Below are 54,795 nucleotides of genomic sequence, written 5' to 3' on the forward strand. Positions count from 1 at the left end.
GACGACGGCGAGGTTGGAGACGTTGCCGTCCACTCCGCCCACGCGCTGCCCTGTGGCGGCCTGCCGGCGCCGGGTACGGGTGGTGGGGGAGGCGTAGCCGGGGGCCAGGATCATCAGATGGGCCTCGTAGGCCCATCCGCCCGGGGCGGCTGGATCCCGTCTGCGGACCAGGTCGACCTTGTGCCACTGGCTCGGGTCGTTGAGGTAGTGCAGCAGATAGGGCCAGCGTCCGGCGCCCTGCGGCAGTCGCACTGGAAGGATGATGTCCCCGCCTCCGGTGGGTCCTCCGGCGAAGACGAGGGTCAGCGGTCCGGTGTGGTCGAACCAGGTCGCCGCCCTGGCGCGGGGGCGGCCTGTGGTGTCGGTGGTCCCGGTGGGGATACGGCCGGTGGGCCGGGCGGGGGCGGGCATGCGGCGCGGCTGGGCCAGCACTCGCATGCCCGGCAGGAGCCGGGCGGCCTGGGCGGGGGTGGTGACCGATGGTGGCAGTGCGGGGTGCTGGAAGGTGTCCAGGTGTCCGGCGAGGGTGCCGTGGAGGCGGAAGGTCTCCCATTTGCGGTCGGTGGTGTGCGAGCGTGCCCGGCCCGGGATGCGGGTGTACTCCCACCATGTCCCGGTCCTGGGGCGTCCGGCCCGCCGCCCCGACGCGTCCGGGTGCAGGTGCCGGGCCACACCGGCCCACACCTCGTCGGCCTGGTGCATCACCAACGCCTTCGACACATGATCGCTCAGCCACCCCGACCGCTCCAGATGCCGATACGCGCGCCGCTCCAGCCCGGTGCGGGACAGGCCAAGTTCGGCCCGCCAGGCCTTCACGCCGTTCTCGCGCCGCACGTCACCGGCCCAGTAGACGTCCACCACATCCCGCGCATCACGCTGCAGGGCACGTTTGACCTGCCACATCGCCGAAAACAACTGCTCGACCCGGCGGCAGGCATCCGCATCGCCGACGACCAGCGGCAGCCGGATCACCGACATCGGCGCGTCCTTCGCCCGCCGCCACACCTCACCCCGGTTCGGCCCCCGAAACCGCCGCCCCTCCCCAGGAGCAGGAGCAGCCGGTGATCGACCCGCCACCTCTTTCCCCCTCTCCCGGACCAGCGTCAGCGTCAGCGTCAGCGTCAGCGTCAGCGTCAGCGTCAGCGTCAGCGTCAGCGTCAGCGTCAGGCATAACGTCGTGAAGTCTGTTCGAGTTACGGTCAGTTGTATGGAACTTCGTCTCGCCACCTGCCGTTCAGCTCAGTTGAAGGCGTGGACGGGGCTGTCCGGGCCGCAGATGCATGCCCTGATCACCGTTTGTGGCGGTGCCGCCCGGACAGCGGGTGCGGGCGGCCCTGGTCACTTGCCTTCGGCGACCGGGTGCTGCTGGTCGTCCTGGGCTACCGCACCAAGCCGCCCACCGACCGGCGGGAGCTATGGCTGGCGGACGGCACCCTCATTCCGGTGCACGACCAGAGGAAAACGAAGAAGTCGAAGAACTACCGGCGCAGCGTGAACGTGCAGATCGTCTGCCGGGCCCACGACCGCCGTATCGTCGCGGTCGGTGACACCTGGCCGGGCAACCGCAACGATGTGGTGGTCTTCCGGGAGACCCTCGGCAGGACCCTGCCCGATCACCCCCGCCTGTCCGGCGACGGTGGTTATCAAGGGATCGAGCGGATCCGCTCGCCCCGGCGCGAACCTGACCGGAAGATCATCAAGGACCGGGCCTACCGGCGGTTCCGCAAGCGCCGCGCCGTCGCAGAGACATCTCTTAGGCGGGCTGTGATCACGCCTGGACGGTCGGGCGCACGTTGATCTCGCCGATCTCGACGTCATCGGGCTGCTCGACGGCGAAGGCCACCGCGCGGGCGACGGCCTCCGGCGGGATGCCCACCGCGGCCATGTTCTCGCGCGTCAGCTCCCGCAGGTGCGGGTCCGCCATGGAGTCGGCGAGATCGGTGCGGACGTATCCCGGCGAGATGGCCGTCGTACGCACCACCCCGTCGGTGGACTCCGTGCGCAGCCCCTCATGGATGGTGCGCACCGCGTTCTTGGTCGCGGCGTAGACCGCCATCGAGGGGGACACGCCGGACAGGCCCGCCACGGAGACGATGCTCACCAGGTGGCCCGCCCCCTGCTCGCGGAAGACGGGCAGCGCGGCGGCGACGCCGTTGAGCATGCCGCGCAGATTGACGTCGATCATGGCCGACCACCCTTCGGTGTCGAGGTCGGCCAGCGGGCTGATCGGGGCGATGCCGGCGTTGTTCACCAGGACGTCGATACGGCCGTACTGGCCGGTGGTGGTGGAGACCAGGCGCCGCAGGTCCCCGGCCCGGGTGACGTCGACGACGCACGTGGCGGCACGGCCCCCGGCCTCCCGGATGTCCCGCGCTATCGCGTCGATGCGCTCGCCGCGGCGCGCCGCGAGGACGACCTCGGCGCCGCGCCCGGCGAGCAGACGGGCCGTGGCTTCGCCGATGCCGCCGCTCGCCCCGGTGATGGCGACGACCTTGCCGTGCAGAGAGAGCACTGCTGCCTCCAAAGTAAAGTGGACACGTGTCCGCAGCGGGGTTCACCCTACCGGACACGTGTCCACTTGTCGCAGACGGAACGCCAGGAGAGACAGATGAGCGCGCCAGCACGCCGTCCGGACGCGGCGCGGAACCGGACCCGCATCGTGGAGGCCGCCCGCGCGGCCCTCGCCGAGTCCAGCCACGTCCACCTCAACGAGATCGCCAAGCGCGCCGGTGTGGGACAGGGGACGCTCTACCGCAACTTCCCCAACCGCGAAGCGCTCCTCGCCGAGGTCTACCGGCGCGACGTCGAAGCGCTCGTGGCCGCCGCCCCCGCGCTGCTGGCGGAACACGAGCCGGTGGAAGCCTTGCGTCACTGGCTCGACCGGGTGATCGACTACGCCGAGATCAAGCACGGCGTCCTGGCGGCGCTCGAACCGGCGGCGTGGCAGGACCTCGTCGCCCACAGCCACAACCCCATCGAAGGCGCCCTCGGTCACCTGCTGGACGCCGGGCAGGCGGCCGGTTCCCTCCGCACGGACGTGGACGCCCACGGGGTCCTGCTGCTGATCGCCTACCTCGGCCGGCTGGACCGGGACGCGTGGGAATCGACGGCACGGCCGCTGATGAGCGTCATCCTCGACGGCCTCCGCCGACGCGACGCGGACCGGTGAGGGCCCATACGGCAAGACGGGACACCCCAGCCCCTCCGGCGCTCAAGGAGCGGGTTCAGGGCCCCCACCCCCAGCCCCTCCGGCGCCAGAGCAGCCGCGCCCCGGGGGGCGGAGATACCCCAGCCCCTCCGGCGCCAGAGCAGCCGAACCCGGGGCGGGGACACCCCACCACCCAGCCCCTCCCGCACCTGAGCAGCCACGCCCGGGGGGCGGAGATACCCCAGCCTCTCCGGCGCTCAAGGAACGGGACCCAGAGGCGGAAATGCCCCACCCCCAGCCCCTCCGGCGCTTGAGGAGCGGGGTCCAGGGGCGGAGCCCCGGCGGGGGTGTGGGGGCGGAGCCCCCCACCCGGGGCCGGGGCGGAGCCCCGGAGCGGGAAGGGGCGGGGCGGGGAAAGGTCACCCCAGCCGGGCCAGCGCCTTCCGCACCTCCCCCAAGTCCCCATCCGACGCCAACCCGGCGTGGTACAGCCGGATCTCATCCGCGCCCAACTCCACCGCATGCGCCGCGTCATCCACCAGCGCCGACGGCCGGCCCCCCATCCCCGCCACCACCGTGAAGTTCGCGGCGAGCACCGTCCCCTCCCGCCGGTGCGGGACGAACGGCGGGAGGACGGCGGCGCGCACCGCCCCGTCACCGGTGCACGGCAGCACCACCCCATCCGCGTGCGCCAGCACATCCGCCGGGTCGACGCCCACGTTGGCCCCCACCCCCCGCCGGTTCGGCACCGCGTGCAGCAGCACCTGGAAGCCGGCCGGGGCCGCGGCCCGTACCGCCGCGACGGCGTCCCGCTGCAGCCCGCTCGCGACCCCGTCCCGCCACGCCGAGAAGACCCCGGCCACGTCCGCGTCCAGGGCCCCGGGGGCGGGCTCCCCGGCCCACACCGGGGCCAGCGCCCGCCGTACGGCCCCGCGCAGCTCCCCCGGGTCCGCGCCCAGCCCCTCGTAGCCCGCGCAACAGCACTCGCAGAAGCACAGCGACATCAGGTACTGCGCCTCGTCCCCCAGCCCCACGCCCCCGATCTTGTCGTGGGCGTGCAGATGGGCGAGCCCGTACCACCCGCAGGACTCCAGCTCGACGCCCAGCGCCCCCGGCCGCGCCGACGCCTCGGCCGCCAGGTCGACCAGATACTCCCGCACCTCGGGCCGCCCGATGCACGGCGCCCACGGATACCGGTCCCCGTACGCGTTCCGTACGGAGGTGCCCGGATGCTCGTCCCCCATCCGCGAGTTGTGGGCCAGCACGACCCACGCGTGCACCTCCAGCCCGGCCCCGGCCAGCGCCTCCGCGGCCTCGCCGAAGGGGTCGGCCCCGGCCACCCACGCCTGCTCGTACGGCCGCAGCGTCCGCCCGGCCCACCGCTCCGCGTCCGGGGGGTACAGCACCGCCGCGTGCCGGGCGGTCACGATCCGGTGTTCGGGGTGCCGAGGGGTCAGGGCCCGCGTCGAGTGATAGGCCGAGGCCAGGGTGACCTGCCGTACGCCCAGGTCGGCGATGCGCGCCGCCGCGTCCGGATCCCCGACCACATCCCAGGGATAGACGAAAGCAGAGGACTTCATCGCGCCCCGCCCTCCCCCACCAGCTCCATGCCCCGCTCGATGAGCCCGGCCAGCTCCTTCACATGCGCCGCGCTCGGCTCGCTCAGCGGCGGCCGCACCTCGCCCACGTCCAGCCCGCGCAGCCGCACACCCGCCTTCACCAGCGATACGGCGTATCCCCGCCCCTGGTTCCGCAGTTCGACGAGCGGCCGGAAGAAGCCGTCCAGCAGCCGGTTGACGACGTCGTCGTCCCCGGCCGTCAGCGCACGGTGGAACGCCAGCGCGACCTCCGGCACGAAGCAGAAGACGGCGGACGAGTAGAGCGTCACCCCGATCGACCGGTACGCGAGCCCGGTCAGCTCGGCGGTCGGGAGCCCGTTGAAGTACCGGAACCCCTCGTCCGCTCCCGCCTCCCGCACCGCGCTCACGATCCGCTGCATCAGGTCCAGGTCGCCGAGCCCGTCCTTCAGCCCGATGATCCCCGGAACCCGCGCCAGCCGCACCACGGTCTCCGGTGTGAAGACGGCGTTGTCGCGCTGGTAGACGACGACGTCCAGCCCGGTCGCGCCCGCGACCGCCGTGTAGTGCCGGACCAGCCCCTCCTGGTCCGCGACCACCAGGTACGGCGGCATGGCGAGCAGCCCGTCGGCCCCCGCCCGCTCCGCGAGCTTGGCGTACTGGACGGCCAGCGCCGTCCCGTACCCGGCGCCCGCGACGACCGGCACCCGCACCCCGCCGGCGGCCTCGACCGCCGCGGCCTCCTCGACCGCCACGGTGACGCAGTCGTGGAATTCCTCCGGCGTCAGCGCGTGGAATTCCCCCGTACCGCAGCACGCGAAAACGGCCCCCGCGCCCGCTTCGATGCCTCGGCGCACGTGAGTGCGGTAGACCTCGAGGTCGAGGGCACCATCGGGCCCATAGGCGGTCACGGGGAAGAACAGCAGTCCGTCAAGGCGCTCGGCGAGTGACGATGCCGAGGTCGAGGGGGCTGTGGTCACGGGCTCTCCCTGTCGAGTACGCCGACCCCCGCCGGCCCAGCCGTGCGACCGACGAACCGAATCGTGCACGTTTCTGATCGGCATCTATATTCATGAACGCGGACACCGTAAGGCAGCCGTCGCGTACGGGTCAAGGGGCCACGCGCGGATCGATCACCCTTGACGCCACCCCCCACACTCCCTAGGTTGTCCATACATCTGAACCAGATGCACATATACGTCCCGCCAGGCGTCCGTGTCCGTAACCGTACGGAGGAGATCCGCCCATGTCCGCGCCCGCTCCCCGCACCATCCTCCTCACCGGCGCCGCCGGCGGCATGGGCACCCTGATGCGCGAGCTGCTGCCCCCGTACGGCTACGAGCTGCGCCTGCTCGATGTCGCCCCCATGCCCGACGCCCCGGACGCGATCATCGCCGATCTCGCCGACAAGGACGCGCTGCGCCAGGCGGTCGAGGGCGTCGACGCGATCATCCACCTGGCGGGCATCTCCCTGGAAGCCTCGTTCGAGAAGATCCTCGCCGCCAACATCCAGGGCACGTACAACCTGTACGAGGCGGCCCGCGAGGCGGGCGTCCGCCGGATCGTCTTCGCCTCCAGCAACCACGCGGTGGGCTTCACGCCCCGCCCCGCCGGCGACGACGCCCCGCTGATCCCGATCGACACCCCGCGCCGCCCGGACACGTACTACGGCATCTCCAAGTCGTTCGGCGAGGACCTGGCCTCGTACTACTGGGACAAGCACGGCATCGAGTCCGTCGCCATCCGCATCGGCTCCTGCTTCCCCCAGCCGACGAACGTGCGGATGCTGTCGATCTGGATGAGCCCGGCCGACGGCGCCCGCCTCCTGCACGCCGCCCTCACCGCGCAGGACGTCGGCTACACCGTCGTGTACGGCAGCTCGGCCAACACCCGCCTGTGGTGGGACCTGTCCTCAGCGCGGGCGCTGGGCTACGACCCGCAGGACGACTCGGAGCCGTACGCCGCGAAGCTCATCGCCGAACAGGGCGAACTGGACCCGGCCAACCCCGACCACGCCCACCTGGGCGGCGCGTTCTGCACCAACCCGCCGATCTGGCCCCACTAAGGGGGTCTTGTGGATCACGCCAGGGCCAGGAGGCTGACGGCCACGGCGGCGGTGCCCAGGCCGACGAGCTGGCCGCGGTGGACGCGTTCGGCGAGGACGCCGCGGGCGAGGAGGACCGTACCGGCCGGGTAGAGGGCGGTGATCACGGCGACGACGGCGAGGTCGCCGCTGCGGGAGGCGAGCAGGAAGAGGAGGTTCGCCAGGGAGTCGAGCACGCCCGCCGTCGCCGACATCGCGTACGCGGGCCGCTCGGGGCCCAGCTTGCGCCGCATCAGCCCGGCCGCGGCCAGGGTGACCGTCGAGGCGACCGTCCGGCCCACGATCAGCGGGGCCACGCCGCTGTCGGAGGGGGCCTGGTGCAGGCAGATGAGCTGGACGGCGATGGCGGTGCCCGCGCCGAAGCCGAGCAGCAGCGCGGTACGGGATGGGCGCGCCGAACCCGCGCCGTGGCCCGCGCTGACCAGCACGACCGCGATCAGCGCGAGGGGCAGGCCCACCAGCCCGGCGGTGCCCAGGCGCTCCCCCTGCGACAGCCCCACCGCGACGGGCAGGGCGGCGGACACGAGGGCGGTCAAGGGCGACAGCACGTTCATCGGGCCGATCGCCAGGGTGCGGTAGAGCAGGGCGAACGCGGCGGCCGAGGCGACGCCCGACGCGACACCCCAGCCGAGGACGCGGAGGCTGAACGAGGCGCCGAGCACCGGCCACAGCAGCAGCTCGATCGCGAGGCTGGCCGGGGCCGCGACCATCACGGTGCGCAGCACGTGGGCCTTGCGGGCGCCGAGGCCGCCGAGGAAATCGGCGCACCCGTAGGCGAGTGAGCTGCCCAGGGCCAGCAGCAGAGCGATCACGGCACGTCCCTCTCGTCATCGGAATGACCAGACCGTACGGGGGACCGACCGGGTTCTGTCAAATATAAGCGACTGCGCGGTGCATCGTGATGAACCTACGAGGGGTCGGAATGCCGGGGCGGGAGCGAGGGTTGTGCTGATCATGACTCAGAATCCGGGACCCAGACCCCTCTCCGACGACGCCGCCTCCGCGCTGCTCGCCGCCCAGCAGTTCGGCACGCTCGCCACCGTCAAGCGCAGCGGCCACCCCCACCTGACCACCATGGTCTACGGCTGGGACCCCGACGCCCGCATCGTGCGGTTCTCCACCACGGCGGACCGGGTCAAGGTCACGCACCTGCGGCGCGAGCCCCGGGCGGCGGTGCATGTGCAGGGTGGCGACCCGTGGTCGTTCGCCGTGGCGGAGGGGGAGGCCGAGGTCTCCGAGGTGACGACGACTCCGGGGGACGCGGTGGGGCGGGAGCTGCTGGGGATGCTGCCGCACGCCGCGAAGCCGGAGGACGAGGACGCGTTTCTGGAGCAGTTGGTCGCCGAGCGCCGGGTGGTCGTCCGGCTGAAGGTGGACCGGCTGTACGGGACGGCGCTGGACTTCGACACCCCCTAAGTGCCGTCGGCGGTGATCATGGCGGGCATCGGGCCGTCCGGGCGGACCGTGAAGCCGAACACGGTCGCCGGCGGGGTGGACCGGAACGCGGGGGTGAAAGCGGGCAGGAGGTGCCGCAGCAGCTCGGTCGTCTCGCGCATCGCGAACTGCGCGCCCAGGCAGGCCCGGGCCCCGAGACCGAAGGGGTAGTACGCGCCCTGCTGGGAGGAGCGGTCCACTCCGGCGAACCGCGTCGGGTCGAACCGCTCGGGGTCCGGCCACAGGGCCGGGTCGCGGTGGGTGAGGTAGGGGCAGACGAAGATGTCGGTGCCCGCCTCCACGCGGTAGCCGATGAGGGTGTCGTCCTCGGTGGCGTGCCGGGGGATCAGCCACGCCGACGGATAGAGCCGCATGGTCTCGGAGACGAGGGCGCGCAGGGCGCTCTCGCGCTCGGGCGAGCCCTCGGGGCCCGCGTCCAGGGCCCAGCGGCGGGCCTCGGGGTGGCGGTCGAGCAGCAGGTACAGCCAGGACAGGGTGGTGGCGGTGGTCTCGTGCCCGGCGGCCATCAGCGTGACCAGCTCGTCGCGGATGAGCTGGTCGGTGTATTCGGGCCGGGTCTCCCCGGCGTCCACCAGGACGCGCAGCACGCCGGGGCCGTCCGGGCCCGCCTCTCCCCGGCGGGCGGCCGCGATCGCGCGTGCGGCGACGGCGTCGATCCGCGCGAGGTCGGCGGCCACGGTGGCGCGCAGCGCCTCCATGTCGGCGGAAGCGGAGGGGGTCGACGGGAGGGCGGCCCCCACGGCCTCGACGGCGGCCAGCTCGCGGTGGGTGGCCTCGTCGAGGGGGTGGCCGGTGAGGGAGCGCCAGATGGTGTCGAGGGCGAAGAAGCGCAGGTCCTCGGCGACGTCGGTGGGGGCGCCGGTACGGGCGGCGGCCGCCCAGCGCTCGGCGGCCCGGCGCGCGGCGGCGGCGATGCGCTCCTCGTAGCGGCGGATGCCCGCCCCGGTGAACTGGGCCTGGAGCAGGCGGCGTTGCCGCTTCCACGCCTCCCCGGTGGCGGAGAGCACCCCGTCGCCGACGAGTACCCGCGCCCGGTGGGAGCGCTTGACGTAGCGGTCGGGGTGCAGGGCGAGGACGTGCCGCACCGCCTCCGGGTCGGTGACCAGCACGGTGGGGCGCGGCCCGAGCCGTACGGCGCTGACCCCGCCGAGTTCGCGCGCGAGGGTCAGCAGATCGACCACCGCCCCCGAGGTGGCGCGCCACCGTTTGACGGCGTCCGGGTCCAGTTCGGGGACGGGGGCGCCGTGCGGGGCTGTGGTGGCCAAGGTGCTCTCCTGCTCGCTCGATGGGCACTGGGTACAACGGCGCCCGGTACGACGAGGGAGCGGGCTCCCGGGTCAGCGTACTGTCACCGGTTACGCCTTGGGGCCCTGTGCGGCGACGGCCTCGACCCACGCGTCCACGGTCGTCACGGTCGCCTGACGCGGGAACACCTTCTCGGTGAGCACCCGGTGCACCTCCTCGTCGGTGTCGGCGCAGCCGTCGGCCAGCACGGTGAGCCGGTAGTCCAGGTCGGCGGCCTGCCGCAGCGTTGACAGCACGACACCGCTGGTCGCGACGCCGGTCAGGACGAGATCGGTGATGCCCTGGGACCGCAGGACCATCTCCAGGTCGCTTCCGGCGAAGGCGCTGATCCGCTTCTTGGTGATCACGGTCTCGTCGGGCCGGGGCTCGACGTCCGGGTGGATCGCGGCGCCCGGGTCCACCGGCGTGAACGCCCCGGACTTCCCCAGTCCGCTGAACGCCATGTTCCGCTCCGACACCTCCGGGTGGCCGGACCGGAAGCCGACCACGACGTGCAGCACCGGAATCCCGGCGCTCCGGGCGGCGTCGACCGCGCGGGCCAGGCGCGGCAGGTAGTCGGGGGCGGCGATGCGGCCCACGATGCCGTTCTGGATGTCCATCGCGAGCAGTGCGGTGTTCGACATGGTTGAGCCTTTCAGCGCTGAGGAGAAGGGGTGGAGGCGATGCGGCCCAGCGAGCGGTCCGCGACCGTCATCGCCAGGAACAGTCCGGCGATGGCGAGCATGAACCAGGTCAGGCCGTGCAGACCGACGGTGTCGGCGCGGGCGCCGAAGAAGACGCCGTTGGCGCCGGAGGCGACCATCGCGCCGATGTAGAGGAACGTGCGCAGCAGCCCCGCCGACGAGCCCATCCGCTCGGGGTCCGCTTGGTGGTACACCGCGTTCTGCAGGGCCAGGTTGTTCAGCCCCTGCGGTACGCCGCACACGAGCGCGACGGCGATCAGCAGCCACACCGGGCTGTGCGGCTGGAGCGTGAGCAGGATGAGGCATACGGCGATCTGCCCGACCGCGCCGACGATGAGCTTGCCGCGCACCTCGCTGCGGCGGCCGGTCGCCGTGGACACCGCTATCGCGGCCAGGAACAGCGGCAGTTGCGCGAGCCCCGCCTGCGACGCGGTCAGCCCCCGCCCCTCCTGGAGCCACTGGGTGTAGCCGTACAGCATGACGTACGACACGACGGCGACCAGGAGCATACGGGCGTACGTCAGCAGCAGCGGAACGTTCCCTCCGAGCACCCGCAGATCGATGAACGGCTCCGCCACCCGCAGCTCTCGCACCGCGAACCCGACCGCCGCCGCCACCATGAGCACCGGCAGATACCAGCGGCCGGCGCCCGGCTCCATCAGGAACAGCAGCAGCGATACGAGCATCCCGGCGAACAGCACCATGCCGACGAGGTCCAGCCCGGCCCCTCCGCCTTCACGGCGCGGGTGGGCCTTCGGCAGCCGCCGGGCGCCGAGGATCAGCCCGGCCACGGCGAGCGGAAGGTTGACGGCGAACGTCGTACGCCAGCCACCCAGCCCGATCAGCAGCCCGCCCAGGGACGGGCCGATCACCGCGACGGTCTGGTTGGCCACCGCGAGCGCGGTCAGCACCCCGGCGGGGCTCTCCTTGCCCGTGCGCCTCGCCTCGCTGCGGATGAGGTACATCGCGGCCGGATAGCCCGCGCAGGTCCCGAACCCGAGCACCACCCGGGCGACGATCAACGCGCCCAGGTTCGGGGCCAGCACGCCGATGAGCCCCGACAGCCCCGTCAGCGCCGCACCGGCGAGGAACAGGCGGCGCGGCCCGTACAGATCGATCAGCCGCCCCACGACGGGCTGGCCTATCGCGGTCGCCAGATAGAGCGCCGAGACCAGCCAGGCGGTCTGCGCGGGCGGCGCGCCGAAGGCCGCGCCGATCGGCACCAACGACACCGAGACGATGGAGGAGTTGACCGGGTTGAGGATCGACCCCAGCATCATCGGCGCGAGCAGCCTGCGGTCGAAGCCGCCGGGCGCCTGGGGCTTGCTGACGCGTCGTATGAGCCGCGTGATCATATGGCGTTGAGCCGGTCGAGCAGGGCCAGTGCCTCGATGACGGTCTGCCGTTCGTCCTCGGTGAAGCCGGTTTCCAGGGAGCGGGCCAGCCACTCCTCGCCCGCCCGTCGGTTGTCCTCCAGGAACGCCTGGCCCGCCACGCTCACCGAGATCAATTGCCGCCGCCCGTCGTCCGGATCGGGCCGCCGCTCGATCAGCCCGCGCTCGTCGAGCACGCCGAGGGTGAGCGCGATGGACTGCGGCCGGACGCGCTCGGCGGCGGCGAGAGCGCTGGCCGAGGACGGTCCGTCCTTGCTGAGCCTGCTGAGCACGGACGTCTGCGTGGGGGTGAGCCCTTCCATGTCGTACGTCTCCCTGAGCCGCCGCCGCAGGCGGCCGACGACGACGCGGATCTCGTGCGCGGCGCGCACGGACGACGCGGACATGCCGGGTGGAGTCTCTGCCATGCCCCCTACCGTAAATTTCTTCAGGCCAGCCTGTCCAGTCTGCACTGAACAGGCTGGCCTGTCGTTCAGCTGCGGCGTACGGGCCACAGGTGCACCGCGACGGCTGCCGCCGCGCACGCGGCGATGGCCAGGGCCATCGGCAGCGCCGACCCGTTGCCGCCGAGCCCCGCCAGCGGCGCGGCGACGCCGCCCAGCGCGAACTGCAACAGCCCGAGCAGCGCGGACGCGGTCCCGGCCGCCTCCGGGTGCCCGGACATCGACAGCGCCGTGGCATTCGGCATGATCAGGCCGATGCTCGATACGAGCGCGAAGAGCGACACGAGCACGGCGACCACCCCGAGGCCGGTCAGCACGGACACCAGCAGCGCGCCGCCACCGGCCGCGCACAGCGCGATCCCGGCCGTCAGCAGGGTGTGCGGTGTGCGGCTGCGCAGCAGCCGGGCGTTGCCCTGGCCGAGCAGCATGATGCCCAGGGCGTTGGCCGCGAAGACGATGCTGAACTGCTGCGGGTCCAGCCCGTACGTGTTCTGGAGCACGAAGGACGACGCCGAGATGTACGAGAACATCGCGGCGAACGCGAACCCGCCCGCGAGCGCGGGCCGCACGAAGCCGGGGTCGCGGAGGAGGGCGCCGAAACTGCGGATCGTCTGCCCGAGCCCACCCCGGCGCCGCCGCGCGGGAGGCAGCGTCTCCCCCACGACGACCACGGTGGCCGCGAGCAGAACGGCACCGATGACGGCGAGGACCAGGAAGACCCCGCGCCAGGACGTGAACCGCAGCAGCTGACCGCCGACGACCGGGGCGAGGATCGGCGCCACGCCGTTGACCAGCATCAGGAGGGAGAAGAAGCGCGCGGCGGCCGTCCCCTCGTACAGATCGCGGACGACGGCCCGGCTGATCACGATCCCTGCCGCGCCCGCTATGCCCTGTACGGCGCGCAGCCCGGTCAGGGCGGTGACGTTCGGCGCGAAGGCGCACAGCACGGACGCCGCCATGTACCCGGCGAGCCCAATGAGGAGGGGCACCCTCCGCCCCCACCGGTCACTCAGCGGCCCGGCGATCAGCTGTCCCACGGCGAGCCCGATCAGGCAGCTGGTCAGGGTCAGCTGAACGCCCGCGTCGGGGACGCCGAAGTCGCGGGCGAGAGCGGGCAGCGCGGGCAGGTACATGTCCAGCGACAGCGGCCCGAACGCCGACAGCGCCCCCAGCACGACGAGCAGCCGCAGCCCACGGCTGGGCGCGGGCGCGGTCCCGGTGGCGGTGGGTGATGACGTGGCGGCGGTGTCCATGGCCGCAGCGTACGATATTACTGACTGCTCAGCAATTGACGAGTCAGTGTTTTACTCGGTACGTCCGACGCGTCACGTGGGGTCCAGCACGAAGACCGGGATCCGGCGGTCCGTCTTGTCCTGGTACTCCGCGTAGGACGGATAGGCCGCCACGGCCCGCTCCCACCACTGCGCGCGCTCGGCGCCGGACACCTCACGGGCGACGTACGTCTTCGTCACGGTCCCGTCCTGGAGCGGGACCTCCGGATGCGCCTTGAGGTTGTGGTACCAGACGGGGTGCTCGGGTGCGCCGCCCTTCGAGGCAACCACCGCATAGCTGCCGTCGTGCTCCACGCGCATCACCGGCGTGTAGCGGATTTTGCCGGACTTCGCCCCTCGCAGCGTCATCAGCACGACGGGCGAACCGAGCACCTCGATCCCCTCCGTCGTCCCGGTCCGCAAGATCCTCTCGACTTGTTCGCCGACCCAGCTTGGCACCTTGAACTCTGACTGCTCGTCACTCATGTCGGCCCAGAACCCGACGAGCTACTGAGTTATTCCGTGCGCCCGCGCCCACTGGCCGCATGACTAGACTGCGCGCAAGATCCGCACGGGAAGGCAATGGATATGGGGGCCGACTCACCGAAGCGCACGGCCGCGCAGGCGGCCGGCGGGCCGCTGGTCCACGAGTTCGGTCTGTTGCTGAAGGCCGCGACCCACCTTGAGCGGCGCATCGACGCCGCCATGCGGGCGGAGGCCGGGATCGGCCACGTCATGTTCGAGGTGCTGCTGCGGCTGTGCCGGGACCCGGAGGAGCAGGTCTCCCAGCGCACGCTGGCCGACGACGTCATCCTGACCAGCGGCGGGGTCACGCGGCTGGTCGACCGCATGGAGGCTGCGGGCCTCGTACGCCGCGTACCGTCACCCGACGACCGCCGGGTCACGCTGGTCGAGGCGACGGAGGAGGGTGAGCGGACGTTCGTGCGTGCGGTGGACGCCCACGCCCGCATCGTGGAGCGCTACTTCGTCGCCCCCGTGCCGCCCGACGACCGCCGTCGCTTGACGGCATCTCTCGACCGGATCACCACGGCGCTCCTGAACGACGACGGCCCAGCCCATCCAGAGGACTGAACGGGCTGGGCCGGTGGGTTCAGTTGTTCGCGGCGAACCCCACGAACGCGTCCCACGCGGTGGCCGGGAACGTCAGCACCGGGCCGGTGGTGTCCTTGCTGTCACGGACGTGGATGGTGCTCGGGCAGGCGGCCACCTCGACGCAATCGCCGCCCTGGCTGCCGCTGTAGCTGCTCTTACGCCACTCCATGGCGACCTCGACGCACTGACCGCCCTCGCCGCCGCTGTAGCTGCTCTTGAACCAGACCAACTCGCCTATGCCCATACTCATAGCTCCCTCAGCACCTTCTCAATCAGCGCCAACGACTCCCCTGGGTTGAGAGCCTGGGCCCGGATGATCCCATACCGTGCGGCGATGACGCGGACCTCTTCCCGGTCGGTGAGCAGGACGCCGCTTGCCTGACCTTCGACGTACGCGATCTGCTCCCCTCCCTTAGGAATCATCAAGCTGAAGGGTCCATCGGCTCCGGCATGGTCCTCTCGATCCGTCGGCATGACTTGGATCTCCACATTGCGCTTCTCACCGATGAGGAGCAGATGTTCCAACTGTCCGCGCAGAACCTGCTTCCCGCCATAGGGGCGCCGCAGAATGGCCTCCTCCATGACGAAACCCATGAGGGGTGCGGGCCGGACGCTGAAGATGGCCTGGCGCTCCAGCCGTGCGGCGACCCGCTGCTCGATCAGCTCTTCGTCCAGCAAGGGGCGGTACATGCCCAGTACGGCTCGCGCGTAGTCCTTCGTCTGTAGCAGCCCCTTGCACACCTGGGTTTCGTACGAATACAGCTCAACGGCTTCCTTTTCGATCTCCGCCGCATCGCGGAAGAACGCCGGGTACCGCTCCAGCGCGACCCGCTCCTTCATCGCCTTGAGGAGACCTCGGGCCCCCAGAACCTCATCGGCCTTGTCAATCAGGTCCGGCTTGGGGATGCGGCGCCCGCATTCCACCGATGCGATCTGATCCGCGCTGTACCCGACGCGCGCCCCCAGCTCCGCCTGGGTGAGCCCGGCCGCCTCCCGCAACAGCTTCAGCTGCCTCCCGAACCCCCTCAGGAACGCTGACGACTCGTCCGTACCTGCCATGTCACCACCCCTGCCCTCGCGCCCTCGTGTCCGACAGACACTGTCCGTACAGGCGCGCTTACTGGTGAGGCTAGGCACGCGACCGCCACTCTCGTTGCCATGACGACCGAAAATCCCCCTAGCGAGTTCGCCATGCGCTTCACCTCGACGCCGCGCGGTGCGCGGCTCGCGCGGCGGCTCGTATCGCACCGGCTGGCCGCGTGGGGGTACCCGTACGATTCCAGCCCCAACGAGATCACGACGCTGATCGCCAGCGAGCTGTGCGCCAATGCGGTGCGTCACGGACGCGTCCCCGGGCGAGACTTCCACGTACGCCTGACCGCACCCCTGGACGCGTCCGGCCCGATCCGTATCGAGGTCTCCGACACCCGGACCGAGCGGCTGCCCGCGCTCACCACGGCGACGCCGGACGCCGAAACAGGGCGCGGACTGTTCCTCGTATCGCAGTTCGCGGAGCGGTGGGCCGTTGGGCCACGGCCCAACGGCGGGCCCGGGAAGACCGTTTGGGCTGAGATCGCCACCAAACACAGCCCCCTCGGCCCTATCGTGGGCGACCATGAAGCAGCGGTTGGAAACCGCCCTGCGCGTGAAGATCAGCGCCGAGGCGGATGATGGGGATCTCGCGATCCACGACCTGTACCGGTGGCTGCGGCAGGACACGGACGTTCGCGCGCATGCCGATCTGAACATGCTCCCGGCCCGCCCGCACGGGAAGCTGGAGATCATCGATCTGGTGGTCAGCCAGGGGCTCGGCGCGCTGAACCTCGGACTGTCCTACGCCGCTTGGCGCGCCGCGCGCCCCACCGCGCCCGCCGTCGTCATCAGCGCCAACGGGCGGTCGATAACGGTGCGCGGGGAGTGCGACGCGGACACGGTGCGCCGCTTCGTGGAGGCGATGGAGTCCGCTTCCGCCCCCGTGGCGGAAGCGGACGGCTGACCCCTCATTCGCTGCCGCGCAGCGTGAGGACGTACGTCGCGGTGAGCGCGACGGCACGGTCGTCGTCATGCGACAGATCCGCGAGGGCACGGGACGCCAGGCTGCCCGGGATGTCCGCGAGCGCCTGGGTCAGCCGCCGGCGCGCGGCCGGTCCCACGGCGGCTTGGGCAAGGCGGTCGACGAGCCCGGTGGCGATCTGATCCGCCAACGCGGGATCGCGCGCCAGCGTGCTCAGCGCGTCGGCCGCGTCGACGTCGTTCCGCTCCTCGACGATCATGTCGATGAGCGTCGGGACCGTGTCCGCCACGCCGCGCGCCCCGAGGGCCAGCGCCGCGTACCCACGGACCACGATGTCGGGGTCGGTGAGGGCGTCCCGCAGCAGTGCGGTCGCCTCACCGTTCGGGATCTCGGCGACGCATTGGACGGCACGTTGCCGCACCTCGGCCTCCGGTGAGCCGAGGCCGTCCGCCAGCAGCGCCAGCCCGTCCCCGCCCGTTTGCGCCAGAGCCCAGCGGAGGGCTCCGGCCACGTGCGGGTCCGACTCGCTCAGCACGGCCTCGACCAGTGCTTCCACCGGCACGGGCACGTCCTCGACGGCCGACAGGGCCGCGCGCTGCCGCGCCGCCGCGCTCTTCGACCCCAACGCCTGGAGGAGCGCGACGGTCTGGAGGACGTCCTCCCACCCGGCGGGTTCCGCGGCCCCGATCCGACGCAGTCGCGTCAGCAGCTCCGTCTCCGCCGCGATGCGGTCTCGTGTCTGCCGGATGAGGTCGTCGACCAGTTCCGCGGGCGCGAAGCCGGGGTCCTCGAGCGTGCGCCTGACGTCGCGCAGTGACAGCCCCAGCGACCGCAGGCTCTCGATGTGGAAGATCCGCCGGATGTTCTCGCCGGAGTACTCCCGATAGCCGGAGCCGGTACGGCCCGTCGGCCGCACCAGCCCGAGCGATTCGTAATGCCTGAGCATGCGGGCGCTGACCCCGGCACGCCGCGCGACATCACCGATCAGCACTCGCCTGCCCCCGCTCCTCCTGGCCGCCCGCGCCGAGGGCCACGACGCGCTTCGCCTCCTCCAGCGCGAACTCGAACCCGGCGTCCGGGTCGCGCCACAGCCGCTCGGTGGCGATCGCGTGGGCGCGCACGCGAGGGTCGGGATGGGCCGTCGCGGCGCCCAGCGTCGGCAGCATCACCTCTCCGAGCGCGATCAGCGCCCGGCTGAGGCTCAGCCGCGTCTCGCGTCCGCCGCGCCCGAGCTGTGTCGCCAACCCTACGGCCAGCTCCTTCTCCTCACCTTCGGGCACGAGCACGACCGCCGCCCGCCAGGCGCTCCGGGCCACCTCGTCGTCGGCGTCGGCCAGCAGCGCCGGTGTGATCACCGGCCAGGCTCCCCGATCCCCGATCTTGGACAGCGTGTGCAGCGCCTGACTCCGTGCCTGCGCCCGCTCCGAGCGGACTTCGGCGCACAGCACCGGGACCGTCATCGACGCCGCGTGGCGGGTGAGGGCCCACGTCAGCATCTCGCGCACGGAGAAATCGGGTTCGATCGCGCACCGCTCGACGAGCGTGCCGACGAACCGTGGGTCCGGGGTCGTGCCGACCGCCAGCGCCGCCTGCAGCCGGACCGACGAGTTGTTGTGTTCCAGCCCCTGAAGAGCGCGTGCCGTATTCGTGTCCACATCCGCAGTCAAGACCTTGTCACCGTGTCAAGGTCAAGCTCACAGGCCCGTGGGCCCTTCGAGGGCCTGCAGCGTCCCCGCGGGCAGCCGGTCGTTGCCCCAGCTGCGCTCGATGTAGCCGATGATCCGCGCGATGTCCTCGGCGGGCACCCGCTCCGGTTCACCTTGCTCGAGCGGGTCGGCGTGGAAGATGTAGAGCCGCGAGGCGAACTGGTCGAACGGCAGTGAGGCCTCGCCGAACCGCTCGCCGTTGCCCGCGGTGGAGACGACCACGCCGTCGCCCCAGTCCTGGCCGCTGTCGTTGTTCGGGTTGAAGAAATACACCCGCATGACGTCCTGTGGGTCCGGCGCGGCCCGCAGGATCGTGATCGCGTGCCAGCCGACGTAGCGGGCCGCGCTGTCGGTGACGGCGACACCGGCCGGCTGCGGATGGATCAGCGGCTGCTCGCCGTTGTAGGACGGGTGGTAGGTGGCGTGGAACTGCCGCAGGAACGCGTCGAGGTCGACCAGGTTGCCGGTCGCGACGTCGACGTTGATGTGGAACCCACGGCCCGCCCACCAGCCGTGGAACTCGGGGTTGACCCACCGGTGCGGGTCCCCCGGCCGCCCGGCGCAGCGCCGCCCCATCTCGGCGTAGATCCGGTCCAGGTGGGGCACCACGAGCAGCGACACGGGGTCCAGGTCCATCGGCAGCGTGCTGGCGACTCCGGTCGCGCTGTCCTTCGACGAGATCGGCTGCCCCTCGAAGTGCATGATGACCTCGTCGTCGCGGGCCGCCCAGACCACCATTTGCAGCAGGTAGTCCGGGTCGTTGTAGGACCACATCGACAGCGCGCGGGCCGACTGGCAGGTGGGGTTGTCGCCCTGGCCGACGCCGAGCGGCTGGCCCAGCATCGAGAGCACTCCCGCGACCAGCCGCGCCCGCGGGCCCGGCACCTCGCCGAAGACCGTCGTCAACCGCTCCCGCGCGACCGGGGAGAGCTCAAGGGCCAGCTGGCGCCACAGCGCGGGCACGATCGGCGGCTCGTAGAGGATGCCGCGGTCGAGCAGCAGCGCCAGCCCGTAGACGCTCTGCGCGGTCTGCGGATGCACGGCCACCTCGATCAGCCGGTGCACCAGTTCGCTGTAGCGCAGCAGGCAGTTCCGGCCGGTGTCGGACAGCCCGAGCGCCTCACCGACGAGGTAGTCGCTCTCGCTCAGCAGGAACCGGAGCAGTTCCGCGTGGTACGGGGACACCAGGCCGGTGTCGTGCATGGCCCGCGCGAACCCCGCCGCCTCATACTGCAGGCCGCCGGTGTCCATCGCCTCGAGCCGGGAGCGGAAGACCTCGATGCCCGGGTCCTCCCGGCACGCCTCGGTGGTCCCGTACAGGCTCGTGATGAGCCGGTCGATGCCCGACACGCCAAGGTCGACGTCCGGATCGTCGCGGTAGGCCGCCACCCGGGTGATCAGGGACTGCACCGCCTCGACCTGGATCGGACGCTGGCGCAGGATCCGCCAGACCTCGTCGACCAGGTTGTCCAGGACGCTGTCGTAGCCGATCCCGTCGGCGAGGTGACGGAACAGGTCCCGGATGAGCTGTGCGGTCCGGCCCTGCTGGGTCCGCTCCGCCTCGCTGGGCGGGGTGAACAGCAGCTCCAGGTTCATGGCCATGACCTGGGACAGGAACTGGCGGGCGTCCTCGGCGGGCAGCGTCGGGTGCGCGAACTCGCCGCGGGCGACAGCGAGCAGCCGCAGCTCGCTGGTCGCCTCCATGACGACGGTGTCCGCTTCCTTGCTGTGCAGGCCCGGGCCGACCAGCGCCGGGATGAGGATCTCCGGTGACGCCCAGTCCGTCCCCTGGAAGAGCCCGGCTTCCTCAAGGGTCTGCGCCCTGGCCTGCACCGCCGCGGGGCCGCCCGGCTGCATGAGCACCCGCCGCAATGCTTCCAGAACCCGCCGCAGCTTCGTGTGCTTACCGAAGTCGCGGGTTTCGGCCAGGGCCTGGATGGCGTCGTCGAGTGAGGCCACGCGCTTGTCCAGCGTCGTGGCCCCACCGCTGACGTCGACGGTCGGTTTCAAAGGATTTCCTCGGGTAGGTCTCCTGCGCCGACGAGGGCCGTCAGACGTAGAAGTCGAGCTGTTCCTGCTTCTTCAACAGTTCGCGCATCCGGTAGGGGTCGTCACCGAAGAAGTACACCAGACCCCAGTGGGTGCCGAACGCGGTCCTCTTGGTGACGGTCTCCTCGAGCGGCGCCGAGAGGTCGTGCGACTCGTAGTAGTCGTCGTCCTCGGTCTCCTCGGGGATCTCCAGTTCGCTGACGACACGGCGGCGCGGGTAGACACCGAAGCAGCCGGCCACCCCGGACGCGTCGACCACCTCGCGCGGGAAGAAGGCGTCGATCTCCTCCTCGGTCGTCTTCGGGTCGAAGGCCAGCACCAGCCCATGGTAGGCATTGAACCCGTATGCCCGCTCCAGCAGCTCGAACACCTTGAATCCGGGCGGCCGGTAGGCGACCTCTCCGAAGTACATCTCACCGTCACTGGTGACGAAATACTCTGGGTGCACGAAGCCGAACTCGATGTCGAACGTCTTGATGAGCTTTTCGATCTGCGCCGTGATCTGCGGGCGGTACCGCTCCAGTTCCGGGGTCGCCGGCACGAACACCGAATATCCCAGCGTGACGTATTCGGAGATGTTGAGGAACTTGATCTTCCCGTTGTGTATCCACGCCTCGACCGCGAACTCCCAGCCATCGAGGTGGGATTCCATGAGGACCGGGAACTCCTCCTCCGGAATCGTATCGATCTCGTCCGGAGTGCGGATGACGCGGTGCCCGAGGCATCCTGCCTTGTCGAACGCCTTGAGATGGATCGGGTCGTTCGGGTCGCCGTCCAGCTTGAGCAGGGTCTGGTTGACGCGCTTGAGGAAGCGGATCACGTCGTCCCGGTCGTGGGCCTCCTCGAATATTCCGACCCGGATGCCGCCGAGTTGCGCGCGGCGCTTCATCAGCGCCTTGTCCCTCAGCAGCATGGCCTGACCGTACAGACGCGGGTTGTCCAGCAGAACGGAGTTGATCGCCCCCGCCCATTCCACCGTCTCCTCGAACAGCGGGATCGCGACGTCGACACCCTCGTTCTGAAGAGTCTCGGCGATCTCCATGGAGCGGTCGTTGAGCCGCTCGAAATTCCACGGCACGTAGGGGATGTCGTGGTCGACGCAGTATTCCTCGGCCCACTCCGGCGCCACGACGACGTATCGCCGGTCGAACCGATCGAGGGCTTCCACCGCGTTGAGACTCCAGCCGAGAAGCGCTACATAGCCTTTGTCCGGGTTCCTGGTGATCGGTTCACCTTGCGGCATAGACAGTTTCTCCTTCGGCGCTTGCGCGCATCGACGGCGTGGCTGGCGCCTACCCGACACCCTGCCGCGCAAGCCCCTCGCGCCCGCGCGTGTCCGCGCGCACGGCGGCGCGCAGGAGAGCCGTTTCCTGGTGACGGCTACGCGATTTCCGCTCGCTCCAGGGCGCGCAGCGCCATCCGGCGTGCCGTATCGACCGGGTCGGGGACGGCCGACAGGCCGTACAGCACGGTGGCGCCCTCGTGGAGCAGCAGGAGTTCGTCGGCGAGGGCGTCGGGCTCCGGGGCACCCGCATCCTCGGCCAGGTCGCGCAGATAGTTCCGCAGCCACCGCTTCTGGTCGCTGATCGCCCGGCGGGCCGGGTGGTCCGCGTCCGGCAGCTCGGCGGCGGCGTTGACGAAGCCGCAGCCGCGCGGGTTCTCGCGGCGCATCCAGACGCCGAGGGCGTCGAAGGTGGCGAGGATGCGGTCCCGCGGACCCTGCCGAGGCGACTTGTCGACTTCGCCGGTCAGCCAGGCCCGCCACCGCTCGTCGCGCTCGCGCAGATACGCGGCGACCAGCGCCTCCTTGCTGCCGAAGCGTTCGTAGAGCGTCTTCTTGGTGACCCCGGCGTGCCGGGCGATCAGATCCACGCCGACCGCGTTGATGCCCTGCCCGTAGAACAGCTCGGCGGCGGCGTCGAGGACGCGGCGGGCGGCGGGGGTGAGCGTTTCCATAAGCGTGATCCCTCCCGACGTGCTGACTTGACGGGTATACCGATCTGTTTAGTCTAGGGGAAGAGTGGAGTAAACAGACCGGTATACCTAGTGCCTCGGGAAGGAACCCATGCCTGTCACCGCGATCACGTCCGTCGGCCTCGTCGTGATGTGGAGTTCCGGCTTCATCGGCGCCGAACTCGGCACGCGCGAGGCTCCCGCCGACACGCTGCTGATGTGGCGCTTCATCGCGGCGGCGCTCGTGCTGGGCGGCGGCTGGACGCTCTTCCGGCGACGAAGGCTCCCCCTCCGCGCGGTGGCCGAGCAGACGGTCATCGGCGCGCTGTCGCAGGGCGGCTATCTGGGCGGGATCGTGTGGGCGGTCGGGCTCGGCGTACCGTCCGGGACCGCCGCGCTGATCGCCGCCCTGCAACCCCTGGCCGCCGGCGCCCTGGCCGGGCGGCTGCTCGGGGAGACGGTCAGCACCCGGCAGTGGGTGGGGCTCGCGATCGGGCTGGGCGGTGTCGCCCTCGTCGTACAGGGCGACCTGTACGGGACGTCGGCCGTCACGCCCTGGGCGTACGGGCTCCCCTTCGCGGCGATGGCCGCCCTGCTGGCCACCAGCTTCCTGGAGCGGCGGGCACGGGCGCCGCTCGCGCCGATGGACGCGATACCACTGCACTGCGCCGTCAGCGCGGTGCTCTTCGCCGGGGTCGCCCTCACCGGCGGGCACGCGGCGCCCCCGTCCGGCGGCGGCTTCTGGTTCGCGGTGGGCTGGACCGTCGCGCTGTCCACGGTCGGCGGCTACGGCTTCTACTGGCTGAGCCTGCGCCACAGCGGCGTCACCCGCACCTCGGCGCTGATCTACCTGACGCCGCCGACGACGTCGGTGTGGGCGTACGCGATGTTCGGCGAGGCGCCGGGGGCGGCGGCGCTGGCGGGAATGGCGGTGTGCGTGCTCGGCGTGGCGGCCGCCACGGGGCGCCCCGGGCGGTCGGCGCGGGTCTCTCCGGAACCGGAAGCGGCCCGTCGCGAGGTCGTCCCCTGACCGCGCCGCCGGACAGGCCGGGCTGCGTCCGGATCGAGGTGTCGGACACCCGCCGGGGAAGCGGAAGGGGCAGTCGCCCGCGACGCGCACGGCCCGCGCGCATGGAACGGCGGGATCGCATGCCTCCCACGGCCACAGGCACGGTCGCCGGCGGGCTCTTCCGGTTCATCTGTACGTCGAAAGCCATACGCGTGGCCTGACCGACACGACTGCCGGTGTCCGGTGCGGGGAACAAGACCACGCTATCCGCCCTGCTCATCGCGCTTCTGGAACACGTCTTTACCGCATGGCCGTTCGCACATTGACCGCAAGGGCACGATCTGGACAACCGGCCACCAGTCCACCGGTCGTACCGCTCACACTCCGGTCGCCGGTCCTTCGGCGGCGGAAACTCGCAGTTGAGGCACGGTACCGCTCCCGGGCGGCCACCTTCGCCGAGAACACGTTCGCCCGCGCGGAGTTCCCTGCTCGCGGGCGCTCCCGTGATCGCTGTCCTGATTTCCACTGCAGTCCCTGTCTTGATTTACGCCGTTGATACACAGTGGAAACATGTCTTCCCGCAGATCAGCCGCGTCAGCCTTTCCGCGCGGCTCCCGGTACGCACCGGCTCATCCGGCAGCGGCCCGGACATGGCCGGTTCCTGTCCTGCGGAGCCAAAGAGCCGTGGGACACGATGATCGCGACAGATCAGCGGGGAGTTCGACGAACACCAGAATGGATGTGCACCCATCCAGTGCCGCAATAAAGCGGACGGATGAATTCACCTTCTATTCGATCCGATCCCCGCCTCGATCCTGTGCGTCACCCTGCGTCATTGCTCGGCAAAGCCGTCACGCGAGTCAATCGCGCCTGAAACGGGAGTGGAAACGAGAATGACAACGTTTTCGAGCACGTCGATCCACGACTCGGTCACCTCACTCATCGACGACTTGGACCGGCACCCGGTCTACGAAAGCGAGTACTTCAAGCTCCTCGAGGGAACGCCCTGGACCGGTGAATCGTTCGAATTCCACCGGGCGAACTTCTACCACCGCACCGAAGGCACCGTGAAGGGCATCGCCCATGTCTGCGCCCAGGCGGCGGCCCACGACGACATGGACACCCTGGTCCTGTTCTCGCACATCCTCAACGAGGAGACCGGCGACGGCAACGCGGCGCACTGCCACGAGGTACTGATGGAGAACACCCACAACCTGCACGGTCAGGTCGAGTTCGGTGTGGCTCCGATGCTGGTCAAGGAGGCGCGGGACAGCAAGCTCGTCATCCCGGAGACCCTGGAGTACCGTCGGCGCACGCTGGACCTGCTGGGCGCCGGCTACCACAGCATGCTGGGCGTCGCGATGGCGCTGGAGTCCCACGCCGACCGGATGCTCAAGATCTGCCGTACGGCGTTCCGCAACACCAACAAGGTCCTCCCGCATGACAAGTTTGTGCACGACGTCGAGGTCTACTTCAACGTCCACGTGGGCGACGAGGGAGTCGAGGAGCGCCACGCCGCGGACGCCAAGAAGTGCGTGGTGAACAATTGCCACAGCGAGGCGGACGTGGCCGCCATCGCCGCCGCCGCGACGGCGACGCTGGACGTCCAGTTGGAGATGTGGAACGCGATGCACAAGGCCGTCACCAGCTAAGTCCGCGGCTCCAGAGAGGCAGTCCACACAACTGTGCAGAAGAACCGAGGAATCTCCAGCGCCGTTCTGAACATACCGGAATCGGCGACGCACGGAACCGCGGCCAAGCTCGTAGCGCTGAACAGCGGGCTCGCCGCGGAAGACCAAGTAATCGACCTCAGCATAGGCGCTCTCGACACGCCCACCGATCCTCGGATCGACCGCGGCGTGATCGATTTCATCCAGACGAAATCCGACGTGATCCACGCGTTCGCCCCCATCAAAGGATTTCCCTTTCTGCGGGAATCCATTGCGGCGCGCGTGAGCCGTCTGCACGGGATCGCATACGATCCGGAGAACGAGATCCTGGTGACGCCCGGTGGCGTGAAGGGTTCCATCTCCGTGGTGCTCCACGCCCTGCTGAACCCGGGCGACGAGGTCATCGTCCCGGTGCCCAACTGGCCGCACTACTCGGACATGGTGCTGCTGCACGAGGCCGTGCCGAAGACGGTCCTGGTCACGGCCGAGGACGGGCTGACGGCACCGGCGCTCGAGCAGGCGATCTCCGACCGGACCAAGATCGTTGTACTCGGCGACTGCATCAACCCGACGGGCAAGATCTACTCGACGGACGAACTCTCCGCGCTGGCACAGGTCGTCGCCCGGCACAACCTGCGGCGCGAGGCCGACGGCGCGAGCCCGATCTACGTCCTGTTCGACTGCCCCTACGAGGCCCACGTCCTGGGCGACCGCGCCAAGACGTTCGCCGCCATCGAGGCCGCACTCCCCGATGGGAGTCTCACCCCGATGCGGCCGTGGACGCTGACGGTGACCGGCCCCGGCAAGACGTACGGCATGCATGGGGACCGGATCGGCTATCTGTGCGGGCCGACGGACATCGTCGAGGCCGCCGCCCGGGCACAGGTCAACCTCACGTCGTTCGCGTCCACCTACGGCCAGGTGGCGACGCACATCGCGCTCCAGCCGGCGATGGACGAAGTGGCGACGGCGAGGGCCAGGACCGCGCGCACGAACCTGGAGGCCATGCTCCGCGAACTGGAGGCCGTTCCCGCGCTGCGGGTCAGGCCGCCCCAGGGGGGTTACTTCCTCTTCGTCGACCTGTCGAGCTACGCCCACGCCTACCAGGAGCACGGCTACGTCACGGCCGACCAGTTCCTCCTGGAGGAGGCGAAGGTCGCCACGATCTGCGGCAACCACTTCGCCGAGGACAAGGGCCTCAGCCACTTCGTGCGGATCAACTGCGGCCGCACGGCTTCCATCCTGAGCCAAGCCGGCATACGCATCAGGCGTGCCCTCAGCCGTCTGGAGCCCTGAGCTGAAAGCCAACACGGTAGGAACCGTCAGATACTGCGTCATCGGCACCGGATTCGCCGGTACCTGCGCGCTGTGGCATCTGGTCCGGGAGCTGACCGTTCCAGGACGCCTGTCCCCGCTCTCCCGTTCCGCGATCACGATCGCCACGGTGGAGCGGGGGCGGGTGAACGGCCCCGGTTACCCCTACGCCAAGGACAACGCCCAACTCGGACACCGGTGCAACAACGAAGCGAGCACCATGGGGATCCATGGCAACGACTTCGTCGACTGGCTCGCCGAGAGCAAGCCCTGGCTCGTCGCCGACCATCCGGAACTCATCTTGGAGACCCACCCCGGGATCGAGCCGACGGACTGGAAGCCCGAGGACGGCGAGTTCTATCCGCGAGCCCTGTTCGGCCTGTACCTGGAGCACCGGTTCCAGGACGCCGTCAAAATCGCCCGGGACCACGGGATCGAAGTGCGGCAGTACACGGGACACGAGGCCTTCGACGGGCGGACGACGGAGGACGGCTTCTCCGTCCTGCTCCGTGACCTCGGCACCGGCCGCGAGTTCAGCCTGGACGGACTCGACCGGGTGCTGCTGAGCACCGGGCACTGGCAGTCCGCGGAGAACGACGCGCTCGCGGAACACGCGGGGTACGTCTCGGCTCCCTATCCGCCGGGCAGGCTCCGGTCCGTCGTCGCCGGCCGTGTCCGGTCACGGCGGACACCGGGTGCGCGTCCGCGGATCTACGTCCAGGGGATGGGGCCGAGCGGCATCGACGCCATCATGACCCTGTGCGATGAGGGCGAGTTCACGTACACGGCGGACGGACACGTCGCCTCCTACCGGCCGGCGCCGTCGGGAGGGGGAGAAGAACCGCCGCACATCGTCGTCGGATCACGCTCCGGGTTCTTTCCCCCCGTCCGGGGCCCGCTCACCGGCCATGAGCTGTCCCATCTCACCCCGGACGCCCTCGCCGGTATCCGGAGGGAACACCGGGGGCAGCTGAGGATCGAGCCCATTCTGGACCTGTTGGACAAGGATCTGCGCAGAGCGACCGATGGGGCGCTGGGGTGGCACGACGTCGAAAATCCCCGGTTCTCCTCGGCCAGAGAGAAACTCGAAAACGACCTTCGGGACTCACGTCACGGAAATCCCGTCTACACGCTCGTCCTGAAGGCGCGGAGGATGTGCTTCTACCGGGAACTGGAGCCCGGCGACAAGGTCGTGTACGACCGCCTTTTCGACACGCACTTCATTCGGACGGCGGTGCCGATGCCGACGGCGAACGCGGAGAAACTGATCGCCCTCATGGACGCCGGAGTTCTGTCCACCGTGAAACACGGGTACGCGGAGCCACCGGTCAGTGTGCACGAGGACGGCGGATTCGTGATCGCGTACGAGACCGCCGACGGCCGGCGTTCCAGCGTGCGGGCCGACTGCGTAGTACGGGCCAAGACACAGGATTTCAGCCTGGAACGCCACCCTTCGGCACTGGTGCGGAATCTCCTGCGACGGGGCGAGATCGTGCACCACGAGGAATCGGGGTACGTTACCGGCGGATTGGCTCTCGACCCGCACGGAACATACCGGGTGACGAGGCGCGTGGGGAGCCTTTCCGGACCGTCGCCGCATCTGTCGTCGTACGGTGCCCCCGTCAGGTTCTGGCAGAACGAACACAATTACGCCAGAGCCTTCGTGAAAGCCGCCGAGCAGGTCGCCGCCGACTGGGCCGACGCCGCGACCAAAATACCGCAACGCACCACCGTACCGGACGACTCAGGGCTGATCATCACCTAGACAGGGAGTTGAACGATGGAAATGAAAGAGTTCTACTATCAGGACGGCATACGGGTCAGCGTGTTCAACCTCGATCACGAAGCCGTTCCCTACCACTTCCACAACGAAGTGTCGGACATGGTGTACTGCTCCAGGGGGCAGATCGCCATCGAACTCCCCGAAGCAGGCGAGGTATTCACCGTGCTTCCCGGACAGGTCTTCCAAGTGCCCCGCACGAACAAGCACCGGTTCGTCAACGGAGCACCCGTCGGAACGCCCTCGCGGTATGTCCTCCTCCAGATCGGCACGTTCGACATCAACTTCGTGCCGCCCGCCGAAGGGCTCGCGGAGAAGGTCGCCGACCGCACGGCGACACACGTGGCGGACGCCGACGTATACATCGAGAACCGCAAGGACGACATTCTCGGGCTCGCCGACCGCTTCACGTCGGAGAAGCCGGAGGCCCTGACCGCGGAGGAGCAGACCGACGTGGTGCAGGCGCTGCGCTGCTTCGTGGAGCGCGGTATCGCGGCCGAGCATCCGAGGGCCGCCGTCCAGTCGTGACCGACGCCACCCCCTTCTCGTTCCGACTGACCACCTTCGTGCTGATCGTTCTCACGTTCTTCGTAGGTGGATTGTTCAAGGGGCTGACCGGCCTGGGCCTGCCGCCCGTCGTCCTCGGGCTTCTCACCGCAACGATCGGTATTCAGCCCGCAAAGGCGCTGATCATCATACCGACGTTCCTGACCAACGTATTCCAGGCGGTGCGCGGCGGCCACGGTCGGAAAATCATCCATCTCACTTGGCCATTTCTCTTGGCCGCCACCTTGTTCACCCTGTCGGGCGCGCTGACGCTGAGCTATTTCCAGGCGGACGTGATGTCCGCCCTGCTCGGCGTCGGGCTCGCCGTCTACGGGATTCTGGGGCTGTTCCGACTGCGGGTGAACATCAGGGGGAAATGGTGGAATCACCCCGTGGGTGCGTTCCTCGGGGCCGTCAACGGATTTCTCACGGGAATGACCGGATCGTCGGCTGTCCCGGGTGTCTTCTACCTTCAGTCGATCGGTCTGCTGCGGGACCAGTTGATCCAGAGCATGGGGATCCTCTTCACGCTGTCGACGGTTTCCCTGGCATGGTCGCTGCGCACCCAGGATCTCTTGGACGCGAACCTGCTCGCCATGTCCGCGGTGTCCTTGGCGCCAGCCTTTCTGGGAATGTCGATCGGGAACAGGATCCGCCGCAGCATATCCGAGGAAAAATTTCACATGGTACTCTGTACCGCTCTGGTACTCCTCGGCCTCTACATCACGGCCCTGAATCTGGCCAAGTGACGCCGGATCACTAATCGACAAGGGGAAATATCATGGAACCGGCCTTCGCCGAGTTACTGCGCGAGTTGGAGGAATTCGGCGAGGCCAACGACTCGGCCACGGACGACCGAAGCCGGAAGATGCTGAACATCACGCCCGACACCGGTAAGTTTCTCGCGCTGCTCGTCAAAGCCTGCAAGGCGCGGAACATTCTGGAGATCGGCACGTCCAACGGCTACTCGACCTTGTGGCTCGCCGACGCCGTGGGCCCCGAAGGTTCAGTCACGACGGTCGAGCGGGCCGACGACAAGGTGAAGATGGCCGAGCGGAACTTCCGGCGTGCCGGACTCCATTCCCGGATCCGGCAGATCACCGACGACGCGGGCCGTTTCCTCGCCTCGCGCGAGGCCGGCGAGTACGACTTCGTCTTCCTGGACAGTAACCGCGGGGAGTATGTCGGCTGGTGGGACTCGCTGCGGCGGATCCTCGCGGACGGCTGCCTGCTGGTGGTCGACAACGCCGTGTCCCACGCCCACCAGCTGGAGGACTTCAACCGGCTGGTCGAGGCGTCGGACGACTTCTCCGGAGTCCTGCTGCCCATCGGCAAGGGCGAGTTGGTGCTCCTCAAGGACTCGTGACCGGTCCCTCGCCCGCCGACGAGCAGCCCCGAAGGCCCTTGAGGGCTGCTCGTCCAGGACGGCGATGCCGTCTGCCCCTCTCCTCTCCTCTGAGCCGTGCTCTCCCGTGCATCGGCTGCACATCGGCTGTATCGACCCGTCTTTCGTTCACCATCCGCACTGAGGAGTAACTGCCTTGGACGTCATGACGGCCATCCTGACGCGCCGTAGCATCCACACGCTCTCCGGTCCGGCTCCTTCGGACCAGGAGTTCGCCTACCTGCTGCGGGGAGCGGCCGCGGCCCCCGACCACGGCAGACTGCGCCCATGGCGCTGGATCCTGCTGAGGGACGCGGACCTGGAGGCGGTCGGCGCCTGCCTCGCCGCCGAGGCGGAGCCCGAGGAACGGGCCACGGTCGAGAGGAAGTTCATGCGAGCCCCCCTGAAGGCGGTGCTCGTCTTCTCCCCGGCGGCGGAGCACCGGGTGCCCGAATGGGAGCAGCTCGCCTCGGCGAGCAACGTCGCCTACGGCTTGATGCTGTTACTGCACGCCCGCGGCTTCGGCAGCATCTGGCGTACCGGCCGGTTGTGCCAAAGCCCGAGCGTTCGGAGCCTTTTGGGCGTCCGTCCGGACGAACAGCTCCTGGGCTCCCTGGACATAGGCACGCCCGGCATCTCGGTACAACCGGCCCGCCGGAGCCATGAGGACGTCACCGACCGCGTGCAGTTCCTGCGCACCTGAACGGGACCACGACGCCGTCAGCAGCACTGCCAGGTGAACATGGCGCGGTCGAAGCGGCCCGCCGCGAGGTCGTCGGGGCGGACCAGCCAGTACAGGGCGCCGCCGTCGCCCCACATCAGGTCGGCGTCCTCGTCGGAGTCGAACTGGGCCAGGAGCACCCAGCGCCGCGCCTCCGCCTCGATCCGCGGGTCCTCCCACGACACCCCGTGGCCGCCCAGCGCGCCGTGTGCGACCACTACCTCCACGGGGGTCTGCACGGACTGCGCGTGGCCGCCGATCTGGTGGGCGGCGCCGCTCTCGTACGCCCACTGCGCCCGCTTGAACGCGTCCGGGAGGTCGAGGCCGCCGAGCGCGGGCGCGTCGGTGTCGGGGGCGCTCGGGCCGAGGCGGACGGTGAGCGGCACGGCCGGGTACGGGGTGAGCCCGGCGGGCGCGGGGCGCTCGGGGGCGTCGGCGGGCGCGGGCGGGAAGTGGAGTACGCGGGCTCCGGCCCAGGTGGTGGGGTCGGCGGTGTCGACCAGGGCGTCGTCGTCCTCGTCGCCGTAGTAGAAGAAGGCGAGCCGGCCGTCGGGGGCAAGCGGTATGTCGAGCCCGGCCACCGGCAGCGCGGCGCAGTCGACCGACGCGACGAACCGCAGCGGGCCGTGGCCCTCCCACAGCGGCCACTCGACACCGTCGGGCAGCCGGGGCAGCCCGCCGAGCTGCCCGACGACCGGGTCGCCCGCCGCCGCGACGCGCAGATGCGCGGCGGGGCGCAGCAGCCCGGTCCAGCGGTCGGCCAGGTCGGCGGGGAGGTGGGTGCGCGCGAGGGTGTGCAGTGGGTGCTCGGCGGTGGTCATACGGGCCATCATGACGGGCGGCACCGACAACGGACGGGCCGGGCGGTACCGGCGGCGGGGCGGGCGAGCGGCGGGACCCGCGCAGGTCGAGAAAGCCCACAGGTCAAGGAACCGTAAAGCGGGGGCGTTCGTTACCCCGGACATGACCGCTATGACACCCGGCTCGAACCTCCCCCTCCCCGTCGCGCGCGTGGCGGTTGACGTCACCGCGCCCGTGCGGCTCGACGTGTCGGGCCTGCTGCTCACCGCCGACGGCAAGGTGCGCTCCGACGACGACTTCGTGTTCTACAACCAGCCCACCGGCCCCGGCGTGACCCACCGCGCCGGGGCCGGGGGCGGTGGTGACGCGATCACCGTCGACACCGCCGCCGTGCCGCCGGACATCGACAAGATCGTGGTGACGGCCAGCCTGGACGCCCCCGGCGCCACCTTCGCGGGCACCGAGCCGACCGCCACCGTGCGCGGCGCGGACGACGGCGCCGTGATCGCCACGTTCACCCCGCCGCAGCTGGGGACCGAGACCGCGCTCGTGGTCGTCGAGGTGTACCGGCGGGGCGGGGCCTGGAAGGTGCGGGCCGTGGGGCAGGGCTATGCGAACGGGCTCGCGGGCATCGCGACGGACTTCGGCGTGACGGTGGAAGAACCCGCCGCCCCGGCCGCCACCCCGGCCGCCGCGCCCACCGCCCCGCCCGCGCCCCCGGTCACCCACGCGCCCCCGCCGACCGGCCCGGCGGCTTCCGTTCCGCCGCCGCCCATGCCGGCGGCCCCGCCCTCCACCGGGAAGATCAACCTGGACAAGGGCCGGGTGAGCCTCCAGAAGAACCAGACCGTCTCCCTGGTCAAGGGCGGTCGCCCCATGCTCAGCTCGGTGAAGATGGGCCTGGGCTGGGAGCCCGCCTTCCGTGGCGCGAACATCGACCTGGACGCCTCCGTGATCGCCTTCGGCGCCGACCGCAAGAAGATCGACGCCTGCTTCTTCGGCAAGCTGGCCATCCTGAACGGCGCCATCCAGCACTCCGGTGACAACCTCACCGGCGAGGGCGGCGGCGACGACGAGACGATCACCGTCCACCTGGGCGGTCTCCCCCCGGAGGTCACGGGCCTCGTCTTCACGGTCAACTCCTTCTCCGGCCAGAAGTTCACGGACGTGGCGAAGGCGTACTGCCGCCTGGTGGACGCCCAGACGAACGAGGAGCTGGTCCGCTTCGACATCACCCACGCCGAGCCCCGGACGGGCGTGATGATGGCGAAGCTGATCAGGCAGTTCTCGGGCGAGTGGGAGATGACGGCGATGGGCGAGTACGTCGACTCGCGCACGGTGCGCGGGATGGCGAAGCCCGCGGGCAAGGCCCTCTGAGCTTCGGGCGGGGCGCGCCCTCGGCGGGCTCCGCCCGGTCCCGCGCCGGGGGCGCACCGAGGCAGATCCGCGGCCCCGCCCGTTCCGTCATGCGCAAGCCGCATTATTAAGCGAATTGCTAAACTAGGGCACGTGGCAGAAGAAGCGGCAGAGCCGGGCCTCGGCGAAGGACCGGCCAAGGCGATCAGTGTGTCCCTCCCCGAGGGCACCGTGCGGGCCCTGCGCGACTACGCGGGCAATCGCGGGGTCTCGGCACTCGTCGCCGTGGCCATCGAGGAGCATCTGCGCAACCAGGCCACCCGCGAACACCTCGCCGAGTTCGAGGATGAGAACGGCCCGTTCACCGGCGCGGAGCGTCAGGCGGCCGCCGACGTCTGGGCTGCGGCCGAGCGTCGGGAGTCCCGGTGGCACGAGGCCGTCTGACCGGGGGAGGCTGTCTTGTCCTGGACAGCCAGGGACTGTCGCTGTACCTGGAGCAGGATCGGGCCGTGATGAACATGGTGCGATCGGCGCTGGATCGCGGTGCGGACCGAGTGGTCAGCGGCGCCACCCTCATCGAGGCCCAGCATGACGGCATCAAGCGCGCACGCTGGAACTACGTGCTCTCCCAAGTCCGCGTGGAAGCCCTCAGCGTGGACTGGTCAAAGGAAGCAGCCCTCCTGCTTCAGGAGACCGGGTTGCACGGCCACAAGTACGCCATCGATGCGATGGTGGCGGTCACGGCGCTACACCAGCCCGGCCCTGTGGTCATGCTGACGTCGGACACGGACGACATGGAAAAACTGTGCGGAGGCCGGGTCACTCTGGTCGCCGTCTGACCGGAGAAAATGGGGCGCGCCCGGCCGCACCGCCGCAGTACGGTCCCGGCCATGGGCCATGACGACAAGGACGGGTACTTCGGAGAGAGCGTCGCCGCGACGTACGACGAGTCGTCGGCGGAGATGTTCGCGCCGGGCGCGGTGGAACCGGTGGTCGACCTGCTGGCGGAGCTGGCCGCGGGCGGGCGGGCGCTGGAACTGGGCGTGGGGACGGGACGGATCGCGCTGCCGCTGGCGGCGCGCGGGGTGCCGGTGCACGGGATCGAGCTGTCGCGGGCGATGGCGGCCCGGCTGCGCGAGAAGCCGGGCGGGGACGCGATCGGGGTGACGATCGGCGACTTCGCCACCGCGCGGGTCGACGGCACGTTCTCCGTCGCCTATCTGGTCTTCAACACGATCATGAATCTGACGACGCAGGAAGCCCAGGTGGCCTGCTTCCGCAACGTCGCGGCCCACCTCGAACCCGGCGGCCGCTTCGTCATCGAGGTCATGATCCCGGAGCTGCGGAAGCTGCCGCCGGGGCAGCACATCGTGCCGTTCCACGTCGGCGCCACGCGCTGGGGGTTCGACACCTACGAGTTCGCGACCCAGACGATGAGTTCGCACCACCTGAGGATCGAGGAGGACGGCCGCGGCACGTACACGCCGATGCCGTTCCGGTACGTATGGCCCGCCGAGCTGGATCTGATGGCCCAGCTCGCCGGGCTGCGGCTGCGCGACCGGTGGGAGGGATGGGCCCGGGAGCCGTTCACGAACGACAGCCCCCGGCATGTCTCGGTGTGGGAGAAGACCACCGACTAGCGGTCAGGTCGCCGCCTCCAGCAGGGGCCAGCCGTCGACCTCCACCGCCTTCCGCTCCCCCGGCTGCCATCCCCGGGCCGACGCCGCGTCGAGCAGAGCCCGTACGGCACCCGGCTCGTGCAGGTTCAGGGAGCCGCCCCGGACGTGTCCCACGTCCCCGGAGCCCAGGGGGAACCCGCCCGGGACGTACCGTCCCGGGCCGTCGGCGAAGACGATGCGCAGCGGGCCACCGCTGCCGGCCGGCTGCGGGTACAGCGTGAGCGTCTGGCGGCAGTCCACGGCCCGGCCGCTGTCCGACACGCGGTGGCTGTGACGGAGCGTCCACAGATACGCGCGCCCGTCGGCGACCAGGCGGCGGGGCTTCCTCGGATGGCGGGGCACGGAGCCGAGGGTACGCGGCTCGAACCGACGACGGACCGCTCCGCGCGAAACCCGCGTCACACGGAGCTGAGCGGCGCCAGGTCCGCCAGCCTCGCCAGGCGGCGGTAGGAGTCGAGCAGGGCGTCCCGGTCGTACGTACTCGTCGTGACCAGCACCTCGTCCGCGCCGCTGCTCCCGATCAGCTCATCGAGCGCGGCGGCCACCTCGTCCTCCGTGCCGTACAGCTGGCCGCGCAGCCCGTCCTCGTAGAAGCCGCGCTCCTTCTCCGTCATGTCCAGCGCGGCGATCTCCTCCGGCGGGGCGAGCGGGGGGAAGCTGCCGTGGGTGCGGGAGTGGGCCATCGCCCAGGCCTCGGGGACGAGGAGGCGGCGGGCCTCTTCCGTCGTGTCGGCGACCGCCACGTTGCCCGAGACGACGACGTACGGGGCGGACGACCACGCCGAGGGGCGGAAGCCCGCCCGGTAGCGGTCGATCGCGCGGAGCATGCGGTCCCGGCCGCGCAGGTCGCCGATGACCAGCCCCAATCCGGCCTCGGCGGCCACGTCGGCCCCGGCGCCCGTGGCCAGGACGAAGGCGGGCAGGGTCAGACCCTCCGCCGGGTGGGCGTGGACCTGTGGGTAGGCGCGCTGCTCGCCGGTGAACCAGCCCAGCAGCTCGGCCAGGTGCGCGCCGAAGTCCCGCGCGGCGTCCTTCTGGGCGCCCAGGGCGCGGCGGATGCCGTCGGTGAAGCCGACCGAGCGGCCGAGCCCCATGTCGATGCGGCCGGGGTAGAGGGAGGCCAGCACCCCGAACTGTTCGGCCACCACCAACGGGCGGTGGTTCGGCAGCATCACCCCGCCGGTGCCCACCCGGATGCGGTCCGTCGCCGCCGCGACGGCGGCCGCCAGCACGATGGGGGCGGACCCGGCGACCCCGGGGACGCTGTGGTGCTCCGAGACCCAGAACCGATGGAATCCCAGAGCCTCGGCCTGCCGCGCGAAGCTCACCGTGTCGCGCAGCGCCTGGGACCGCTCCCGCCCCTGCCGGGTGCGGGAGCGGTCCAGGACGGAGAAGGGCACGTTACGAAGGCGCGAGGTCACCTACGCGTCAACGTACGGCCCGGTCCGCGTGATTCCCCGGGCACGGAGCCGCTCAGCGCTGACGGCGCCAGGGGCCGGTGATCGCCAGCATGATGCCCGGCTCCTGGATGTTGGCGTACAGGGTCGCCCCGTCGGGCGAGAAGACCACGCCGGTGAACTCGCTGAACTCCGGCTCCTCCGCCGAGCCGATGTTCAGGTCGTTGCGCGCGATCGGGTACGTACGGCCGTCGTCCGTCGCCCCGAACAGGTGCTGGACGCCCTCGCCGTCCTCGGCGATCACCAGACCGCCGTACGGCGAGACGGTGATGTTGTCCGGGCCGTCGAACGCGCCGTCCTTCGACGGGTCCGGGTTGACGCCCAGCAGCACCTTGAGGGTGAGGGTGCGGCGCTTGGGGTCGTAGAACCAGACCTGGCCGTCGTGCTGGACCGGGCTCTCCTCACGGGCGTACGAGGAGACGATGTACGCGCCCCCGTCGGCCCACCACATGCCCTCCAGCTTGCGCGCCCGGGTGATCTGGCCGTCCGTGAACTGCTTGCGGACGGGCACGGACTTCGCGTCGCGGTCCAGCACCGGCTCCCAGTCCACACCGTAGACCGTGCCGGTCTTGGTGGCGCGGGACAGGTCGTCCACGAACTTGCCGCCGGAGTCGTAGCACTTGGGCGCCTGGAGCACGCCCGCGTCGTCCTTCAGCGTGCGCAGCTGGCCGCGGCCGTGCTCGAAGCCGTGCGGCGGGACCCAGCGGTAGAACAGGCCGTTCGGGCCGGAGGCGTCCTCGGTGAGGTAGAGGTGGCCGCGCCTGGGGTCGACGACGACCGCCTCGTGCGCGTAGCGGCCCAGCGCCTTGATCGGCTTGGGGTTGCGGTTGGCCTTGCGGTCCTGCGGGTCGACCTCGAAGACGTAGCCGTGGTCCTTGGTCATGCCGTTCTGGCCGGCCTTGTCCTCGGTCTCCTCGCAGGTCAGCCAGGTGCCCCACGGGGTGCGCCCGCCCGCGCAGTTGGTCGAGGTGCCCGCGATGCCCACCCACTCGGTGACGTGGTCGCCGTGCTTGGCGACCTCGACCACGGTGCAGCCGCCGGACGCCGCCGGGTCGTAGACCAGGCCGTCGATCAGCGGAACCGGGTGCGGCCAGTCCGCGCGGGGACCCTTCAGCTCGTGGTTGTTGACGAGCAGCGTCGCGCCGCGGGCACCCTCGAAGGTCGCGGTGCCGTCGTGGTTGGACGGGGTGGACTCGCCGGACTCCAGCGTCGTCTCACCGGTCCGGGTGATGATCTTGTACGTGAAGCCCTTGGGCAGGGCCAGGATGCCCTTGGGGTCGGCGACCAGCGGGCCGTAACCGAGTCCTGCGGCGGCGCCGCCCTCCGCGGCGGTGCCGGTGGCCTCCGCCGCCAGGGCGCCGGGCGCGGTGCCGAGCACCCCGGCGCTGCCGACGAGGGCGAACCCGGCCCCGGTGTACGCGGAGCGCTTCGCGAAGTCTCTTCGAGTGAGGGGCATCTTTATCTCCTGAGCGGCGAGGGCCTGGCTGCGGACGCCATGCTGGGGACTGCGCGCATAGATTTTCGTCCCAGACCGAACAGCAGTTGAACGGAATAAGACATCGACGGACCAAAGGGGTCCGTCGATGTCGCGCTGTATGCCGTTGTCAGCCTCGGCCGGCCAGCCTTGGCCGGCCGCCGCCCAGGAGCCGTTACGCCCGGGAGCGGGCCTTGAACGCGGCCTTCCGGGCCTCCTTCGCGGCCTTCTTGTCCGGGTGCAGCCGCCCCATCGCCTCCAGCACGTCGGCCGTCGCCGGGTGGTCCACCTTCCAGGCCGACTCGAAGAAGCCGCCGGACTGGTCGACCAGTCCGCGCACCAGGTCCCGCAGCTCCTCGGAGTCGTCCTCCGTGGCGAGCTGCGCGGCCAGGGTGTCCACCGTCAGCCAGAAGACCATGGTCTCCGAGGGCTCCGGGATGTCCTTCGCGCCGTGCTCGGCCAGCCACACCCGGGCCAGCCCGCCCAGATGGCGGTCGTCCAGCACCTCCCGCAGGGCGGGCTCGGCCGCGCCGCCGACCAGCGACAGCGTCTGCTGGCAGGTGAGGCGGCGCAGCGGGGCGTCCTCGTCGTCGCCGCGGGCGGCGGCCAGGAGCTCCCGGGCGGCCGCCTCGGGCGTACGGCGGTCGAGCCACAGCTCGGCCTCGGCGTGCGCGGCGGGCTCGGGGTGGCCGGGGAGGGTGTCCAGCAGGACGTCCGCGCCCTTGTCGGCGAGGTCGCCGACGACCGGCGCGTCGACGCCCGCGTCGAGCATGCGGGAGCGGACGGCGTACACCCCGAGGGGGGTGAGGCGGACCATCCCGTAGCGGGAGACGTCCTCCTCGTCGTCCTGCGGCTGCTGCCGCGCCGGGTCGGACTCGTGGAGGCGGACCTCGCCGTCGACCTCCTCGATCAGCGCCTCGTCCACCGGCTGGTACTCGATCAGACCGGTCGGGGCGAGCAGCCGGAACTGGTCGTCCAGCCGCACCATCGCCTCCGACACCTCTTCGAGGATGTCGTCGGTGGGCTCGTCCATGTCGTCGGGGACGACCATGGAGGCGACGAGCGCGGGCAGCGGCACCGAGCCGACGGCCGCCTCCTCGTCCATGGCGGTGAGCAGGTAGAGGTTGCCGAGGATCCCGTCCAGGAACTCGGCCTCCTCCTCCGGGTTCCAGTCGATCGAGTCGAGGTCGATCTCGCCGCCCTCGCTGATCTGGTCCACGATGTCGGCGAGGTCGGGCGCGGCGGCGTCGGCGAGGACGGTCTCGAAGCCGTCGAGCCAGATGTCGAGGACGTCCTGCGGGCTGCCGCCGGTGATCAGCCGCAGCTCCTCACCGCTGGTCGCGACGGCGGGCGCCTCGCTCTCGCCGTCGGCCACGGAGTCCACGTCGTCCGCCTCGGCCGCGTCGTCCGCGTCGTCCCCATCGGGCTCCTGGATCGCGACCAGCCCGGTGTCGACGGCCAGCTGCCACGCCTGGGCGACGTGCTCGGCGCCTTCCTCGTCGGCCGCGAGGTCCAGCAGCTCTACCGCGGCCCGCAGATCCTCGGCCGACAGCACGCCCCCCGCCGCCACCGGCTTTCCGGGCTCGGCCCAGCGGGCGAGCCGCACCGCGCGGGCGAGGAGCGGCGCGGCGAGCGCGTCCCGGGCGAGTTCCGCCTCGGTGCGGAGCCGCACGGGCGGCATGGTGGGGCGGTCTCCTGGCATATCGGGAAGTCTCCTCGGCCGGTGGTGGTACGGAGGGCACGGGGCGCGCGGCCCGACCCCCCAGCGTAGACGGAACGCGGGGGCAGTTTCGTCCCGATGTGGCCGCCCGCCGCGTTCCCTCGCCCGTTCCCGTGTCTGTTCATTCCTCTGTCCGGGTCCGTACACCTGACCGCCCTTGACAACCGTCGTGCGGAGACAAGAGATTGACGCGCGTAGAGGCCACCTCGTCCCTCTCTTCCACTCCGCACCGGAGGCCATCACCATGTCCCCTCGCGCCCGGCGCACCGCCGTCGCCGTCACCGTCACCGCCGTCGCGGCAGGGCTGCTCGTCGGCCCGTCGTCCGCGTTCGCCTCATCGTCCGCCGACGCGGCCCGCATCCACGACATCCAGGGCCGCACCCGGATATCCCCGCTGGCCGGGAAGCAGGTGACCGACGTTCCCGGCACGGTCACGGCGGTGCGCGCCTTCGGCTCGTCGCGCGGCTTCTGGATCCAGGACCCCCGGCCGGACGCCGACCCGGCCACCAGCGAGGCCATCTTCGTCTTCACCGGCTCCACCACGCCGTCCGTCGCCGTCGGGGACGCGGTCCTGGTCAGCGGCACGGTGAGCGAGTACTACCCGGGCGGGGCGTCGGCCGGTCTGCAGTCGCTGACCGAGATCTCCAAGGCCACGTGGACGGTCCGGTCGCAGGGCAACGCGCTTCCCGCCGCCTTCCGGCTGAACCCCTCCACCGTCCCCGACCGGTACGCCCCCGTCGGCCCCCTGGAGGGCCCGGCGCTGCGGCCCCGCTCGTACGCCCTGGACCGGTACGAGTCCCTGGAGGGCATGCGGGTCTCGGTCGCCGACGCGCCCGTGGTCGGCGCGACCAACACGTACAAGGAGCTGTGGGTCACCGCCGAACCGCGCCACAAGCGCACCGCGCGCGGCGGCGCCCTCTACGACACGTACCGCGACCCGAACGCCGGGCGGCTGAAGGTCACCTCCCTGCTCCCCTACGCCGAACACCCCTTCCCGGTCGCCGACGTCGGCGACCGGCTCACCGGGACGACGGCCGGGCCGCTGGACTACGACAACTTCGGCGGCTACACGATCGCGGCCAGTGCGCTGGGGACGCTGGACGATCGCGGGCTGGAGCGGGAGAGCACCCGCAAGCAGAAGTCCGGCGAACTGTCGATCGCCACGTACAACGTCGAGAACCTGTCCCCCAAGACCGCCCAGTCGAAGTTCGACCGCCTCGCCTCCGGCCTGGTCGACAACCTCGCCTCGCCCGACATCGTCGCCCTGGAGGAGGTCCAGGACGACAACGGCGCCACCAATGACGGGGTCGTGAGCGCCGACGCCACGCTGAAGAAGCTGACGGACGCGATCGCGGCGGCCGGTGGCCCGGCGTACGAGTGGCGGCAGATCAACCCCGTGGACGACCAGGACGGCGGGGAGCCGGGCGGCAACATCCGCGTCGCCTTCCTCTACAACCCGAAGCGGGTCTCCTTCACCGACATCCCGGGCGGGGACTCGACGACGCCGGTCAAGGTCGTGAAGAAGGACGGCGGGGCCGGCCTGTCGGTCTCCCCGGGGCGCATCGAGCCGGGCAGTGCGGTGTGGAAGGCCAGCCGCAAGCCGCTGGTCGGGCAGTTCGCCTTCCGGGGCCGCCCGGTGTTCGTGGTCGCCAACCACTTCAACTCCAAGGGCGGCGACCAGGGCCTCGACGCCCGCGTCCAGCCGCCCGTCCGGTCCTCGGAGACCCAGCGCACGGGCCAGGCCACGGCGGTCAACACCTTCGTGAAGTCCCTGCTGGCCGCCGACCCCAAGGCGGCGGTGGTCGTCGCGGGCGACCTCAACGACTACCAGTTCTCCCCGGCGCTGTCCGACCTGACCGAGGGCGGCGTCCTGACGGACCTGGTGACGCGCCTGCCGCGCGATGAGCGGTACGGCTACGTCTACAACGGCAACTCGCAGGTGCTGGACCACATCCTGACCAGCCGGGCCCTGCGCGGCCCGGACTACGACATCGTCCACATCAACGCGGAGTTCGCCGACCAGTCCAGCGACCACGACCCCCAGGTGGTCCGCCTGCGCCCCTGACGGAAGGCCCCACCACGCCGTAGTGATGCTGCACGGTAGCGCCAAGAAAATTTAAGTGGACCTACGGTGTACTGCGGGACGACACTTCCGCCATGCCCAGATCCCACCTCGCCTGCGCCATGGTCACCCCCTTCACCCGGGACGGCGACCTCGACCTCCCCGGCACCCAGCGCCTCGCAGCCGCCCTCGTCGACGAGGGCGGCTGCGACGGGGTCGTGGTGGGCGGGACCACCGGGGAGTCGCCGACGACCACCGACGCCGAGAAGACGGCGGTCGTGCGGGCCGTGGCGGAGGCCGTCGGGGACCGGGCGCGGATCGTGGCGGGGGTGGGGAGCAACGACACCCGGCACACCGTCGCGCTCGCGCGGTCCGCCGAGGAGGCGGGCGCGCAGGGGCTGCTCGTGGTCACGCCGTACTACAGCCGCCCGCCCAGGGAAGCCGTCGAGGCGCACTTCCGCATGGTCGCCGACGCGGTCGGCATCCCGGTCACGCTGTACGACATCCCCTTCCGCACCGGCACCGCTCTGTCGTACGACACCCTGTGCCGACTCGCGGAGCACCCCCGCGTGACCGGGGTGAAGGACTGCGCGTACGACCTGATGAAGTCGGCGCGGACCATGGCCGCCACCGGGCTCGCCTACTATTCCGGCTGCGACGAGCTGAACCTGCCGCTCAGGGCGATCGGCGCGGTCGGATGCATCAGCACGGTCGCGAACGTGGCGCCGCGCGAGGTCCGGGGTGTGCTGGACGCGTACGACGCGGGCGACCCCGAGGAGGCTGCCCGCCGCCATCTCGCGCTGACCCCACTCATCGACGCGATGATGTCCCACCTCCCCGGCGCGGTCACCGCGAAGGCGCTCCTGACCGCCCTCGGTCACCCCGTCGGCGCGGTGCGCCCGCCCCTGCTCGGAGCGGACGCTACGGTGACGGCCGGACTGACCGACGTCTACGCGACGGCGACCTGACCGCCACGAAACCGACCCGGGCGCATCCCGGGGCTCCCGGAGGCGGGAGCCTTCCCCTGCCCCCGATCCGCCACGGCCCGCCCCGGGGCCCGGGGCTCCCGACTCCGTGCGGCAGCACGCGGACACCGGACCCACGCCCGGCCCGGGGGCCCGGGGGCGGAGCCCCCGGGTTCGGGGAGGGGCGGGGGGGCTTTCCCGCCCGCCGTCAGTTGTGGGTGTGCAGCGCCTCGTTGAGGCCGCCCCACGAGCCGGTGCGCGGCAGGACCTCGACCGCGCCGGTCGTGGAGTTGCGGCGGAAGAGGAGGTTCGTCGCGCCGGACAGCTCGAGCGCCTTGGCGATCTTGCCGTCCGGGAGGGTCACCCGGGTGCCCGCCGTCACGTACAGGCCCGCCTCGACGACGCAGTCGTCGCCGAGGGAGATGCCGAGGCCCGCCTCGGCACCCAGCAGGCAGCGCTCGCCGATGGTGATGGTCTGCTTGCCGCCACCGGACAGCGTGCCCATGATCGACGCGCCGCCGCCGATGTCGGAGCCGTCGCCGACGACGACGCCCGCGCTGATGCGGCCCTCGACCATGGACGTGCCCAGCGTGCCGGCGTTGAAGTTGACGAAGCCCTCGTGCATGACGGTCGTCCCGGCGGCGAGGTGCGCGCCGAGCCGTACGCGGTCGGCGTCACCGATGCGGACGCCGGCCGGAACGACGTAGTCCGTCATCCGCGGGAACTTGTCGACACTGGTCACCGCCAGGTGCAGACCCTCGGCGCGGGCGGCGAGCCGGGCGCGCTCGACCTGGTCGGCGGCGACGGGACCGAGCGAGGTCCAGGCGACGTTGGCGAGCAGGCCGAACTGGCCCTCCAGGTTCAGCCCGTGCGGCTTGACCAGCCGGTGGCTGAGCAGGTGCAGCCGCAGGTACACGTCATGCGCGTCGAGCGGCTTGTCGTCGATCGAGGCGATGACCGTGCGGACGGCGACGACCTCGACGCCACGGCGCGGGTCCGGGCCGAGCGCCTTGAGGGCGGTCTCGCCCAGGAGCTGCGCGGTGCGCTCGGCGTCGAGCCGCTCGGTCCCGGCCGGGCCGGGCGCGTCGGCCAGCTCGGGGGCCGGGAACCAGGTGTCCAGAACGGTGCCGTCCTCGGTGAGGGTGGCGAGCCCGGCGGCGACGGCGCCGGTGGTGCGGGTGGTGGTGGCTGCATCGGTCATGGTCAGCACGCTAACCGGAGCCGGGGCCCGGAGGCTAACCGGTCTCAGCGGACAGACGCCGGGCGGGGCGCCGGGCAGGCCCCGACCGGCGCGCCTCCCGGTCAGGGGCGCCGGTTCTTGGCAGCGACCAGGGCTTGGTCGAGCAGCGCATGGGCGCTGAGCACATCGCCCGCCTTCCAGCCGTCCCGGTCCCAGTCGTCCGGCGCGCCGTCATGGCCCGCGATGCTCCGCTCCCCGAGCGGAGCGAAGGTCTCCGGGTCGTAGAGCAGCTGGAACTCGGAGAATCCCCCCTTCCCCAGGGTGCCGTGCCCGATCGCGACGGCCGTCCGCCCGGCGGGCCACATAGCGGTGGATGTCGGGGGCGTACCGGTCGTAGAGCGCCGCGAAGGTCTCGGGCTGCTCCAGCGACCGGGCCACGACCGCCGCGTCGTCGTCCGGCGCGGTGGCGCTGGGCGGGGCGGGTCGCGGCGGTGGATCGGGGTCGGTCACAGGGGCTCCGTATCCGGTGCGTCGTGGTGCGGCGGTCGGTGTGTCGCCCTCTGTTCCCCGGTGGACGGATACGGGTTCACGCCCGGCCCGTGGCCAGGGGGTGTCTTTCGGATCAGGCCGGATCAGGGAGCGGGGTCAGGGGGCACCTCCCAGCGGTAGCTGGGGGCGCGTGCGATCGCAAGGCGGAGGAGGAGAGCGCAGCGGCGCTGCGCGCGACGCCGACAACGCGGCGAGCGTGCGTGCCAGGGCCCGCGAGCCCGGCATGATCCGGAAGACACCCCCTACGCCCCGGTCACCCGGGCGAACGCCGCGCGCGCCTCCTCCCGGTCGAACTCCCGCCCGGTCAGCAGGATCTGCAGCAGCATCCCGTCGAACAGGGCGTTCACGGCGCGCGCGACGCCCCGGTCGGCGGTGCGCCGCTCCAGCAGCTCCGTCATCCGGTCCAGGAACGCGGCGGCGATCGGCCGCACCGAGGCGCGGCGCAGGGCCGCGAGATACAGCTCGTACTCCAGCTCCAGCCGCTTGCGGTCGCCCGTCAGCAGCAGCTCCATCAGTCCCGCCATGCCGTCGGCGAGCGGCGTCTCGGGGGGCGCGTCGCGCTCCCAGCGCTCCATGTCGGCCAGCCACTCGGCGTTGACCTGGTCCAGCGCGGCGACCAGCAGGTCGTCCAGGGTCGCGAAGTGGTACGTGGTCGAGCCGAGCGGCACGTCCGCGGCGGCGGCCACGGACCGGTGGCTGAGCGCACCCATGCCCCGCTCCCCCACCACCGCGATCGCGGCGTCGATGATCCGCTGCCGCCGCTCGGGGTCGTAGCGGCGCCCCATCAGTGGGCCCCGCCGAGGTTCAGCACGATCACTCCGGCGATCACCAGGAGCACCCCGATCACCCTGGCGGCGGTCGCCGCCTCCCCGAGGAACACCATCCCGATCGCGGCGATGAGGGCGGTCCCGGCCCCGGCCCAGACGGCGTACGCGGTGCCGACGGGGATCGTCTTGAGTGTCTGGGCGAGCAGCACGAAGGCGATCCCGTAGCCCAGGGCGGTCGCCAGCGAGGGCCAGAGTTTGCTGAAGCCGTCGCTGTACTTCATCGAGGTGGTCGCCAGGACCTCGGCCAGGATCGCACCGGAGAGCGTCAGGTATCCCATGCGTACGAGCGTACACAACGATGCGTACGGCCGTACACAACAATGCTCCGGGTACGCGAAAGCGGCCCCCGGCGCACGATGCGCCGGGGGCCGCTTTCGCGTACCCAGGACCTTCAGACGTTGAAGCCGAGAGCCCGCAGCTGGTCACGGCCGTCGTCGGTGATCTTGTCCGGGCCCCACGGCGGCATCCAGACCCAGTTGATCCGGAGCTCGTTGACGATGCCGTCGGCCGCGGACTTCGCCTGGTCCTCGATGACGTCGGTCAGCGGACACGCCGCGGACGTGAGCGTCATGTCGATGGTGGCGATGTTGCTCTCGTCGACGTGAATGCCGTAGACGAGACCGAGGTTGACCACGTCGATGCCCAACTCGGGGTCGACCACGTCGTAGAGGGCCTCGCGGACCTCTTCCTCGCTCGCGGGCTTGGTGGTGGTTTCCACGGTGGAATCCAGGTTCTCAGTCATGCGGTCTTCCCTTCAGCGCCGTCGCCCAGGGCCTGAGCGGTGGCGTCCTTCCATGCCATCCAGCTCAGCAGCGCGCACTTGACCCGGGCCGGGTACTTGGAGACACCGGCGAACGCGACCGCGTCCTCCAGCACCTCTTCCATCGCGTCGTCCGGCTCCAGCTGGCCCTTGGACTGCATCAGCTCCAGGAACGTCGTCTGGATCCTGCGAGCCTCGCTCAGCTCCTTGCCCACCAGCAGGTCGTTGAGTACGGACGCGCTCGCCTGGCTGATGGAACAGCCCTGGCCCTCGTAGCTCACGTCCTCGATCGTCTCGCCGTCAAGCCGCACCCGGAGGGTGATCTCGTCACCGCAGGTGGGATTGACGTGGTGTACCTCGGCGTCGCCGTCCCTGAGCCCCCGCCCGTGGGGGTGCTTGTAGTGGTCCAGGATGACGTCCTGGTACATCGAATCCAGCTTCACGTGGCATCCCCTAGCCGAAGAAGTTCCGTACGTGCTCCAGCCCGTCGACCAAGGCATCCACCTCGGCCGGCGTGGAGTACAGATAGAACGACGCTCGCGTGGTCGCAGGAATTCCGTACCGCAGGCACACCGGACGGGCACAGTGATGACCCACCCGGACGGCGATGCCCTGCTCGTCGAGGACCTGACCCACATCGTGCGGGTGGATGTCGCCGAGCGTGAAGGAGATCGTGGCGCCGCGCTCCTCGGCCGTGGTGGGGCCGATGATGCGCAGGTCGGGCACCTCCAGGAGCCTGCCGACCGCGTAGTGGGTCAGCGCGTGCTCATGGCGGGCGATGTTGTCCATGCCGATCGAGGCCAGGTACTCCACGGCCGCGCCGAGGCCGACGGCCTGGGCGATCGGGGGCGTACCGGCCTCGAACTTGTGCGGCGCCGGGGCGTAGGTGGAGGAGCTCATCGAGACGGTCTCGATCATCTCGCCGCCGCCGAGGAACGGGGGCAGGTCCTCCAGCAGCTCCTGGCGGCCCCACAGCACACCGATGCCGGTCGGGCCGCACATCTTGTGGCCGGTGAAGGCCACGAAGTCGGCCTGGAGCGCCTGGACGTCCAGCAGCATGTGCGGGGCGGCCTGGGAGGCGTCGATGACGACGAGCGCGCCGACGTCCTGCGCGCGGCGGACGATCGCCTCAACCGGGTTGACCGTGCCCAGGATGTTGGAGACCAGCACGAAGGAGACGACCTTGGTCTTCTCCGTGATGACCTGCTCGATCTCGGACAGGTCGAGGCGGCCGTCCTCGGTGAGGCCGAACCACTTCAGCTTCGCGCCGGTGCGCTGCGAGAGCAGCTGCCACGGCACGATGTTGGAGTGGTGCTCCATCTCCGTGATGACGATCTCGGTGTCCTGGTCCACCCGGTAGGGCTCATCGGCCCAGCCGAGCATGTTGGCGACCAGGTTCAACGACTCCGACGCGTTCTTGGTGAAGATCACCTCGTCGCGGCTGGGAGCGTTGATGAAGGTGGCGACCGTGTCGCGGGCGCCCTCGTACAGCGCCGTGGCCTCCTCCGCGAGCACGTGGACGCCACGGTGCACATTGGCGTTGGAGCGCTCGTAATAGCTGTTCAGCGCGTCCAGGACCTGACGCGGCTTCTGCGAGGTCGCCGCGTTGTCCAGGTAGACGAGCTTCTTGCCGTCGTGGACCGTGCGGTCCAGGATCGGGAAGTCCTTGCGGATCGCCTCGGTGTCGAGGAGGCCCGGCAGCTGTGTCACTCGGAGACGCCTCCCTTCACGTACGCCTCGTAGCCCTCTTCCTCCAGCTTGTCCGCCAGCTCCGGGCCGCCGGACTCGGCGATCCGGCCCGCGGCGAACACGTGGACGTGGTCGGGCTTGATGTACCGCAGGATGCGGGTGTAGTGGGTGATGAGCAGGGTGCCGACCTGGCCGGACTCGCGGACGCGGTTGACGCCCTCGGAGACCACGCGCAGCGCGTCGACGTCGAGACCGGAGTCGGTCTCGTCGAGGATCGCGATGGCCGGCTTCAGCAGCTCCAGCTGAAGGATCTCGTGGCGCTTCTTCTCACCGCCGGAGAAGCCCTCGTTGACGTTCCGCTCGGCGAAGGACGGGTCGATCTGGAGACGCTGCATGGCCTCCTTGACCTCCTTCACCCACAGGCGCAGCTTCGGCGCCTCGCCGCGGATCGCGGTCGCGGAGGTGCGCAGGAAGTTGGAGACGGAGACGCCGGGCACCTCGACCGGGTACTGCATGGCGAGGAAGACACCGGCGCGGGCCCGCTCGTCGACGGACATCTCCAGCACGTTCTCGCCGTCGAGGGTGACGGTGCCGCCGGTGATCGTGTACTTCGGGTGACCGGCGAGCGAGTACGCCAGGGTGGACTTGCCGGAGCCGTTGGGGCCCATGATGGCGTGCGTCTCGCCCTGCTTCACGGTCAGGTCGACGCCGCGCAGGATCTCGCGCGGGCCGCCCTCGGCCTCGACGGAGACGTGCAGGTCGTGGATCTCAAGCGTTGCCATGGGTGCCTCAGGACTCCTGGGTGACGGAGACGAGCACGTCGTCCCCTTCGATCTTTACGGGGTATACGGGGACGGGGCGCGTCGCGGGGAGGCCGGACGGCTTGCCGGTGCGCAGGTCGAAGCTGGAGCCGTGCAGCCAGCACTCGATCTGGCAGTCCTCCACCTCGCCCTCGGAGAGCGAGACGTTCGCGTGCGAGCAGATGTCGTTGACCGCGAACACCTCGCCCTCGGTGCGCACCAGCGCGACCGGCACACCGTCGAGCTCGACGCGCTTGGGAGCGTCCTCTTCGAGTTCGGTCAGCGCGCACGCGCGGACATAGGTCGCGGTCATCCTACGGACGCCTCCAGCTCGGCCTCGATCTTGGCGATCAGACGCTCCTCCAGCTCGGGCAGCCCGATCTGCTGGACCAGCTCGGCGAAGAAGCCGCGGACGACGAGGCGGCGGGCCTCCTCGGCCGGGATGCCCCGGGCCATCAGGTAGAACAGCTGCTCGTCCTCGAAGCGGCCGGTCGCGCTCGCGTGACCGGCGCCGACGATCTCGCCGGTCTCGATCTCCAGGTTCGGCACCGAGTCGACGCGGGCGCCGTCGGTGAGGACCAGGTTCCGGTTCAGCTCGTAGGTGTCCGTGCCCTCGGCCGCGGCGCGGATCAGCACATCGCCGATCCAGACCGCGTGCGCGTCCTTGCCCTGCAGCGCGCCCTTGTAGGCCACGTTGCTGCGGCAGTGCGGGGTGTCGTGGTCGATGAAGAGCCGGTGCTCCTGGTGCTGGCCGTTGTCGGTGAAGTACAGGCCGTACAGCTCGGCCTCACCGCCCGGCGCGCCGTAGACGACGCGCGGGTGCAGCCGGACCAGGTCGCCGCCGAAGGTGACGACCACGGACTTGAAGGTGGCGTCCCGGCCGACCAGCGCGGTGTGCTGGCCGACGTGGACGGCCGTGTCGTCCCAGTCCTGGACGGAGACGACGGTGAGCTTGGCGCCGTCGCCGATCAGGTACTCGACGTTGGCGGCGACCGTGGCGTCGCCGGTGTGGTCGATGACGACGACGGCCTCGGCGAAGGCGCCTACCTCGATCACCTGGTGGCCGAAGGCGGTGCCGCCCTCGCCGTGCACGGCGATCCGCACCGGCTGGTCAAGCACCGTCTCCTTCGGCACGGAGACGACCGAGGCCTTCTCGAAGGAGCTGTACGCCTGGGCCGCCACCCGGTCCACCGGCTTGCCGGCCCTGCCCAGGCGCGCGTCGTCACGGCCCACGGTCTCGACGGTGACGCCCTCGGGGGCGGACACCTCGACCTTGACGCCGCCGTCGGCGACGGCGGTGCCGTCGTGGAGGCCGCGCAGCCGCTCCAGCGGCGTGAACCGCCAGTCCTCCTCGCGCCCGTGGGGCACGGGGAAGTCGGCCACGTCGTACGACGCGGGGGCACTGACCCGCGCGTCGATGGGCTGCTGCCCCACCTGGATGACGCCGTCCGTGGTGGATCCGGCCGGAATGGTTTCAGCCATGGCTGTCGTACTGCTCGCTTTCTGCCTTCTGGGGCTTACACGGGGGTGCCCCGACGGCGGGGCGGGAGGGACGGTTGGCGTCAGCCGACCGAACCCTCCATCTGCAGCTCGATCAGCCGGTTGAGCTCCAGCGCGTACTCCATGGGCAGCTCGCGCGCGATCGGCTCGACGAAGCCGCGCACGATCATCGCCATGGCCTCGTCCTCGGACAGACCGCGGCTCATGAGGTAGAAGAGCTGGTCATCGCTGACCTTCGAGACGGTCGCCTCGTGGCCCATGGACACGTCGTCCTCGCGGACGTCCACGTACGGGTAGGTGTCCGAGCGCGAGACGGTGTCGACCAGCAGGGCGTCGCACAGCACGTTGGACTTGGAGCCCTCGGCGCCCTCGCCGATCTCGATCAGACCGCGGTAGGAGGTGCGGCCACCGCCCCGGGCCACCGACTTGGAGACGATGTTCGAGGAGGTGCGGGGCGCCATGTGCACCATCTTGGCGCCGGCGTCCTGGTGCTGGCCCTCGCCCGCGAAGGCGATGGACAGCGTCTCACCCTTGGCGTGCTCGCCCATCAGGTAGACGGCCGGGTACTTCATGGTCACCTTGGAGCCGAGGTTGCCGTCGACCCACTCCATGGTCGCGCCCTCGTACGCCACGGCGCGCTTGGTGACCAGGTTGTACACGTTGTTCGACCAGTTCTGGATGGTCGTGTAACGGCAGCGGGCGCCCTTCTTGACGATGATCTCGACGACCGCGGAGTGCAGCGAGTCCGACTTGTAGATCGGCGCGGTGCAGCCCTCGACGTAGTGGACGTAGGCGTCCTCGTCGACGATGATCAGCGTCCGCTCGAACTGGCCCATGTTCTCGGTGTTGATCCGGAAGTACGCCTGGAGCGGGATGTCCACGTGGACGCCCTTGGGCACGTAGATGAACGAGCCGCCGGACCACACCGCCGTGTTCAGCGAGGCGAACTTGTTGTCGCCCGCCGGGATCACCGTGCCGAAGTACTCCTTGAACAGCTCCGGGTGCTCCCTGAGCGCGGTGTCGGTGTCCAGGAACAGGACGCCCTGCTCCTCCAGGTCCTCACGGATCTGGTGGTAGACCACCTCGGACTCGTACTGGGCCGCGACACCCGCGACGAGGCGCTGCTTCTCGGCCTCCGGGATGCCCAGCTTGTCGTACGTGTTCTTGATGTCCTCGGGCAGGTCCTCCCAGGAGGCGGCCTGCTTCTCGGTGGAGCGGACGAAGTACTTGATGTTGTCGAAGTCGATACCCGACAGGTCCGAGCCCCAGGTGGGCATGGGCTTCTTGCCGAAGAGCTTCAGCCCCTTGAGACGGAGCTTGAGCATCCACTCCGGCTCGGACTTCTTCGCCGAGATGTCGCGTACGACCTCCTCGGAGAGGCCGCGCTTGGCCGAGGCGCCGGCCACGTCGGAGTCGGCCCAGCCGTACTCGTAGTTGCCCAGACCCTCGAGCTCAGGGTGAGCGGTCTCCGTGGGGAGAGTCATTCGGGGTTCCTCCCGGCCGTGCTGGCAGATGCTGTGGTGGTCTTGGTGGTGCGGTGGTCGGTCTTCTCGACCGCGAAGTCGGTCTGTCCGGTCTTCGGAATGAACGTCGTGCACACCCCGTCGCCATGGGCGATGGTGGCCAGACGCTGGACATGGGTCCCGAGCAGCTGGGAGAAGACCTCGGTCTCCGCCTCACACAGCTGCGGATATCGCTCGGCTGCGTGGGCGACCGGGCAGTGGTGCTGGCAGAGCTGTTCGCCGACCGGCGCGCTGCGCGCCGTAGCAGCGTACCCGTCCGCGGACAGTGCGCCCGCCAGGGCTTCGGTACGCCGCCCGGGGGCGGCCGCCTCGACGGCGCCGCGGTACGCCTCGGCCTGGGCGGCGAGCCTGGCGCGGGCGAACGCCGCGACGGCGGCCCGGCCCGCCTCGCCGCCGCCCGCGCTCTGCTCGATCCAGCGCAGGGCGTCGACGGCGAGATCGTCATAGGCCTGGTCGAAGGCGTCACGGCCGCAGTCCGTCAGCGCGAACACCTTGGCCGGGCGGCCGCGCCGCCGCGCCCCGTACACCCTCTTCTCGCGGGGCTCGACGACGCCGTCGGCGACGAGGGTGTCGAGGTGGCGGCGCACGGCCGCCTGGGTCAGCTCCAGCCGCAGGGCCAGCTCGGCGGCCGTGGACGGTCCGTGGTCGAGGATGGAACGGGCGACCCGGTTCCGGGTGCCGTGCTGCTCCTCTGGAGCGGTCGCGGCAGGCACGCCGGATCGCGCGGCCGCCTCGGCCGCGCGTCCCTCGGGAGCCTCGCTCGCGTATTTCACAACGCCATTGTTGCGTAATTCCGCCGCAAGGTACAAGCGGGAGCGGAGGCGGCTTCCGGTGGGGTGTATCACTTAGGTGTGCCTAAGTGTGACCTGCGACGATGCCGCTTCCGTGCTCGTCGGAGGGGGTCTCGCGAAGCCTGCGCGGGGATTGCGTTCCGGCCCTGCCGCCCACGGCGCGCCCCGCCGTTCGTAGACTGCCGGACATGCGAGAAGAGCCCGCGGTCGACGTCGTCGGCCTGGTCAAACGGTACGGCTCGAAGACCGCCGTCGACGGGCTCGACCTGTCCGTCGGCCGCGGCACCGTGAGCGCCGTCCTCGGCCCCAACGGCGCAGGCAAGACCACCACCGTCGAGACCTGCGAGGGATATCGCCGCCCCGACGCCGGGACCGTGCGCATATTCGGCCTCGACCCGGTCGCCGACGCGGCGGCGCTGCGGCCGCGGGTGGGCGTCATGCTCCAGTCCGGAGGGGTTTATTCCGGGGCGCGCGCGGAAGAGATGCTGCGCCACACCGCCTCCCTCCACGCCCATCCCCTGGACGTGCCCGCCCTCATCGACCGGCTGGGCCTCGGCTCCTGCGGCCGTACGACCTACCGGCGGCTCTCCGGCGGCCAGCAGCAGCGGCTCGCGCTCGCCATGGCCGTCGTCGGCCGCCCCGAACTGGTCTTCCTCGACGAGCCCACCGCCGGGCTCGACCCGCAGGCCCGCCGCGCCACCTGGGACCTGGTCCGCGATCTGCGCCGCGACGGCGTGACGGTCGTGCTGACCACGCACTACATGGACGAGGCCGAACAGCTCGCCGACCGCGTCGCGATCATCGACGGCGGCAAGGTCATCGCCCAGGGCACCCCCGAGGAGCTGTGCCGCGGCGGCGCCGAGAACACCCTGCGCTTCAGCGGCCGCCCCGCGCTCGACCTGGCCTCGCTGCTCAAGGCGCTGCCCGCCGACAGCACCGCCGCCGAGCTGACCCCCGGCGGCTACCGGGTCACCGGCAAGGTCAACCCGCAGATGCTGGCCACCGTCACCTCCTGGTGCGCGCAGAACGGCGTGATGCCGGACCGCATCTCGGTCGAGCGGCACACCCTGGAGGACGTCTTCCTGGAGCTGACCGGCAAGGAGCTGCGCGCGTGACCGCCACAGGCACTTATCTCCCCCGGCCGGGCGCGGCCCCGCTGCTCCGGATGATCCGCGCGCAGGCCGCGCTGGAGACCCGGATGCTGCTGCGCAACGGCGAACAGCTGCTGCTGACCGTCGTCATCCCCTCCCTCGTCCTGGTGCTCTTCAGCAGTGTCGATATCGTTGACACGGGCGCCACCGGCGCCGCCGGGAACACCGTCGACTTCCTCGCGCCGGGCGTGCTGGCGCTCGCCGTCCTGTCCACGGCCTTCACCGGGCAGGCCATCGCGACCGGCTTCGAGCGGCGCTACGGCGTCCTCAAGCGGCTCGCCGTCTCCCCGCTGCCCCGGTGGGCGCTGATGACCGCCAAGACGTGCGCGGTGCTGGTCACCGAGGTCCTGCAGATCGTGCTGCTGACCGCGATCGCCTTCGCGCTGGACTGGTCGCCGCACGGCGACCCGCTCGCCGTGGTGCTGCTGCTGGTCCTCGGCACCGCCGCGTTCTCCGGGCTCGGGCTGCTGATGGCGGGCACCCTCAAGGCCGAGGCGACCCTCGCCGCGGCCAACCTGGTCTTCCTGCTGCTGCTCGTGGGCGGCGGGGTGATCGTCTCCCTGGACAAGTTCCCGGGCGGGGCCCGCGCCGTCCTGGAGCTGCTGCCGATCTCGGCGCTCTCCGGCGGACTGCGGGACGTCCTCCAGGACGGGGCCGGAGTGCCCTGGCGGGACCTCGGCATCCTGGCCGTGTGGGCCGTGCTGGGGCTCGGGGCGGCGGCGCGGTTCTTCCGCTGGGAGTGAGGGCGGGGAGTGAGGGCGGGGGCTGGGGCCTTCCCTGGCCGCTTCCACCGGTAACCGGGACCCTCGTGAAAAGCTGCACAAGCTCCGTCCTACGATGGCTCCGTGCCGAATTCGCTGAATCCGTTCGAGCTGATCGCCCGGCGCTGGCAGCCCTCCGCGCGCTTCGTGGAGCGCGCGGCGCTCGCCACCGTGGTGATGGCCGTGGTCATCGTCGTCACCGGGGGCGCGGTGCGGCTGACCGAGTCCGGGCTGGGGTGTGACACCTGGCCCCGGTGCACCTCCGGGAGCCTCACGCCCACCGCCGACATGGGCATCCACGGCGCCATCGAGTTCGGCAACCGGATGCTGACGTACGTGCTGTGCGCGTTCACCGGTCTGCTGATCATCGCCGCCCGGGCCCGTCAGCCGTGGCGCCGCTCCCTCACCCGGCTGGGCTGGGCCCAGTTCTGGCTGATCATGAGCAACGCCATCATCGGCGGCATCATCGTCCTCACCGGCCTGAACCCGTACATCGTCAGCTCGCACTTCCTGCTGGCCACCGCGCTCCTCACGGTCGGGATGGTCGTCTGGCAGCGCTCCCGCGAGGGCGACGGCGCCCCGCGCGACCTGGTGGCCCGTCCGGTGCGCCAGCTGACCTGGCTGCTGGTCGGCGCGACCCTGGCGCTGATCCTGATCGGCACCGTGGTCACCGGCTCCGGTCCGCACGCCGGTGACGCCCGCGAGGTGCACCGGATCCCGCTGAACTGGCAGGAGATCACCCAACTGCACGTGGACTTCGTCTACATCGTGCTGGGCCTCACCGCCGCCCTGTGGTTCACGCTGCGCGCCGTGAAGGCCCCGGAGCCGCTGCGCCGCGCGGTGCGCGACCTGCTGGCCGTGCTGCTCCTCCAGGGCGTGATCGGGTACGTCCAGTACTTCACGGGCCTGCCCGAGGTGGTCGTCGGCATCCACATGTTCGGCTCCTGCCTGGTGTGGATCGCGGTCCTGCGGGTGCTGTTCTCCCAGCGCGAGCGCCCCGCGCTCGCCATCGCCGCGGACCCCGGCCCGACCGGCGACCATGAGGCGGTTCAGCCGGACAGCGCCCCGGCGGACCCGGCCCCGGAGCCCGAGCCCGCCGCGTCCAGCCGGT

General features: G+C 70.8%; 60 protein-coding genes and 1 pseudogene (3 of these 61 running past the window's edge). 24 read left to right on the top strand and 37 right to left on the bottom strand.

What is annotated here, in order from left to right; genetic code table 11:
• Positions 1-978, bottom strand: the 5' end (the start) of a protein-coding gene (locus ABZ562_RS24020) for a transposase (RefSeq protein ID WP_361483229.1). The gene continues 1,047 nt to the left of window position 1, outside the view; 978 of the gene's 2,025 nt are visible here — the first part of the coding sequence; its start codon is at positions 976-978; its stop codon lies beyond the left edge, outside the window.
• Positions 979-1,296: 318 nt separating this feature from the next.
• On the opposite strand from ABZ562_RS24020, the gene ABZ562_RS24025 reads away from it, so the two are divergent.
• The gene (locus ABZ562_RS24025; RefSeq protein WP_361483232.1) at positions 1,297-1,797 is read left to right on the top strand and encodes a transposase; all 501 of its coding nucleotides are present in this window, start codon (positions 1,297-1,299) and stop codon (positions 1,795-1,797) included.
• Here the strand turns inward: ABZ562_RS24025 and ABZ562_RS24030 are convergent.
• Positions 1,769-2,512, bottom strand: a complete 744-nt coding sequence (locus ABZ562_RS24030) for an SDR family oxidoreductase (protein ID WP_361483235.1) — start codon at positions 2,510-2,512, stop codon at positions 1,769-1,771. The genes ABZ562_RS24025 and ABZ562_RS24030 overlap by 29 nt on opposite strands.
• Before the next feature lie 96 nt (positions 2,513-2,608).
• On the opposite strand from ABZ562_RS24030, the gene ABZ562_RS24035 reads away from it, so the two are divergent.
• The gene (locus ABZ562_RS24035) at positions 2,609-3,169 is read left to right on the top strand and encodes a TetR/AcrR family transcriptional regulator (protein WP_361483238.1); all 561 of its coding nucleotides are present in this window, start codon (positions 2,609-2,611) and stop codon (positions 3,167-3,169) included.
• Between the two features lie 398 nt (positions 3,170-3,567).
• Here ABZ562_RS24035 and ABZ562_RS24040 read toward each other — a convergent pair whose 3' ends face one another.
• Both ABZ562_RS24040 and ABZ562_RS24045 read right to left on the bottom strand, forming a co-directional pair.
• Positions 3,568-4,728, bottom strand: coding sequence for a hypothetical protein (locus tag ABZ562_RS24040; protein WP_361483241.1), 1,161 nt, complete (start codon positions 4,726-4,728; stop codon positions 3,568-3,570).
• Positions 4,725-5,705, bottom strand: a complete 981-nt coding sequence (locus ABZ562_RS24045) for a 5-dehydro-4-deoxyglucarate dehydratase (protein ID WP_361483244.1) — start codon at positions 5,703-5,705, stop codon at positions 4,725-4,727. Before ABZ562_RS24045 ends, ABZ562_RS24040 begins: the two co-directional genes overlap by 4 nt.
• Before the next feature lie 266 nt (positions 5,706-5,971).
• On the opposite strand from ABZ562_RS24045, the gene ABZ562_RS24050 reads away from it, so the two are divergent.
• Positions 5,972-6,790 carry an NAD(P)-dependent oxidoreductase gene (locus ABZ562_RS24050; protein ID WP_361483247.1) on the top strand — a complete coding sequence of 273 codons (819 nt, stop codon included), beginning with the start codon at positions 5,972-5,974 and terminating at the stop codon, positions 6,788-6,790.
• A gap of 14 nt (positions 6,791-6,804) precedes the next feature.
• On the opposite strand, the gene ABZ562_RS24055 is transcribed toward ABZ562_RS24050, so the two are convergent.
• On the bottom strand, positions 6,805-7,641 hold the full coding sequence (locus ABZ562_RS24055; RefSeq protein ID WP_361483250.1) for a DMT family transporter: 837 nt from the start codon (positions 7,639-7,641) through the stop codon (positions 6,805-6,807).
• A gap of 142 nt (positions 7,642-7,783) precedes the next feature.
• Between ABZ562_RS24055 and ABZ562_RS24060 the strand changes: the two genes are divergently transcribed.
• Positions 7,784-8,245 (top strand): TIGR03618 family F420-dependent PPOX class oxidoreductase, encoded by a 462-nt coding sequence (locus ABZ562_RS24060; protein ID WP_361483253.1) that lies wholly within the window; start codon positions 7,784-7,786, stop codon positions 8,243-8,245.
• Here the strand turns inward: ABZ562_RS24060 and ABZ562_RS24065 are convergent.
• The 6 genes from ABZ562_RS24065 to ABZ562_RS24090 form a co-directional block, all read right to left on the bottom strand.
• Positions 8,242-9,549, bottom strand: coding sequence for a cytochrome P450 (locus ABZ562_RS24065; protein WP_361483256.1), 1,308 nt, complete (start codon positions 9,547-9,549; stop codon positions 8,242-8,244). The two genes, ABZ562_RS24060 and ABZ562_RS24065, sit on opposite strands and share 4 nt — an antisense overlap.
• A 90-nt stretch (positions 9,550-9,639) precedes the next feature.
• Positions 9,640-10,212, bottom strand: coding sequence for an isochorismatase family cysteine hydrolase (locus tag ABZ562_RS24070; RefSeq protein WP_361483259.1), 573 nt, complete (start codon positions 10,210-10,212; stop codon positions 9,640-9,642).
• Positions 10,213-10,223: 11 nt separating this feature from the next.
• Positions 10,224-11,627, bottom strand: a complete 1,404-nt coding sequence (locus tag ABZ562_RS24075) for an MFS transporter (protein WP_361483262.1) — start codon at positions 11,625-11,627, stop codon at positions 10,224-10,226.
• A complete protein-coding gene (locus tag ABZ562_RS24080) occupies positions 11,624-12,052 on the bottom strand; it encodes a MarR family transcriptional regulator (protein WP_361483437.1) in 429 nt (142 codons plus the stop codon). Before ABZ562_RS24080 ends, ABZ562_RS24075 begins: the two co-directional genes overlap by 4 nt.
• An 86-nt stretch (positions 12,053-12,138) precedes the next feature.
• Positions 12,139-13,362, bottom strand: a complete 1,224-nt coding sequence (locus tag ABZ562_RS24085; RefSeq protein WP_361483265.1) for a Bcr/CflA family multidrug efflux MFS transporter — start codon at positions 13,360-13,362, stop codon at positions 12,139-12,141.
• Positions 13,363-13,434: 72 nt separating this feature from the next.
• Positions 13,435-13,866 (bottom strand): nitroreductase family deazaflavin-dependent oxidoreductase, encoded by a 432-nt coding sequence (locus tag ABZ562_RS24090; RefSeq protein WP_361483268.1) that lies wholly within the window; start codon positions 13,864-13,866, stop codon positions 13,435-13,437.
• A 102-nt stretch (positions 13,867-13,968) separates the two neighbouring features.
• Here ABZ562_RS24090 and ABZ562_RS24095 point away from each other — a divergent pair, with 102 nt between their 5' ends.
• Complete coding sequence (locus tag ABZ562_RS24095; RefSeq protein WP_361483271.1) at positions 13,969-14,472, top strand: MarR family winged helix-turn-helix transcriptional regulator; 504 nt, start codon at positions 13,969-13,971, stop codon at positions 14,470-14,472.
• Between the two features lie 19 nt (positions 14,473-14,491).
• Here ABZ562_RS24095 and ABZ562_RS24100 read toward each other — a convergent pair whose 3' ends face one another.
• Both ABZ562_RS24100 and ABZ562_RS24105 read right to left on the bottom strand, forming a co-directional pair.
• Entirely contained in the window at positions 14,492-14,743 is a 252-nt protein-coding gene (locus tag ABZ562_RS24100) for a DUF397 domain-containing protein (RefSeq protein ID WP_361483274.1), read from the bottom strand.
• On the bottom strand, positions 14,740-15,552 hold the full coding sequence (locus ABZ562_RS24105; RefSeq protein ID WP_361483277.1) for a helix-turn-helix transcriptional regulator: 813 nt from the start codon (positions 15,550-15,552) through the stop codon (positions 14,740-14,742). Before ABZ562_RS24105 ends, ABZ562_RS24100 begins: the two co-directional genes overlap by 4 nt.
• Positions 15,553-15,651: 99 nt before the next feature.
• Here ABZ562_RS24105 and ABZ562_RS24110 point away from each other — a divergent pair, with 99 nt between their 5' ends.
• Together ABZ562_RS24110 and ABZ562_RS24115 are read left to right on the top strand one after the other, a co-directional pair.
• Complete coding sequence (locus ABZ562_RS24110) at positions 15,652-16,164, top strand: ATP-binding protein (protein ID WP_361483280.1); 513 nt, start codon at positions 15,652-15,654, stop codon at positions 16,162-16,164.
• Entirely contained in the window at positions 16,109-16,489 is a 381-nt protein-coding gene (locus ABZ562_RS24115) for a hypothetical protein (RefSeq protein ID WP_361483283.1), read from the top strand. The genes ABZ562_RS24110 and ABZ562_RS24115 overlap by 56 nt, the downstream gene beginning before the upstream one ends.
• 4 nt (positions 16,490-16,493) lie before the next feature.
• Here ABZ562_RS24115 and ABZ562_RS24120 read toward each other — a convergent pair whose 3' ends face one another.
• From ABZ562_RS24120 to ABZ562_RS24140, 5 genes are all read right to left on the bottom strand, one after another.
• Positions 16,494-17,498 carry a MerR family transcriptional regulator gene (locus tag ABZ562_RS24120; protein ID WP_361483286.1) on the bottom strand — a complete coding sequence of 335 codons (1,005 nt, stop codon included), beginning with the start codon at positions 17,496-17,498 and terminating at the stop codon, positions 16,494-16,496.
• Complete coding sequence (locus ABZ562_RS24125) at positions 17,485-18,162, bottom strand: HEAT repeat domain-containing protein (protein WP_361483289.1); 678 nt, start codon at positions 18,160-18,162, stop codon at positions 17,485-17,487. The genes ABZ562_RS24120 and ABZ562_RS24125 overlap by 14 nt, the downstream gene beginning before the upstream one ends.
• 39 nt (positions 18,163-18,201) lie before the next feature.
• A complete protein-coding gene (locus ABZ562_RS24130) occupies positions 18,202-20,223 on the bottom strand; it encodes a hypothetical protein (protein ID WP_361483292.1) in 2,022 nt (673 codons plus the stop codon).
• Positions 20,224-20,263: 40 nt separating this feature from the next.
• A complete protein-coding gene (locus tag ABZ562_RS24135) occupies positions 20,264-21,505 on the bottom strand; it encodes a carboxylate--amine ligase (RefSeq protein WP_361483295.1) in 1,242 nt (413 codons plus the stop codon).
• Positions 21,506-21,642: 137 nt separating this feature from the next.
• Positions 21,643-22,218, bottom strand: a complete 576-nt coding sequence (locus ABZ562_RS24140; protein WP_361483297.1) for a helix-turn-helix domain-containing protein — start codon at positions 22,216-22,218, stop codon at positions 21,643-21,645.
• Positions 22,219-22,327: 109 nt separating this feature from the next.
• On the opposite strand from ABZ562_RS24140, the gene ABZ562_RS24145 reads away from it, so the two are divergent.
• The 8 genes from ABZ562_RS24145 (at position 22,328) to ABZ562_RS24180 (ending at position 30,621) form a co-directional block, all read left to right on the top strand.
• Positions 22,328-23,245, top strand: coding sequence for a DMT family transporter (locus tag ABZ562_RS24145; protein WP_361483300.1), 918 nt, complete (start codon positions 22,328-22,330; stop codon positions 23,243-23,245).
• A gap of 872 nt (positions 23,246-24,117) precedes the next feature.
• Entirely contained in the window at positions 24,118-24,876 is a 759-nt protein-coding gene (locus ABZ562_RS24150; RefSeq protein ID WP_361483303.1) for a hypothetical protein, read from the top strand.
• A 33-nt stretch (positions 24,877-24,909) separates the two neighbouring features.
• A complete protein-coding gene (locus ABZ562_RS24155; protein ID WP_361483306.1) occupies positions 24,910-26,190 on the top strand; it encodes a pyridoxal phosphate-dependent aminotransferase in 1,281 nt (426 codons plus the stop codon).
• Positions 26,165-27,973 (top strand): FAD/NAD(P)-binding protein, encoded by a 1,809-nt coding sequence (locus ABZ562_RS24160; RefSeq protein WP_361483309.1) that lies wholly within the window; start codon positions 26,165-26,167, stop codon positions 27,971-27,973. Before ABZ562_RS24155 ends, ABZ562_RS24160 begins: the two co-directional genes overlap by 26 nt.
• A 15-nt stretch (positions 27,974-27,988) precedes the next feature.
• Entirely contained in the window at positions 27,989-28,516 is a 528-nt protein-coding gene (locus ABZ562_RS24165; RefSeq protein ID WP_361483311.1) for a cupin domain-containing protein, read from the top strand.
• Entirely contained in the window at positions 28,513-29,283 is a 771-nt protein-coding gene (locus ABZ562_RS24170; RefSeq protein WP_361483313.1) for a sulfite exporter TauE/SafE family protein, read from the top strand. Before ABZ562_RS24165 ends, ABZ562_RS24170 begins: the two co-directional genes overlap by 4 nt.
• Before the next feature lie 32 nt (positions 29,284-29,315).
• Complete coding sequence (locus tag ABZ562_RS24175; RefSeq protein ID WP_361483315.1) at positions 29,316-29,900, top strand: O-methyltransferase; 585 nt, start codon at positions 29,316-29,318, stop codon at positions 29,898-29,900.
• A 184-nt stretch (positions 29,901-30,084) separates the two neighbouring features.
• A complete protein-coding gene (locus tag ABZ562_RS24180; protein WP_361483440.1) occupies positions 30,085-30,621 on the top strand; it encodes a nitroreductase family protein in 537 nt (178 codons plus the stop codon).
• Between the two features lie 17 nt (positions 30,622-30,638).
• Here ABZ562_RS24180 and ABZ562_RS24185 read toward each other — a convergent pair whose 3' ends face one another.
• Positions 30,639-31,460 carry a YwqG family protein gene (locus ABZ562_RS24185; protein WP_361483318.1) on the bottom strand — a complete coding sequence of 274 codons (822 nt, stop codon included), beginning with the start codon at positions 31,458-31,460 and terminating at the stop codon, positions 30,639-30,641.
• Between the two features lie 142 nt (positions 31,461-31,602).
• Here ABZ562_RS24185 and ABZ562_RS24190 point away from each other — a divergent pair, with 142 nt between their 5' ends.
• The 4 genes from ABZ562_RS24190 (at position 31,603) to ABZ562_RS24205 (ending at position 34,436) form a co-directional block, all read left to right on the top strand.
• Positions 31,603-32,817: a TerD family protein gene (locus tag ABZ562_RS24190; protein ID WP_361483321.1), complete on the top strand. Its 1,215-nt coding sequence runs from the start codon at positions 31,603-31,605 to the stop codon at positions 32,815-32,817.
• A 132-nt stretch (positions 32,818-32,949) separates the two neighbouring features.
• Positions 32,950-33,240 carry a hypothetical protein gene (locus tag ABZ562_RS24195; RefSeq protein ID WP_361483324.1) on the top strand — a complete coding sequence of 97 codons (291 nt, stop codon included), beginning with the start codon at positions 32,950-32,952 and terminating at the stop codon, positions 33,238-33,240.
• A complete protein-coding gene (locus ABZ562_RS24200; RefSeq protein ID WP_361483327.1) occupies positions 33,222-33,635 on the top strand; it encodes a DNA-binding protein in 414 nt (137 codons plus the stop codon). The genes ABZ562_RS24195 and ABZ562_RS24200 overlap by 19 nt, the downstream gene beginning before the upstream one ends.
• 51 nt (positions 33,636-33,686) lie before the next feature.
• Entirely contained in the window at positions 33,687-34,436 is a 750-nt protein-coding gene (locus tag ABZ562_RS24205) for a class I SAM-dependent methyltransferase (RefSeq protein WP_361483330.1), read from the top strand.
• A 3-nt stretch (positions 34,437-34,439) separates the two neighbouring features.
• On the opposite strand, the gene ABZ562_RS24210 is transcribed toward ABZ562_RS24205, so the two are convergent.
• From ABZ562_RS24210 to ABZ562_RS24225, 4 genes are all read right to left on the bottom strand, one after another.
• The gene (locus ABZ562_RS24210) at positions 34,440-34,817 is read right to left on the bottom strand and encodes a hypothetical protein (RefSeq protein WP_361483333.1); all 378 of its coding nucleotides are present in this window, start codon (positions 34,815-34,817) and stop codon (positions 34,440-34,442) included.
• Positions 34,818-34,873: 56 nt separating this feature from the next.
• Entirely contained in the window at positions 34,874-35,896 is a 1,023-nt protein-coding gene (locus tag ABZ562_RS24215) for an LLM class flavin-dependent oxidoreductase (protein ID WP_361483336.1), read from the bottom strand.
• Positions 35,897-35,948: 52 nt separating this feature from the next.
• Positions 35,949-37,388: an alkaline phosphatase PhoX gene (locus ABZ562_RS24220; RefSeq protein ID WP_361483339.1), complete on the bottom strand. Its 1,440-nt coding sequence runs from the start codon at positions 37,386-37,388 to the stop codon at positions 35,949-35,951.
• Between the two features lie 193 nt (positions 37,389-37,581).
• Positions 37,582-39,108, bottom strand: coding sequence for a hypothetical protein (locus ABZ562_RS24225; protein ID WP_361483342.1), 1,527 nt, complete (start codon positions 39,106-39,108; stop codon positions 37,582-37,584).
• 262 nt (positions 39,109-39,370) lie between these two features.
• Between ABZ562_RS24225 and ABZ562_RS24230 the strand changes: the two genes are divergently transcribed.
• Positions 39,371-41,191 carry an endonuclease/exonuclease/phosphatase family protein gene (locus ABZ562_RS24230; protein ID WP_361483345.1) on the top strand — a complete coding sequence of 607 codons (1,821 nt, stop codon included), beginning with the start codon at positions 39,371-39,373 and terminating at the stop codon, positions 41,189-41,191.
• Positions 41,192-41,283: 92 nt separating this feature from the next.
• Positions 41,284-42,156: a 4-hydroxy-tetrahydrodipicolinate synthase gene (gene dapA / locus ABZ562_RS24235; RefSeq protein WP_361483346.1), complete on the top strand. Its 873-nt coding sequence runs from the start codon at positions 41,284-41,286 to the stop codon at positions 42,154-42,156.
• 205 nt (positions 42,157-42,361) lie between these two features.
• On the opposite strand, the gene dapD is transcribed toward dapA, so the two are convergent.
• The 13 genes and pseudogenes from dapD to ABZ562_RS24300 form a co-directional block, all read right to left on the bottom strand.
• Positions 42,362-43,354, bottom strand: coding sequence for a 2,3,4,5-tetrahydropyridine-2,6-dicarboxylate N-succinyltransferase (gene dapD / locus ABZ562_RS24240; RefSeq protein ID WP_055554429.1), 993 nt, complete (start codon positions 43,352-43,354; stop codon positions 42,362-42,364).
• 101 nt (positions 43,355-43,455) lie between these two features.
• Complete coding sequence (locus ABZ562_RS24245) at positions 43,456-43,698, bottom strand: hypothetical protein (RefSeq protein ID WP_361483446.1); 243 nt, start codon at positions 43,696-43,698, stop codon at positions 43,456-43,458.
• Positions 43,685-43,843: pseudogene (locus ABZ562_RS24250) on the bottom strand (RNA polymerase subunit sigma-70); the annotation flags it as partial. The pseudogene ABZ562_RS24250 and the gene ABZ562_RS24245, both read right to left, overlap by 14 nt.
• A 281-nt stretch (positions 43,844-44,124) precedes the next feature.
• Positions 44,125-44,667, bottom strand: a complete 543-nt coding sequence (locus ABZ562_RS24255; RefSeq protein WP_361483348.1) for a TetR family transcriptional regulator — start codon at positions 44,665-44,667, stop codon at positions 44,125-44,127.
• On the bottom strand, positions 44,667-44,987 hold the full coding sequence (locus tag ABZ562_RS24260) for a multidrug efflux SMR transporter (RefSeq protein WP_361483350.1): 321 nt from the start codon (positions 44,985-44,987) through the stop codon (positions 44,667-44,669). The genes ABZ562_RS24255 and ABZ562_RS24260 overlap by 1 nt, the downstream gene beginning before the upstream one ends.
• Before the next feature lie 113 nt (positions 44,988-45,100).
• Positions 45,101-45,451 carry a metal-sulfur cluster assembly factor gene (locus tag ABZ562_RS24265; RefSeq protein WP_055554236.1) on the bottom strand — a complete coding sequence of 117 codons (351 nt, stop codon included), beginning with the start codon at positions 45,449-45,451 and terminating at the stop codon, positions 45,101-45,103.
• Positions 45,448-45,912, bottom strand: coding sequence for a Fe-S cluster assembly sulfur transfer protein SufU (gene sufU, locus ABZ562_RS24270; RefSeq protein ID WP_009718822.1), 465 nt, complete (start codon positions 45,910-45,912; stop codon positions 45,448-45,450). Before sufU ends, ABZ562_RS24265 begins: the two co-directional genes overlap by 4 nt.
• Before the next feature lie 10 nt (positions 45,913-45,922).
• The gene (locus ABZ562_RS24275) at positions 45,923-47,179 is read right to left on the bottom strand and encodes a cysteine desulfurase (RefSeq protein WP_361483353.1); all 1,257 of its coding nucleotides are present in this window, start codon (positions 47,177-47,179) and stop codon (positions 45,923-45,925) included.
• Complete coding sequence (gene sufC, locus ABZ562_RS24280) at positions 47,176-47,940, bottom strand: Fe-S cluster assembly ATPase SufC (protein WP_361483356.1); 765 nt, start codon at positions 47,938-47,940, stop codon at positions 47,176-47,178. The genes ABZ562_RS24275 and sufC overlap by 4 nt, the downstream gene beginning before the upstream one ends.
• A 7-nt stretch (positions 47,941-47,947) precedes the next feature.
• Positions 47,948-48,271, bottom strand: a complete 324-nt coding sequence (locus tag ABZ562_RS24285; protein ID WP_361483359.1) for a bifunctional 3-phenylpropionate/cinnamic acid dioxygenase ferredoxin subunit — start codon at positions 48,269-48,271, stop codon at positions 47,948-47,950.
• On the bottom strand, positions 48,268-49,440 hold the full coding sequence (sufD, locus tag ABZ562_RS24290; RefSeq protein WP_361483362.1) for a Fe-S cluster assembly protein SufD: 1,173 nt from the start codon (positions 49,438-49,440) through the stop codon (positions 48,268-48,270). Before sufD ends, ABZ562_RS24285 begins: the two co-directional genes overlap by 4 nt.
• 80 nt (positions 49,441-49,520) lie before the next feature.
• Positions 49,521-50,942 carry a Fe-S cluster assembly protein SufB gene (sufB, locus tag ABZ562_RS24295; RefSeq protein WP_055554246.1) on the bottom strand — a complete coding sequence of 474 codons (1,422 nt, stop codon included), beginning with the start codon at positions 50,940-50,942 and terminating at the stop codon, positions 49,521-49,523.
• The gene (locus tag ABZ562_RS24300) at positions 50,939-51,754 is read right to left on the bottom strand and encodes a helix-turn-helix domain-containing protein (RefSeq protein ID WP_361483365.1); all 816 of its coding nucleotides are present in this window, start codon (positions 51,752-51,754) and stop codon (positions 50,939-50,941) included. Before ABZ562_RS24300 ends, sufB begins: the two co-directional genes overlap by 4 nt.
• A gap of 206 nt (positions 51,755-51,960) precedes the next feature.
• Between ABZ562_RS24300 and ABZ562_RS24305 the strand changes: the two genes are divergently transcribed.
• The 3 genes from ABZ562_RS24305 to ABZ562_RS24315 all read left to right on the top strand — a co-directional run.
• Positions 51,961-52,887 carry an ABC transporter ATP-binding protein gene (locus ABZ562_RS24305; RefSeq protein WP_361483368.1) on the top strand — a complete coding sequence of 309 codons (927 nt, stop codon included), beginning with the start codon at positions 51,961-51,963 and terminating at the stop codon, positions 52,885-52,887.
• A complete protein-coding gene (locus ABZ562_RS24310; RefSeq protein WP_361483370.1) occupies positions 52,884-53,666 on the top strand; it encodes an ABC transporter permease in 783 nt (260 codons plus the stop codon). Before ABZ562_RS24305 ends, ABZ562_RS24310 begins: the two co-directional genes overlap by 4 nt.
• Positions 53,667-53,768: 102 nt before the next feature.
• Positions 53,769-54,795: the 5' portion of a COX15/CtaA family protein gene (locus ABZ562_RS24315; protein WP_361483373.1), read on the top strand. Its footprint extends 2 nt past the window's final position; 1,027 of the gene's 1,029 nt are visible here — the first part of the coding sequence; its start codon is at positions 53,769-53,771; only part of the stop codon is in view: it crosses the right edge, with 1 base visible at position 54,795.
• Positions 54,734-54,795: the end of an amidohydrolase gene (locus ABZ562_RS24320; protein ID WP_361483375.1), read on the bottom strand. It continues 1,108 nt past the right edge of the window; 62 of the gene's 1,170 nt are visible here — the last part of the coding sequence; its start codon lies beyond the right edge, outside the window — the gene reads right to left on this strand; it ends in the stop codon at positions 54,734-54,736. The two genes, ABZ562_RS24315 and ABZ562_RS24320, sit on opposite strands and share 64 nt — an antisense overlap.

Source organism: Streptomyces sp. NPDC019937, from assembly GCF_040631655.1.
In the GTDB taxonomy this organism is placed as follows: Bacteria; Actinomycetota; Actinomycetes; order Streptomycetales; family Streptomycetaceae; genus Streptomyces.

What these genes read in the sequence shown, in the direction of transcription:
- ABZ562_RS24230 (WP_361483345.1), top strand. Translation starts at nt 39,371, where the DNA reads ATGTCCCCTCGCGCCCGGCGCACCGCCGTCGCCGTCACCGTCACCGCC.
- ABZ562_RS24140 (WP_361483297.1), bottom strand. Translation starts at nt 22,218, where the DNA reads ATGGAAACGCTCACCCCCGCCGCCCGCCGCGTCCTCGACGCCGCCGCC.
- ABZ562_RS24175 (WP_361483315.1), top strand. Translation starts at nt 29,316, where the DNA reads ATGGAACCGGCCTTCGCCGAGTTACTGCGCGAGTTGGAGGAATTCGGC.
- ABZ562_RS24185 (WP_361483318.1), bottom strand. Translation starts at nt 31,460, where the DNA reads ATGACCACCGCCGAGCACCCACTGCACACCCTCGCGCGCACCCACCTC.
- ABZ562_RS24080 (WP_361483437.1), bottom strand. Translation starts at nt 12,052, where the DNA reads ATGTCCGCGTCGTCCGTGCGCGCCGCGCACGAGATCCGCGTCGTCGTC.
- ABZ562_RS24075 (WP_361483262.1), bottom strand. Translation starts at nt 11,627, where the DNA reads ATGATCACGCGGCTCATACGACGCGTCAGCAAGCCCCAGGCGCCCGGC.
- ABZ562_RS24135 (WP_361483295.1), bottom strand. Translation starts at nt 21,505, where the DNA reads ATGCCGCAAGGTGAACCGATCACCAGGAACCCGGACAAAGGCTATGTA.
- ABZ562_RS24265 (WP_055554236.1), bottom strand. Translation starts at nt 45,451, where the DNA reads ATGACTGAGAACCTGGATTCCACCGTGGAAACCACCACCAAGCCCGCG.
- ABZ562_RS24060 (WP_361483253.1), top strand. Translation starts at nt 7,784, where the DNA reads ATGACTCAGAATCCGGGACCCAGACCCCTCTCCGACGACGCCGCCTCC.
- ABZ562_RS24165 (WP_361483311.1), top strand. Translation starts at nt 27,989, where the DNA reads ATGGAAATGAAAGAGTTCTACTATCAGGACGGCATACGGGTCAGCGTG.
- ABZ562_RS24245 (WP_361483446.1), bottom strand. Translation starts at nt 43,698, where the DNA reads ATGTGGCCCGCCGGGCGGACGGCCGTCGCGATCGGGCACGGCACCCTG.
- ABZ562_RS24190 (WP_361483321.1), top strand. Translation starts at nt 31,603, where the DNA reads ATGACCGCTATGACACCCGGCTCGAACCTCCCCCTCCCCGTCGCGCGC.
- sufC (WP_361483356.1), bottom strand. Translation starts at nt 47,940, where the DNA reads ATGGCAACGCTTGAGATCCACGACCTGCACGTCTCCGTCGAGGCCGAG.
- ABZ562_RS24040 (WP_361483241.1), bottom strand. Translation starts at nt 4,728, where the DNA reads ATGAAGTCCTCTGCTTTCGTCTATCCCTGGGATGTGGTCGGGGATCCG.
- ABZ562_RS24305 (WP_361483368.1), top strand. Translation starts at nt 51,961, where the DNA reads ATGCGAGAAGAGCCCGCGGTCGACGTCGTCGGCCTGGTCAAACGGTAC.
- ABZ562_RS24085 (WP_361483265.1), bottom strand. Translation starts at nt 13,362, where the DNA reads ATGGACACCGCCGCCACGTCATCACCCACCGCCACCGGGACCGCGCCC.
- dapD (WP_055554429.1), bottom strand. Translation starts at nt 43,354, where the DNA reads ATGACCGATGCAGCCACCACCACCCGCACCACCGGCGCCGTCGCCGCC.
- ABZ562_RS24180 (WP_361483440.1), top strand. Translation starts at nt 30,085, where the DNA reads ATGACGGCCATCCTGACGCGCCGTAGCATCCACACGCTCTCCGGTCCG.
- ABZ562_RS24205 (WP_361483330.1), top strand. Translation starts at nt 33,687, where the DNA reads ATGGGCCATGACGACAAGGACGGGTACTTCGGAGAGAGCGTCGCCGCG.
- ABZ562_RS24285 (WP_361483359.1), bottom strand. Translation starts at nt 48,271, where the DNA reads ATGACCGCGACCTATGTCCGCGCGTGCGCGCTGACCGAACTCGAAGAG.
- ABZ562_RS24095 (WP_361483271.1), top strand. Translation starts at nt 13,969, where the DNA reads ATGGGGGCCGACTCACCGAAGCGCACGGCCGCGCAGGCGGCCGGCGGG.
- ABZ562_RS24090 (WP_361483268.1), bottom strand. Translation starts at nt 13,866, where the DNA reads ATGAGTGACGAGCAGTCAGAGTTCAAGGTGCCAAGCTGGGTCGGCGAA.
- ABZ562_RS24105 (WP_361483277.1), bottom strand. Translation starts at nt 15,552, where the DNA reads ATGGCAGGTACGGACGAGTCGTCAGCGTTCCTGAGGGGGTTCGGGAGG.
- dapA (WP_361483346.1), top strand. Translation starts at nt 41,284, where the DNA reads ATGCCCAGATCCCACCTCGCCTGCGCCATGGTCACCCCCTTCACCCGG.
- ABZ562_RS24220 (WP_361483339.1), bottom strand. Translation starts at nt 37,388, where the DNA reads ATGCCCCTCACTCGAAGAGACTTCGCGAAGCGCTCCGCGTACACCGGG.
- ABZ562_RS24035 (WP_361483238.1), top strand. Translation starts at nt 2,609, where the DNA reads ATGAGCGCGCCAGCACGCCGTCCGGACGCGGCGCGGAACCGGACCCGC.
- sufB (WP_055554246.1), bottom strand. Translation starts at nt 50,942, where the DNA reads ATGACTCTCCCCACGGAGACCGCTCACCCTGAGCTCGAGGGTCTGGGC.
- ABZ562_RS24050 (WP_361483247.1), top strand. Translation starts at nt 5,972, where the DNA reads ATGTCCGCGCCCGCTCCCCGCACCATCCTCCTCACCGGCGCCGCCGGC.
- ABZ562_RS24255 (WP_361483348.1), bottom strand. Translation starts at nt 44,667, where the DNA reads ATGGGGCGCCGCTACGACCCCGAGCGGCGGCAGCGGATCATCGACGCC.
- ABZ562_RS24110 (WP_361483280.1), top strand. Translation starts at nt 15,652, where the DNA reads ATGACGACCGAAAATCCCCCTAGCGAGTTCGCCATGCGCTTCACCTCG.
- ABZ562_RS24225 (WP_361483342.1), bottom strand. Translation starts at nt 39,108, where the DNA reads ATGCCAGGAGACCGCCCCACCATGCCGCCCGTGCGGCTCCGCACCGAG.
- ABZ562_RS24115 (WP_361483283.1), top strand. Translation starts at nt 16,109, where the DNA reads ATGAAGCAGCGGTTGGAAACCGCCCTGCGCGTGAAGATCAGCGCCGAG.
- sufD (WP_361483362.1), bottom strand. Translation starts at nt 49,440, where the DNA reads ATGGCTGAAACCATTCCGGCCGGATCCACCACGGACGGCGTCATCCAG.
- ABZ562_RS24145 (WP_361483300.1), top strand. Translation starts at nt 22,328, where the DNA reads ATGCCTGTCACCGCGATCACGTCCGTCGGCCTCGTCGTGATGTGGAGT.
- ABZ562_RS24150 (WP_361483303.1), top strand. Translation starts at nt 24,118, where the DNA reads ATGACAACGTTTTCGAGCACGTCGATCCACGACTCGGTCACCTCACTC.
- ABZ562_RS24070 (WP_361483259.1), bottom strand. Translation starts at nt 10,212, where the DNA reads ATGTCGAACACCGCACTGCTCGCGATGGACATCCAGAACGGCATCGTG.
- ABZ562_RS24100 (WP_361483274.1), bottom strand. Translation starts at nt 14,743, where the DNA reads ATGAGTATGGGCATAGGCGAGTTGGTCTGGTTCAAGAGCAGCTACAGC.
- ABZ562_RS24260 (WP_361483350.1), bottom strand. Translation starts at nt 44,987, where the DNA reads ATGGGATACCTGACGCTCTCCGGTGCGATCCTGGCCGAGGTCCTGGCG.